The 57,671-nt window shown below is 46.0% G+C and carries 52 protein-coding genes and 4 tRNA genes (2 of these 56 running past the window's edge); 25 read left to right on the forward strand and 31 right to left on the reverse strand.

Annotation, left to right across the window (positions count from 1 at the left end):
• Both trxA and dnaE read right to left on the reverse strand, forming a co-directional pair.
• Window positions 1–307, reverse strand: the 5' portion of a protein-coding gene (gene trxA, locus J0M30_09270) for a thioredoxin (protein MBN8667681.1). Its footprint begins 11 nt before the window's first position; only the first 307 of its 318 coding nucleotides appear in the window; it begins with the start codon at window positions 305–307; its stop codon lies off the left edge, out of view.
• A 99-nt stretch (window positions 308–406) separates the two neighbouring features.
• Window positions 407–4,051 carry a DNA polymerase III subunit alpha gene (gene dnaE, locus J0M30_09275; protein MBN8667682.1) on the reverse strand — a complete coding sequence of 1,215 codons (3,645 nt, stop codon included), beginning with the start codon at window positions 4,049–4,051 and terminating at the stop codon, window positions 407–409.
• Window positions 4,052–4,207: 156 nt separating this feature from the next.
• Between dnaE and J0M30_09280 the strand changes: the two genes are divergently transcribed.
• On the forward strand, window positions 4,208–4,924 hold the full coding sequence (locus J0M30_09280; protein MBN8667683.1) for a C40 family peptidase: 717 nt from the start codon (window positions 4,208–4,210) through the stop codon (window positions 4,922–4,924).
• 10 nt (window positions 4,925–4,934) lie between these two features.
• On the opposite strand, the gene J0M30_09285 is transcribed toward J0M30_09280, so the two are convergent.
• Window positions 4,935–6,443 (reverse strand): polysaccharide biosynthesis C-terminal domain-containing protein, encoded by a 1,509-nt coding sequence (locus J0M30_09285; GenBank protein ID MBN8667684.1) that lies wholly within the window; start codon window positions 6,441–6,443, stop codon window positions 4,935–4,937.
• Window positions 6,444–6,492: 49 nt separating this feature from the next.
• A complete protein-coding gene (locus J0M30_09290) occupies window positions 6,493–8,142 on the reverse strand; it encodes a M1 family metallopeptidase (protein ID MBN8667685.1) in 1,650 nt (549 codons plus the stop codon).
• A 99-nt stretch (window positions 8,143–8,241) separates the two neighbouring features.
• On the opposite strand from J0M30_09290, the gene J0M30_09295 reads away from it, so the two are divergent.
• Together J0M30_09295 and J0M30_09300 are read left to right on the forward strand one after the other, a co-directional pair.
• Window positions 8,242–9,873: an ABC transporter substrate-binding protein gene (locus J0M30_09295; GenBank protein MBN8667686.1), complete on the forward strand. Its 1,632-nt coding sequence runs from the start codon at window positions 8,242–8,244 to the stop codon at window positions 9,871–9,873.
• Window positions 9,874–10,072: 199 nt separating this feature from the next.
• The gene (locus J0M30_09300; GenBank protein MBN8667687.1) at window positions 10,073–10,282 is read left to right on the forward strand and encodes a hypothetical protein; all 210 of its coding nucleotides are present in this window, start codon (window positions 10,073–10,075) and stop codon (window positions 10,280–10,282) included.
• 275 nt (window positions 10,283–10,557) lie between these two features.
• On the opposite strand, the gene msrA is transcribed toward J0M30_09300, so the two are convergent.
• Complete coding sequence (msrA, locus tag J0M30_09305) at window positions 10,558–11,238, reverse strand: peptide-methionine (S)-S-oxide reductase MsrA (protein ID MBN8667688.1); 681 nt, start codon at window positions 11,236–11,238, stop codon at window positions 10,558–10,560.
• Between the two features lie 212 nt (window positions 11,239–11,450).
• Between msrA and J0M30_09310 the strand changes: the two genes are divergently transcribed.
• Window positions 11,451–13,565 (forward strand): DNA mismatch repair protein MutS, encoded by a 2,115-nt coding sequence (locus J0M30_09310; protein MBN8667689.1) that lies wholly within the window; start codon window positions 11,451–11,453, stop codon window positions 13,563–13,565.
• A gap of 83 nt (window positions 13,566–13,648) precedes the next feature.
• Here J0M30_09310 and J0M30_09315 read toward each other — a convergent pair whose 3' ends face one another.
• The 6 genes from J0M30_09315 to J0M30_09340 form a co-directional block, all read right to left on the reverse strand.
• A complete protein-coding gene (locus J0M30_09315) occupies window positions 13,649–14,083 on the reverse strand; it encodes a CBS domain-containing protein (GenBank protein MBN8667690.1) in 435 nt (144 codons plus the stop codon).
• Between the two features lie 92 nt (window positions 14,084–14,175).
• Window positions 14,176–14,262, reverse strand: a tRNA-Ser gene (locus J0M30_09320).
• 66 nt (window positions 14,263–14,328) lie between these two features.
• Window positions 14,329–15,024, reverse strand: coding sequence for a DUF3307 domain-containing protein (locus tag J0M30_09325; GenBank protein ID MBN8667691.1), 696 nt, complete (start codon window positions 15,022–15,024; stop codon window positions 14,329–14,331).
• Window positions 15,021–15,650: a hypothetical protein gene (locus J0M30_09330; GenBank protein ID MBN8667692.1), complete on the reverse strand. Its 630-nt coding sequence runs from the start codon at window positions 15,648–15,650 to the stop codon at window positions 15,021–15,023. Before J0M30_09330 ends, J0M30_09325 begins: the two co-directional genes overlap by 4 nt.
• A gap of 141 nt (window positions 15,651–15,791) precedes the next feature.
• Window positions 15,792–15,876: transfer RNA gene (locus J0M30_09335), tRNA-Ser, on the reverse strand.
• Between the two features lie 52 nt (window positions 15,877–15,928).
• Window positions 15,929–16,108, reverse strand: a complete 180-nt coding sequence (locus J0M30_09340; GenBank protein MBN8667693.1) for a hypothetical protein — start codon at window positions 16,106–16,108, stop codon at window positions 15,929–15,931.
• 128 nt (window positions 16,109–16,236) lie between these two features.
• On the opposite strand from J0M30_09340, the gene J0M30_09345 reads away from it, so the two are divergent.
• From J0M30_09345 to J0M30_09355, 3 genes are all read left to right on the forward strand, one after another.
• Complete coding sequence (locus J0M30_09345) at window positions 16,237–18,072, forward strand: ABC transporter ATP-binding protein (GenBank protein MBN8667694.1); 1,836 nt, start codon at window positions 16,237–16,239, stop codon at window positions 18,070–18,072.
• Window positions 18,073–18,154: 82 nt separating this feature from the next.
• Entirely contained in the window at window positions 18,155–18,607 is a 453-nt protein-coding gene (locus J0M30_09350; protein MBN8667695.1) for a DUF3276 family protein, read from the forward strand.
• Window positions 18,608–18,693: 86 nt separating this feature from the next.
• Window positions 18,694–20,799, forward strand: a complete 2,106-nt coding sequence (locus J0M30_09355; GenBank protein ID MBN8667696.1) for a matrixin family metalloprotease — start codon at window positions 18,694–18,696, stop codon at window positions 20,797–20,799.
• Here J0M30_09355 and pgi read toward each other — a convergent pair whose 3' ends face one another.
• A complete protein-coding gene (gene pgi / locus J0M30_09360) occupies window positions 20,800–22,455 on the reverse strand; it encodes a glucose-6-phosphate isomerase (protein MBN8667697.1) in 1,656 nt (551 codons plus the stop codon). It lies immediately after the preceding gene.
• A 26-nt stretch (window positions 22,456–22,481) separates the two neighbouring features.
• Complete coding sequence (locus tag J0M30_09365) at window positions 22,482–23,483, reverse strand: aminotransferase class I/II-fold pyridoxal phosphate-dependent enzyme (protein ID MBN8667698.1); 1,002 nt, start codon at window positions 23,481–23,483, stop codon at window positions 22,482–22,484.
• Window positions 23,484–23,990: 507 nt separating this feature from the next.
• On the opposite strand from J0M30_09365, the gene J0M30_09370 reads away from it, so the two are divergent.
• The 6 genes from J0M30_09370 to J0M30_09395 all read left to right on the forward strand — a co-directional run bounded on the left by J0M30_09370 (window position 23,991) and on the right by J0M30_09395 (window position 30,064).
• Window positions 23,991–26,483, forward strand: a complete 2,493-nt coding sequence (locus J0M30_09370; GenBank protein MBN8667699.1) for a TonB-dependent receptor — start codon at window positions 23,991–23,993, stop codon at window positions 26,481–26,483.
• 168 nt (window positions 26,484–26,651) lie between these two features.
• The gene (locus J0M30_09375; protein ID MBN8667700.1) at window positions 26,652–27,143 is read left to right on the forward strand and encodes a YajQ family cyclic di-GMP-binding protein; all 492 of its coding nucleotides are present in this window, start codon (window positions 26,652–26,654) and stop codon (window positions 27,141–27,143) included.
• Window positions 27,144–27,330: 187 nt separating this feature from the next.
• Window positions 27,331–27,582, forward strand: coding sequence for a type B 50S ribosomal protein L31 (locus J0M30_09380; protein MBN8667701.1), 252 nt, complete (start codon window positions 27,331–27,333; stop codon window positions 27,580–27,582).
• A 109-nt stretch (window positions 27,583–27,691) separates the two neighbouring features.
• Complete coding sequence (locus tag J0M30_09385; GenBank protein MBN8667702.1) at window positions 27,692–28,873, forward strand: hypothetical protein; 1,182 nt, start codon at window positions 27,692–27,694, stop codon at window positions 28,871–28,873.
• A gap of 9 nt (window positions 28,874–28,882) precedes the next feature.
• Window positions 28,883–29,644, forward strand: coding sequence for a triose-phosphate isomerase (locus J0M30_09390; GenBank protein MBN8667703.1), 762 nt, complete (start codon window positions 28,883–28,885; stop codon window positions 29,642–29,644).
• A 51-nt stretch (window positions 29,645–29,695) separates the two neighbouring features.
• Entirely contained in the window at window positions 29,696–30,064 is a 369-nt protein-coding gene (locus J0M30_09395; protein ID MBN8667704.1) for a hypothetical protein, read from the forward strand.
• Here J0M30_09395 and J0M30_09400 read toward each other — a convergent pair.
• Both J0M30_09400 and J0M30_09405 read right to left on the reverse strand, forming a co-directional pair.
• Complete coding sequence (locus tag J0M30_09400; GenBank protein ID MBN8667705.1) at window positions 30,027–31,022, reverse strand: transporter; 996 nt, start codon at window positions 31,020–31,022, stop codon at window positions 30,027–30,029. The two genes, J0M30_09395 and J0M30_09400, sit on opposite strands and share 38 nt — an antisense overlap.
• A gap of 35 nt (window positions 31,023–31,057) precedes the next feature.
• Window positions 31,058–31,822 (reverse strand): FkbM family methyltransferase, encoded by a 765-nt coding sequence (locus tag J0M30_09405; GenBank protein MBN8667706.1) that lies wholly within the window; start codon window positions 31,820–31,822, stop codon window positions 31,058–31,060.
• Window positions 31,823–31,955: 133 nt separating this feature from the next.
• Between J0M30_09405 and J0M30_09410 the strand changes: the two genes are divergently transcribed.
• Both J0M30_09410 and J0M30_09415 read left to right on the forward strand, forming a co-directional pair.
• Window positions 31,956–33,209 carry a polysaccharide biosynthesis C-terminal domain-containing protein gene (locus J0M30_09410; GenBank protein MBN8667707.1) on the forward strand — a complete coding sequence of 418 codons (1,254 nt, stop codon included), beginning with the start codon at window positions 31,956–31,958 and terminating at the stop codon, window positions 33,207–33,209.
• A 3-nt stretch (window positions 33,210–33,212) separates the two neighbouring features.
• Window positions 33,213–34,406: a glycosyltransferase gene (locus tag J0M30_09415; GenBank protein ID MBN8667708.1), complete on the forward strand. Its 1,194-nt coding sequence runs from the start codon at window positions 33,213–33,215 to the stop codon at window positions 34,404–34,406.
• On the opposite strand, the gene J0M30_09420 is transcribed toward J0M30_09415, so the two are convergent.
• The gene (locus J0M30_09420; protein ID MBN8667709.1) at window positions 34,394–34,657 is read right to left on the reverse strand and encodes an acyl-CoA-binding protein; all 264 of its coding nucleotides are present in this window, start codon (window positions 34,655–34,657) and stop codon (window positions 34,394–34,396) included. The two genes, J0M30_09415 and J0M30_09420, sit on opposite strands and share 13 nt — an antisense overlap.
• A 132-nt stretch (window positions 34,658–34,789) precedes the next feature.
• Between J0M30_09420 and J0M30_09425 the strand changes: the two genes are divergently transcribed.
• From J0M30_09425 to J0M30_09465, 9 genes are all read left to right on the forward strand, one after another.
• Window positions 34,790–35,245, forward strand: coding sequence for a CBS domain-containing protein (locus tag J0M30_09425; GenBank protein ID MBN8667710.1), 456 nt, complete (start codon window positions 34,790–34,792; stop codon window positions 35,243–35,245).
• 76 nt (window positions 35,246–35,321) lie between these two features.
• Window positions 35,322–36,389, forward strand: coding sequence for an acyl-CoA desaturase (locus J0M30_09430; GenBank protein MBN8667711.1), 1,068 nt, complete (start codon window positions 35,322–35,324; stop codon window positions 36,387–36,389).
• Window positions 36,390–36,489: 100 nt separating this feature from the next.
• Window positions 36,490–37,371: a DUF4382 domain-containing protein gene (locus tag J0M30_09435; GenBank protein ID MBN8667712.1), complete on the forward strand. Its 882-nt coding sequence runs from the start codon at window positions 36,490–36,492 to the stop codon at window positions 37,369–37,371.
• Between the two features lie 179 nt (window positions 37,372–37,550).
• Window positions 37,551–37,826: a hypothetical protein gene (locus J0M30_09440; protein ID MBN8667713.1), complete on the forward strand. Its 276-nt coding sequence runs from the start codon at window positions 37,551–37,553 to the stop codon at window positions 37,824–37,826.
• 31 nt (window positions 37,827–37,857) lie between these two features.
• Window positions 37,858–38,562, forward strand: a complete 705-nt coding sequence (locus tag J0M30_09445; protein ID MBN8667714.1) for a DUF2202 domain-containing protein — start codon at window positions 37,858–37,860, stop codon at window positions 38,560–38,562.
• A gap of 52 nt (window positions 38,563–38,614) precedes the next feature.
• On the forward strand, window positions 38,615–40,408 hold the full coding sequence (lepA, locus tag J0M30_09450; GenBank protein ID MBN8667715.1) for an elongation factor 4: 1,794 nt from the start codon (window positions 38,615–38,617) through the stop codon (window positions 40,406–40,408).
• Between the two features lie 15 nt (window positions 40,409–40,423).
• Complete coding sequence (locus J0M30_09455; GenBank protein ID MBN8667716.1) at window positions 40,424–41,995, forward strand: glycosyltransferase family 39 protein; 1,572 nt, start codon at window positions 40,424–40,426, stop codon at window positions 41,993–41,995.
• Window positions 41,995–42,684 carry a glycosyltransferase family 2 protein gene (locus J0M30_09460; GenBank protein MBN8667717.1) on the forward strand — a complete coding sequence of 230 codons (690 nt, stop codon included), beginning with the start codon at window positions 41,995–41,997 and terminating at the stop codon, window positions 42,682–42,684. The genes J0M30_09455 and J0M30_09460 overlap by 1 nt, the downstream gene beginning before the upstream one ends.
• A complete protein-coding gene (locus J0M30_09465) occupies window positions 42,684–43,007 on the forward strand; it encodes a DUF2304 domain-containing protein (protein MBN8667718.1) in 324 nt (107 codons plus the stop codon). Before J0M30_09460 ends, J0M30_09465 begins: the two co-directional genes overlap by 1 nt.
• A 2-nt stretch (window positions 43,008–43,009) precedes the next feature.
• Here J0M30_09465 and J0M30_09470 read toward each other — a convergent pair whose 3' ends face one another.
• The 9 genes from J0M30_09470 to J0M30_09510 all read right to left on the reverse strand — a co-directional run bounded on the left by J0M30_09470 (window position 43,010) and on the right by J0M30_09510 (window position 49,414).
• Window positions 43,010–43,918, reverse strand: coding sequence for a hypothetical protein (locus J0M30_09470; protein MBN8667719.1), 909 nt, complete (start codon window positions 43,916–43,918; stop codon window positions 43,010–43,012).
• A gap of 56 nt (window positions 43,919–43,974) precedes the next feature.
• Window positions 43,975–44,541: an HAD family hydrolase gene (locus J0M30_09475; protein MBN8667720.1), complete on the reverse strand. Its 567-nt coding sequence runs from the start codon at window positions 44,539–44,541 to the stop codon at window positions 43,975–43,977.
• On the reverse strand, window positions 44,542–45,114 hold the full coding sequence (locus tag J0M30_09480) for a D-sedoheptulose 7-phosphate isomerase (protein MBN8667721.1): 573 nt from the start codon (window positions 45,112–45,114) through the stop codon (window positions 44,542–44,544).
• A gap of 20 nt (window positions 45,115–45,134) precedes the next feature.
• A complete protein-coding gene (locus J0M30_09485; GenBank protein ID MBN8667722.1) occupies window positions 45,135–46,265 on the reverse strand; it encodes a glycosyltransferase family 4 protein in 1,131 nt (376 codons plus the stop codon).
• Complete coding sequence (locus J0M30_09490) at window positions 46,262–47,206, reverse strand: glycosyltransferase family 2 protein (protein MBN8667723.1); 945 nt, start codon at window positions 47,204–47,206, stop codon at window positions 46,262–46,264. Before J0M30_09490 ends, J0M30_09485 begins: the two co-directional genes overlap by 4 nt.
• Complete coding sequence (locus tag J0M30_09495; GenBank protein ID MBN8667724.1) at window positions 47,207–47,728, reverse strand: DUF4199 domain-containing protein; 522 nt, start codon at window positions 47,726–47,728, stop codon at window positions 47,207–47,209.
• 10 nt (window positions 47,729–47,738) lie between these two features.
• Entirely contained in the window at window positions 47,739–49,001 is a 1,263-nt protein-coding gene (locus J0M30_09500) for a dihydroorotase (protein ID MBN8667725.1), read from the reverse strand.
• A 189-nt stretch (window positions 49,002–49,190) separates the two neighbouring features.
• Window positions 49,191–49,264, reverse strand: a tRNA-Pro gene (locus tag J0M30_09505).
• 76 nt (window positions 49,265–49,340) lie between these two features.
• Window positions 49,341–49,414 (reverse strand) — tRNA-Pro (locus tag J0M30_09510).
• A 145-nt stretch (window positions 49,415–49,559) separates the two neighbouring features.
• Here J0M30_09510 and J0M30_09515 point away from each other — a divergent pair.
• Entirely contained in the window at window positions 49,560–50,753 is a 1,194-nt protein-coding gene (locus J0M30_09515; protein MBN8667726.1) for a glycosyltransferase, read from the forward strand.
• On the opposite strand, the gene J0M30_09520 is transcribed toward J0M30_09515, so the two are convergent.
• The 6 genes in view from J0M30_09520 to J0M30_09545 are tightly spaced (at most 32 nt apart) and all read right to left on the reverse strand, a layout consistent with a single transcriptional unit that may run on beyond the window.
• A complete protein-coding gene (locus tag J0M30_09520; protein MBN8667727.1) occupies window positions 50,738–51,964 on the reverse strand; it encodes a glycosyltransferase in 1,227 nt (408 codons plus the stop codon). The two genes, J0M30_09515 and J0M30_09520, sit on opposite strands and share 16 nt — an antisense overlap.
• On the reverse strand, window positions 51,961–52,734 hold the full coding sequence (locus J0M30_09525; GenBank protein ID MBN8667728.1) for a methyltransferase domain-containing protein: 774 nt from the start codon (window positions 52,732–52,734) through the stop codon (window positions 51,961–51,963). Before J0M30_09525 ends, J0M30_09520 begins: the two co-directional genes overlap by 4 nt.
• Before the next feature lie 4 nt (window positions 52,735–52,738).
• On the reverse strand, window positions 52,739–53,872 hold the full coding sequence (locus J0M30_09530) for a glycosyltransferase family 4 protein (GenBank protein MBN8667729.1): 1,134 nt from the start codon (window positions 53,870–53,872) through the stop codon (window positions 52,739–52,741).
• A 19-nt stretch (window positions 53,873–53,891) separates the two neighbouring features.
• A complete protein-coding gene (locus tag J0M30_09535) occupies window positions 53,892–54,911 on the reverse strand; it encodes an NAD-dependent epimerase/dehydratase family protein (protein MBN8667730.1) in 1,020 nt (339 codons plus the stop codon).
• 32 nt (window positions 54,912–54,943) lie between these two features.
• Window positions 54,944–56,842 (reverse strand): asparagine synthase (glutamine-hydrolyzing), encoded by a 1,899-nt coding sequence (gene asnB / locus J0M30_09540; GenBank protein MBN8667731.1) that lies wholly within the window; start codon window positions 56,840–56,842, stop codon window positions 54,944–54,946.
• Between the two features lie 6 nt (window positions 56,843–56,848).
• Window positions 56,849–57,671, reverse strand: partial view of a glycosyltransferase family 2 protein gene (locus J0M30_09545; protein MBN8667732.1) — the 3' portion only. The gene runs 80 nt beyond the window's last position; 823 of the gene's 903 nt are visible here — the last part of the coding sequence; its start codon lies off the right edge, out of view — the gene reads right to left on this strand; the stop codon is at window positions 56,849–56,851.

Genomic DNA, 57,671 nt, shown 5'->3' on the forward strand with positions numbered 1-57,671 from the left:
TCTCTATTTTCTTTACAAAATTGCTCTTAGGTTGGGCGCCGACCAGTTTGTCTACCACCTGGCCATTTTTGATAAAGAGAATAGCAGGAATGGAGGTGATACCATAGTTCATACTCACTTGCGGATTCACATCCACATTTAATTTTCCTACGTTCACCTTGCCATCGTATTCTTTAGAGAGTTCTTCGATCACGGGACCAATGGCTCGGCAAGGGCCACACCATTCTGCCCAAAAATCGATCACGGTCAATTTATCAGATTGAAGCACATCAGATTGAAAATTCGAGTCGGTAAATTCTTTCGCCATATAAGTGTTGTTTTCTTTTAATAGGGACTGCAAAAATACATCCAATTCCTGATTCGCGTCCTTCTGACAGAAGCTTGTGACTAACTTGTCAGAAAACCGTTATCCATTTGTTAAGACCTCCACTTCCAACTCTGGCCTTTCCATCAGAAATTCTACAAGATCGTCATTCATTTCAAAGCCATTTCCCATGGATACCAGACTGATCTTCCGCTGGTTTCGGGGTTCATTTAAAACAAATTTGAGTCCGGCCTGACCGGGATATGATTTCAGGTTCCTCTGCAAAAATGCCAGCATGTCTTCTGTCAGGTACCTCGGATCCACCGCAATATTCAACTGTTTGGTCAGGTTCTTCTTTACATTCTCCACCATCGAGATCCCGCTGATCTTAAATTCAAATTCTCCCTGATTATACCGTTGTTTAAAATATCCCGTCACAAAAACCGAGGTCCCCGGCTGCAGGTAGGCGTTATATTTTACATAATCATCACTCCATAACATGAACTCAGATTTACCTGTATAATCCTCCAACATCAGACTGCCGAACTTGTTGCCATTCTTCTTGGAAATCCGGTGTTGTGCATCAACGATTAAGCCGATCAACCGAAAACTGCGGTTGGGTTGTGGATGCTGCGCAATATGCTCCCGTATCTCATTGAATTCAGCAAGTGGTATAATGCCATAGTGATTGATCTCAAACCGAAAATGATCAAGCGGATGCCCACTCAAAAACATACCGGTCACATCTTTTTCATGATCGAGTTGGGTGGTCAGTGGCCAGGGGGCACAATCGGGGAGCGTAGGAGGTTTTATCTCTATCTCCATCGGCAGGTCACCAAATAAGGTATTGGTTACAGCTGCGGTATTTTGTTGAAAATGTTGACCAAAACGGATCACTTTCTCCAGACCGGTAGTTGGGTCTTCCGGACTTGTGTGGAACAACTGCGCACGGTGATGTTCCGGGAAACAATCAAAGGAACCTGCATAGGCCAGACTTTCCAGGGTCTTTTTATTGACGCTTCGCTGATTGATCCTTTTGATCAGATCAAACAGGTTGGCATAAGGGCCATTTTTCCCTCTTTCTTCCATGATGGACTCGATCGCCGCTTCTCCGACTCCTTTCAATCCTCCCAGGCCAAAACGGATCTCGCCTTTTTTATTTACCGCAAATCCTTTTTGCGATTCATTGATATCCGGTCCAAGTACTTTGATCCCCATTCGCTTACACTCTTCCATAAAGAAGGTGATTTTTTCAATACTTCCCGCATGGTTCAATACCGAAGCCATGTATTCCGCCGGGTAATGTGATTTCAGATAGGCTGTCTGGTAGGCAACAAATGCATAACAGGTAGAGTGTGATTTATTAAAGGCGTATTGGGCAAAGGCTTCCCAGTCGCGCCAGATCTTCTCAAGGGTTGGCTCGGGGAACCCCTTCTTTGAGGCACCGGTCACGAACTGGCCTTTCATCTTGTCCAGCACCGATCGTTGTTTCTTACCCATTGCTTTACGCAATACATCCGCATCGCCCTTGCTAAATCCTCCCAGTTTTTGCGCCAGCAACATCACCTGTTCCTGATATACCGTGATCCCGTAGGTTTCTTCAAGATACTCCGCCATTTCAGGCAGGTCATAAGAAATTGATTCGCGGCCATGTTTCCGGTCAATATACTTGGGGATATAGGCGATAGGGCCGGGCCGGTAAAGCGCGTTCATCGCAATAAGGTCGCCAAATTTATCAGGCCGCAGATCACGCAAATGTTTTTGCATCCCCGGGCTTTCAAACTGGAAAGTGCCAATGGTATCACCCTTTTGGTAAAGCTGAAATGTTTTCTCATCCTCCAGGGGGATTGTATCAATATCGATGGTAATTCCATGATTTTCCTTGATCAGTCGTAAGGCATCGCGAATGATGGTGAGGGTCTTCAGACCCAGAAAGTCCATTTTTATGACTCCGGCATCTTCAATTATACTTCCTTCGATCTGGGTAACCCAGAGATCAGAATCTTTGGCCGTGGCTACGGGAATCAGTTCGGTAAGGTCACGCGGTGCAATGATGATACCAGCAGCATGTATACCGGTATTTCGCACCGATCCTTCCAGGATCTCTGCGGCATGGAGCACTTTGCTCTCCATCGAAGAACCCTCATAAATATCCCGGAGCTTCTTCACATTGGCCAGGTCATCCGGGCCAAGGCCTTCCTTCTCTTCGAGTGATTTTTCCCCATCCTTGGTATTCATGGGGGCATGTAACACCCGCTTCAGTTCGATTCCTGGTTTTTCCGGGACCAGTTTGGCCAGGGCATTCGAATCCGGAAGCGGAAGGTCCATGACCCGTGCCACATCTTTGATACTCATTTTGGCCGCCATGGTACCATAGGTGATGATCTGCGCTACCTGGTTCTGCCCGTATTTTTTTACTACATAATCGATCACTTTCTGCCTGCCTTCATCATCAAAATCCGTATCGATATCGGGCATTGATTTTCGGTCAGGATTGAGAAAACGCTCAAACAGGAGATTGTACTTGATCGGGTCGATATTCGTAATTCCTACGCAATACGCCACTACACTTCCTGCCGCGGAACCACGGCCCGGGCCTACAAAAACGCCAATGTCCCGACCGGCCCTGATAAAATCACTCACGATCAAAAAGTAACCGGCAAAACCCATGGTACGGATCGTAAATAACTCAAAGTCGATACGCTCCGTGATCTCCGGGGTTATCTCATTATATCGCTGTTTAGCCCCTTCATAGGTCAGGTGCTTGAGATATTCCCATTGGTTCAGGTTATTGTCCGTGTGAACCTGAAATTCTTTTGGTAAGGGAAAGGCCGGGAGAAGAATGTCTTTTTTAAGATTAAGCAGGTCTATTTTCTCCACGATCTCATTGGTGTTGTCAATCGCTTCGGGAAGGTCATGAAAGACCTTGATCATCTCTTCCGTCTTTTTGAAAAAGAATTGATCATTTGGAAAGGCAAAGCGTTTGTCTTTGACCAGGATATCATCATCGGAGAATTCCCGAAGGGCGGGGGTGGCTACTTTTTCTCCGGTATTGATACAAAGAAGAATATCGTGCGCTTCAAAATCCGATTGCTCCACGTAGTGGGAATCATTGCTGGCAATGACCTTTACATCATATTTCCGGGCAAACTTGATAAGGATATTATTCACCCTGTCCTGCTCCACCATACCATGCCGCTGCAGTTCCACATAATAATCCTCCCCAAAAATATCCAGCCACCATTTGAACTCCTTCTCTGCTTCTGCTTCTCCTTTTTTTAAGATCGCCTGTGGTACAAGGGCACCAAGGCAACAGGTAGTGGCGATCAACCCTTCATGGTATTTTTCGATCAGCGTCTTATCGATCCGTGGATATTTGCTATACAGGCCTTCGATAAAACCCATTGAAGTCAGCTTGACCAGATTTTTATAACCAACCTCATTTTTAGCCAGTAAAATCTGGTGATGACGGGGATCCTTTTCCTCTTTGGAAAATGTTTTTCGTAAACGGTCCTGTGTGATATAAAATTCACACCCTACAATCGGTTTTACCTTTGGTCGGCCCTGATCATCCTTATGTTTGTAGGCTTCACTGACAAACTCAAACACGCCAAACATATTTCCATGGTCACTGATCGCGAGCGCGGGCATCTGGTCATCTACCGCTTTTTTGAACAGCTTTGGAATTGACGCAGCCCCATCCAGCAGCGAAAATTGGGTATGGACATGGAGGTGTGAAAACTTCATAATGGGTTGAAAAAAAGTTGATAGGAGACCTGCAATTTAGGTTTATGGCACAATTTTTTCCTGATTAATGCACCTAATATTTTCCACATTGAAGGATTTGTGCCTAATTTTACCCAATTCCGTCTGTGCCCATGATAACCTGTAAAATTCAAGAACATGAAGTATACGGTCATTGCCATGGTGACACTGCTCTTGCTGAGTAGCTGTACGGCCCTCAAACAAGCTGGATTGGCTGGAAATAAGCCAACACCCCAACAAGCTCCGGTAGCAGCTTCCAACGAACTCAGGTTCCTCACAATCGATGTGCCCGTGGAGAAGGCCAATACACCCAACCACGATCCAGCTATCGCTAACCCAAAAGAAGATCGGGGCAGAACAACGCCCACTTATTCCTATTCATCTGGTACACCATCCGTGGAACTGGCAAGCCCCCTCCAGATCAAATATGCCCTCTTATTGAATACAGAAGTTGAAGAAGTAAGAAATACGCGCCTCTTTCAATTCATTGATGAATGGTATGGTACCCGCTATTGCATGGGAGGCACCACAAAAAACTGTATCGATTGCTCCGCTTTTGTACAAACTTTCTTTTTGTCTCTTTACAGTGTCCCCGTGCCCCGCACCGCACGTGATCAGTATAAGGCCACCACGCGAATCTCCACAACTGAGCTGCGTCAAGGAGACCTTTTATTTTTCAATACAGTAGGTGGGATATCGCATGTAGGTATTTATCTGCAGAACAATAAGTTTGTTCATGCCTCAACCTCAGGAGGCGTCACCATCAGTGATATGTTTGAAGATTATTGGACAAGAAAACTGGTCGGTGCAGGTCGTGTTGAAAGGATCAACGCCACCGTATCAAATATTCCTTAAATCTTTCGATTTATTCCTTTTTCTTCCAACCCAATCTTTTCAGAACAGTCCCCATGACCGGTTCCCAATCGGGTGTGAGTTTGAGTATATGTATGGCCGGCAGGTACAGCGCAAGAAATAAGCTGGTGCGCAAAATGATCCACCCAACTCCTCTCTCATTATTCATTAAATAGTAGACAATAAGGAATACAACAGCGGCTGTGACCAGGGTGTAAATGGTTTTGGGTGTAAAAGGCTGCATGCCAAATTTTCGGTATAGAAAAAGGAAACGAATGAAGTTGTAGATCGAGAAGGCGATCAGGTTGGCTATCGCTGGTCCGATTACGCCCATTGTTTGTGTCAATTTCACAGATAAAGGGAGATTGAGCGCCAATAATAAGATACCGGTAATGAATTCAAACCGCCAATAGGTGGACGTCCCAATGATCTGCGAATTGATCCCGGTACCCATATCCATTACCCGCATCAGGCCAATAAAAATAAAAACGGGGAAGGCCTCTTTGAAACCATTTTGAATATGAAATGTTTCGATGCCATCCATAAAGTTTAACCATAAAAGGCAAAACATGGCGGAGGCAAAGATCAACTGATTGATGCTGGAGCGCTGATAGATACGCTGGATCTTGGCGTGGTCTTTTATTTTCCAGGCCTCAGCCAACGGACCCACGGATGCAGAAATTATTGCACGTTGAGGGGCCTGGATCAGACTGCAGAGGTATTGGCCCAAGGTATAAATACCTGCGGCAGCCAGACCATTGGGAAGGATGGCCGCGATGACGATGGTATCAAATACACTGGCTACATTATATACCAGACCTCCGGTCCAGAAAAACCCAGCCATGGCGATGATTTTTCTTTTGAACTTGACCGTGACCCGACTGAAGGAGAAAGTGAACCGAAATTCTTTTTTAACCAAAAGAAATACAACAAGGATGAAGGCAATGATCAGAAAAGTAAATGCATACAGATGGACAAACTGATCAAATTCTTTGAGGATTCCCAGGGCCGTAAGCGCAAATAAGGCTGTAATAAATAAACGGAACAATAATTCACGTAGGAAATTGGTCATCACCGAATGGTGGGTCGCCCAGCCATAGGCCTCTAAAACCGAAAAAAGGGTCATTCCAAAACCAAAGGGGAAAAGCCAGTAATAATAGGTGATCACCTGGGGGGAATTGGCATAGGCCTGGTTGATCACACCTTTGAATAACAAGCCGCCTGCCAAAACCAGTAAGAACCCGATCATGCTTACTGAAAGCGAAAGTGTAAGCTGCTCATCCCGGTTGCGTGGTACATGTGATCGGTAATAAGGCCTGAATTTGTAGATATAGGCAGGCATACCAAAACTTGCTACGGAGAACATGATCTGCCCAATGGCCATAAAAGCACCGGTGAGCCCATATTGTTCTTTTGTAAAGCCACCTTCACGGGTAAAAAGGTAGGTGTTAAGGATACCCAGGGCAAAACCCGAATAAACGATGATGGAGGATATGATGCTTTGCCGGCGTATCTCGCTCATGCGGTAAAGATAAAGAACGGGATGAACACCCGCCATTCAACGCATAAAATCAGCTGGCTTTTGTTTTTATATAAAAATTGGGATCAACCGTAAACCCGCCTTCAGGCAAAGTGGTCTCCTGCCATTGTTGGGTCGGTCTTACCCAAAGCCCGACGCCCTGCAATTTGACGGGGAGGTTGAAGCCTTCCACACAATCGGTCCACCTATAGGAAACCCTGTTTCCGTCGATCTTATATTCCAATACCGGTATCTGCGTGGTACTCAGGTATTGGAAAAAAACCTTGGACAGGTCCATTCCTATCTTTTCTGAGATGTAGTTTTCTACCTGTGTGCTTGTTACGGTTTGGTGGTAAAATGTTTTATTCAGCCCGCGAAGGATCTGTCTGAATTTTTCATCATCATTCACCAACTGGCGCAGGGTGTGTACCAGGTTACCGCCTTTATAATACATATCGCCGCTGCCTTCCTGATTGACACCATATGGACCTTTGATTGGGATATCATTCTGAATCAGCGCGCGGGTGCCCAGGCAATAGGCATTCCCTGCTTCCTTGCCAAAGTTGAAATCGGTAAATAAGGTTTCGGAATAATTGGTAAATCCTTCGTGTACCCACATATCCGCCAGGTCTTTGGTTGTGATATTATTGCCAAACCACTCATGACCGGACTCATGCACAATGATAAAATCCCATTTCAAACCCCAACCAGTTTTGGAAAGATCATTTCCCCGGTATCCATTTTTAAAATCATTTCCATACGCGATCGCACTCTGGTGTTCCATACCAAGGTGCGGGGCTTCGATCAATTTAAAACCATCTTCATAAAAAGGGTAGGGGCCAAACCAGAACTCAAACGCCTTAAGCATGGGTTTAACATCGCGTCCAAATTGTTCCCTTGCTTTTTCCAGGTCATAATCCAGCACCCAGTAATTGCAATCTAATGCGCCTTTTTCCCCGTCAAATTTTTCTGACCAATTTACATAATGTCCGATGTAGGGAATGATGTTATAATTATTGATGGGGTTCTTTACTTCCCAGGTGAATAATTTCTTTCCATTTCCCATGTTCTTTTCATCTTTCTTTCTCCCATTTGCCACGGCAACAAGGGTATCCGGAACCAGCATTTGAAGGACAGCCCCGTTATCGGGTTCATCACTTTGATGATCCTTGCATGGGTACCATACACTGGCTCCCAAACCCTGACAGGCAACGGTCATCCAGGGACGGCCTTTTTTGTCCTTGGCCCAAACCCATCCGCCATCCCAGGGTGGACGACGGGCCGATACGGGCTTACCACTATAATAGACACGTAAGGTTAAGTTCTTTGCAGAGGCCTTTAGGGAAGGTGTTGGAAGTTCCAGAAACCACGCATTTCCGTCCTGTCTGACTCCCTTGATCTTTTTCCCTTCACAAAAGGCACTATCCAGGTGTAAGGGCTGTTGCAGATCGATCTGCATGGACTGATTCCTGACGGTTTTAGTGACGGCAAACTGAATATCCGTCCAACCGGAAGTGGTCTTGGAATCGTAATCCGGAATTACATAAATACTGTATTGTTTCACATCCCACCAATCACGACCAGGTCCAATACTCCCCCGCAGGGTATCCTGATGGCTAAATTTTTTGGAACCATTCAGCGGTTGGGCAAAGGAGGAATAACAGATGACCAACCCACCAAGAAGTAAAATGATTCGGCGCATGGATGAAGAATATTGAAGTGAAGAATTATTATTGTCTTTTAGTAGACACGATTTGATAATTTGCATAATTGAAGCACTAATTTAAACCTTCCGGTAACAATGAAGGCCCCGTTTGTCAAATATTCTTTCAGGTTATGGTGGATCATGGTCATCCTCCTGGTCGGGTGTCGCGACCGCCAGGGGCATGGGTTGAAGATATTTCACTACAATGAAGCCACGGGTATTGCCTCCCTTGACCCGGCCTTTGCCAAGAACCAATCCGTAATGTGGGCCGTGCATCAACTCTACAACCAATTGGTGGAAGTGGATGCCGAATTACAGATTAAACCTTCGTTGGCGTCGTCCTGGACCATTGACCTCACCGGTACGGTTTATCAGTTTACCCTTCGTCAGGATGTTTATTTTCATAACAATGGTTGCTTTCCCAATGGAAAGGGACGAAAAATGGTGGCCCGGGATGTGGAGTATAGTTTTCGTCGATTGATGGATCCTCTTGTCGCAAGTCCCGGCACCTGGATCTTTAACGGGAAGGTAGATAGCATTCAACCTTTCCAGGCGATCAATGATTCCGTTTTTCAACTTCGATTGCTAAAGCCATATAGCCCTATCCTTGGCATCCTGTCCATGCAGTATTGTTCGATTGTTCCTAGAGAGGCTGTTGAAAAATATGGACCGGATTTTCGCCGTCAACCGGTCGGGACTGGCCCATTTCGTTTTGTGGCCTGGGAAGAAGGGTTGTCACTTTTGCTTCATCGCCATGACCGTTTTTTTGAAACTGATAGTACAGGTCGTCGCCTGCCTTTGCTGGATGGGGTAAAGGTGAGTTTTTATGATAGCAAAGCCACAGAGTTCCTGCTTTTCCGGCAAGGGAAATTGGATTTCATCAATGATATCGAGGCTTCCTTTCGCGATGAGGTGCTGACCAAGAGAGGCACATTAAGACCTGCCTGGGAAGGAAAGATCCGAATGCAAAAGCATGCCTATCTCAATACCGAGTACCTGGGGATATTGGTAGATACACTCAATCCGGTAATGAAAGGATCATCTTTACGCCTAAGGAAAGTTCGACAAGCGATCAATTATGGGTTTGACCGGGCAAAAATGGTTCTGTACCTGCGCAACTCTATAGGTACACCAGCCACCTCGGGTTTTGTGCCCGCCGGCATGCCTTCTTTTGATTCCACCCGGGTAAAAGGATATACCTATGATCCCCGTTTGGCGAGTCAGCTTTTGAGGGAAGCCGGTTTCCCGGGTGGTAAGGGAATTCCACCAATAAAACTACTCACGATTCCGATCTATTCCGATCTGGCGTCCTTCATTGCCGGGCAACTGGCAGAAATCGGAATACCGGTGCAGGTAGAGGTTATTCCCAAAGCCTTGTTACTGGAAATGACCGCTACCTCACGCGCTCCATTTTTCAGGGCCAGCTGGATCGCCGATTACCCCGACGCAGAGAACTACCTGTCTGTTTTTTATTCTAAGAACCCCGCCCCCCCTAATTATACCCGGTTTAATGATCCGGCATTTGATCGAATAATGGATCAGGCCATGCGTGAAACAAATGATTCGCTACGAAACCGGCTATATCAGGCGGCCGACCAACGGATCATGGAAATGGCGCCTGTTGTTCCCTTTTGGTACGACCAGGTGATCCACCTTGTTCAGCCTGGCATAAAGGGTTTTGAAGCCAATTCCCTGAATCTATTAGAACTCAGAAAAGCGAGTAAATAATTAATAATCAATAATTAGTAATCAATATGGTATTTCCTTAGTAGAAATACCTTGTACCACAAAAGGGTAGTTTTTATTTTTACACCATCTTCCAATATCCTCTCTTTAGCCAAATATCCAACCATCCTTTGTAAGCCAGTCCAAACGAGTATCCTGTTAAGAACCATTCGTACAAATTGATAACCTAAAAGATGTACTCATGAAAACGAATGGTACCCGTGTTACCTTATTGGGAGGCGTATTCATTTTGCTTCCCTGCCTTTTACTCCTGACTGCTTCTGTAGAAAGGCACGATTCCGCTCAACAAGACCTAAAGCATTTTCCTGAACTCAACCAATCGGGTGAGATCTGGTGTGCCACCGATCATTCATCGGAAGGTATTGTCGTGATTCGTGATTCCAAATCCTGATGAAGACCAAACCAAATCCAGAAAAACCAATCCAGATCCGGAAAAACCTGATACCTTAAAAGATCCATTCCGAAAAACCATCCGATTCCAATGAAAAGACCAAAAGGATCCAAAACACCTGAAAAACCAAAGCCAAGATCCCGGGAAAGCCATCGAACTTGTAACCTAAAAAGTGTAAACGCATGATTTGAATGGTACCCAAACACAAAGGCGGGACGCATCCAGATAGAAGAGGAGCCCCGCCTTTTTTTATTTTATGAAAGAATTGATCTCGCCTAGCCTTTCTTCTTCAGTTTATCCTTGAATACTTTTTCAAATTTCTCCAGCTTAGGCCGGATCACGATCTGGCAATAGGGATTCTTGTTTTTATTATTCGCATAATATTCCTGATGATAATCCTCTGCCGCGAAAAAGGCCAGAAAGGGTTCAACAGTTGTTACAATGGGCCGGGGGTAGGCGCCACTCTTGTCCAATTCGGATTTATAATGTTCTACTTTCTGCTTTTGTTCTTCATTCAGATAAAATACCACACTGCGGTATTGTGGCCCCACATCGGCTCCCTGTCTGTTAAGGGTAGTGGGGTCGTGTACCTGCCAGAAAACCTCGAGTAGTTCATCAAAACTGATCGTAGCAGGATCATAAACGATCTCCACACATTCCGCAAAATTGGTTCGCCCTGTACTGACCAGCTCATAGGAGGGTTTCTCCTTTGAATCACCAGAATAGCCTGAAGTGACGGAAATAACACCGTCCAATTGCTCAAAAACAGCTTCTGTACACCAGAAGCAACCGGTACCAAACAGAGCGGTATCGGTTTTGCCCGCAAAGGCGGGAATCGTATCCTTATTTGTTGTCATAGTCATCTTACTTTGGGAAGCCGGTCCGCCCTGGCAGGAAAGAGTGAAAAATGCCATCCAGATCAAGAAGAGGCCGGGTATGAAACGATTGGTTTTCATTATTCAATTTACACAAAATACGTTTGGAGGTGGCTGGTGGATGTCGAATTTTCTGTTTTCAGGTATTATTAACAAAACCAACCGAATTTGGTTGCCTTAACCGTTAAGCCGCTTAGACAGGAGCCGATAGGGGGATAAAGGGAGGCCTTTCTTGTTTTGGCAGGTTGCGGATGGGTTAAATACCCGAAATTTGCACCGCAAATCAATCAGCATTGAAACTCTTCCCCGAATCGGCATATCAACAATTGGAACTGGATAAGGTCAAGGCCTTGTTAACAGATCATTGCCGAACCGAGTACGCGCGTACCCGGGTGCAGGAATTGCGTATCCATACCCGAAAGGAATATATCGATACCGAGCTTAGGCAGAGCCATGAGTTCAAACAGCTTTTACTGAATGGCCTTTATTTTCCCAATGACCAGGTATTGAACCTGGCTCAGGAATTGAAAATGCTCTCCATTCCCGGTGCCGTGTTGGGAGCCGAAGATATCATGGACCTCCGCCGGTTGGCAGAGAATATGAAAGGCATCTTTCGTTGGTTTGATGCTGAACGAAGGGCAGCTTATCCTGCCCTCGCCATAGTGATCGAAGGATCTTACTATGAAAAAAACATCGTCGCCTACATTGATGAGATATTGGATGAAAGCGGGCAAGTGAAGGATACCGCTTCACCGGAATTACGCAGTATCCGGATGAACCTTTATCGGAAACGGAATGAGCTCAGACGGGAATTCGATAAAATCATATCCAAACTCAATAAGCAGGGTTATCTCGCCGACATCGAGGAGAGTTTTCTCAACGGTCGCCGGGTGGTGGCAGTTTTTGCCGAGCAGAAACGACAGGTCAAAGGCATCCTGCATGGAGAAAGCGATAGTCGCCGTACCAGTTTTATTGAACCGGAGGAGACCATTGAGTTCAATAACGCGATCTATTCCCTGGAAAATGACGAGCGAAAAGAGGTCTATCGGTTATTGCGTGAGCTCACTGCCCGCCTATCTGCCTATGCCCCGCTGCTAACGGAATACCACCGGATGTCTGGGGAATATGATTTTATCCGGGCCAAGGCACGGTTTGCCCAGGATATACAAGGTGAGTTTCCGGAAGTGACCGACAGCGCGCATGCCCACCTGGTGGAAGCTTATCACCCCTTGCTACTGTTATATAATAAAAAGACAGGCAAACCTACGATACCCGTTTCCGTCACCCTCGACGAGAAGAATAGGATATTGGTGATCAGCGGGCCCAATGCCGGCGGAAAGACAGTAACCCTGAAAACAGTGGGACTATTGCAAATGATGGTGCAAAGTGGGTTATTGGTGCCTGTGCATCCATCCTCCCGGTTTGGGATCTTCAAACAATTGATGATCCACATCGGCGATACCCAAAGCCTGGAATTTGAATTGAGCACCTATAGCTCTCACTTGCTCAATATGAAACATTTTATGGAGCAGGCCAATGGCAAGACCCTTTTCTTCATTGATGAATTGGGGAGTGGGAGCGACCCCAATCTCGGTGGGGCATTTGCAGAGGTTATTTTATTGGAACTCCTGAAAAAACACTCTTTCGGTATCGTTACCACACACTACCTTAATCTGAAGGTAATGGCCAACAAAACCCCTGGTATTGTGAATGGCGCCATGGCCTTTAATGAAAAAAGTCTATTGCCCCTGTATAAACTCATCATTGGGAAACCCGGTAGTTCTTATACCTTTTCCATCGCCGAACGAATCGGATTGGATAGGAGGCTTATAGATAAAGCCAGAAGCCTTGTAGATGAGGACCACTTTCGATTGGATAAACTGCTCAACCGAACGGAGCAGGACCTGCGGGAAGTGGAAAAAAAAGAGAAAGAACTCAATCGCCTGCTCCGCGAGAATGAAAAATTAAAGACCGAGATGCAAGGGGTGATGGACAAGGAGAAACATCGCCAGCAGGTGGAGTTGCTTAAACAACAGAATAAGATCAGCGAGGACAGGATCACCTACTTAAAGGAGACCGAGCGTAAATTGAAACTGATCATCAACGAGTGGAGAAAATCCGATGATAAAAAGAAAGTCATCAAAGACATGGAGGCCCTGCTGTTTAAAAAGAATGAGCAGAAGGTAGTGAGTAAGATGCAGAAAAAACTGGATGCTAAATACGATGAAGTGGCCACCGAAATCAAAGTGGGGGAGAAGGTGAAAATTAAAAAGAACCATCAGGTGGGTGAAGTACTGGAAATAAGAGGTAAACGCGCCGTTGTAAAAATTGGGTCCTTACCGATGCAGGTAGAGATGAAGGAACTGGTGGTGGTGAAGGAAAGACAAACCAGGATTGACCAGGATTAAAGGATGGGAGGATTAACAGGATTGTTTTTATAAATGATTAGCAAAATTAATCCAGCTAATCCTTTAATCCTGGACAATCATGGTCAATGGCCCGAGTGAATATAACTTTCCAGGTGACTGATCGTATTTTGCTGCATGATGATGGTTTCCTTTACCACATCACTCATACTAATGATACCGGCGAGACGGTTGTTTTCAAATACAGGCAGATAGCGAATATTCTTTTCCGTCATGATACGCATGCATTCATTTACCAGATCGGCCGGGCTAACCGGCGGAAGGTCGGCGCTCATGATTTCCGAGACTCTTGTATCGTGAGAATTCTTTCCCTTCAGGATCACTTTTCTGGAATAATCTCTTTCGGTGATGATACCCAGAAATTCACCTCCATCCATTACCAGAACGGAGCCGATATTCTTTTCGGCCATCATTTCCAGGGCATCGATCACTTTGGTATCAGGGGGTACAGCTACGGCGGAAACACCTTTCCGTTTTAAGATGTCGGCTACTTTATGCATGGGCAAGCGTTTTGGGTAATGGGAAAATACGAAATTTTGTGATTCGTTGTTAGGTGGGGGTAAAAGCCTTGATTCTGTGGGGAATAAGAGGGCGGAGAGAGAGGGATTCGAACCCTCGGTACAGTTGCCCGTACAACGGTTTTCGAGACCGTCCCATTCAACCACTCTGGCATCTCTCCGTAAAGGGCGGCAAAAATAAAGAATTAAGCCCAAATGGAGGGTGAGGGCGGTGCTTACTTTTCCGCTTAAATAGCATTCAGGAGCAATCCGGTCAGCACGGCCAATCCTATACTGATCAGGGTGCCGATCAGGAAGTATTCAGTTTTTCTTTCCGGCCTGTTTCTCTCGTTGAACCGGATAAACCCTTTGGCAGCGATCAATAATCCCATGGCCTCATATTCCCCAGCCAATACCATGATCAGGATCAGACATCTTTCCATTATACCGATCCAGGTACCCGCCTGGGCAAGTGCCTCTGACTGATCCAGGTGATCGCGCCAACTACGGGTTAGCTGACCGACCAAAATGCTCGATGGCCAGGTGAGGAAGATAAAACCCGTGAAATAGGCCCATAACCGCGTATCCTTGCTCCATGTTTCCCATACCATAGCCAGGTCGTCCCAGGAATAGAAAGTAAATCCCCAACAAGCTAATATGACCAAAAGGTGCATCCCCTGGTCAAGCAGGAAGTAGAGTGATTTTTCAGGTCTGTAGGATTTCCAACCGTCGATCAATGTGTGGGTGATAAAAATAGCGATCAGGGTGGGCCAGTAGGTCCAACCGATCAGCAGACCTGCTACCCCTGTGGTGATGAATGTATGAATATATAAATAGGGGGACAGGAAATGCAACTGTCGCCTTTCTCTGATCCAACTTTTACGTTGCAGTAGAAAATCAGTTAACAAATGTGCCAGTAATAATTTAATTAGCCACAGGGTCATGAGAGGTCAAATTGATTTAACACAATTTCGTATTCTTTTAGCAAACGGTTGATGGACTTCCATCCGGCAGCATGTGCCTGGCGGTGAACGGTTACCTGGGTCTTTTTTAATTTCTTTGCCGTTTCTGTTTGTGTTTGTCCTTTTAATAATTCGATGACCACCTGGCCTTGTTTCAAGGTCATATTACCGATTAACTGGTCGATGAATTGCGCAATCAACCGCAAGGCAATATTGGCTTTCTCATTTCGACTGATCATTGTAAAACGATCCTCTTCCTGGTCCAGAGCATCCAATGCCCGGCCGGATAAAATGAAAAGCTCATCCGTTGCCCGGGTCAGGTCTTTCACCGGTTCCTTGATCTGTCCAATGCCTATGGCGGAGCGTATGTCAGAATCTATGCGGGGTATGCCGGCGGAAAACTGCCGGGCGAGTAAACGCAACTGTACGATCATCGGTAAAGCCTGCGCCGCATCTGCTATATACACCTGAAAGCTGTCTCCCCGGTAATATTCATGTTGGTGAGGCTTTAATACCTCCTCAATACGCCCGTTGAGCTTTTTTATGGCAGTTGCGGATAGTTTGGTCGAGTTCACGATATCCGCTGTTATGACGGCATTCCATGTCATAGCATAAATATAGCATTTTTTTGCTAAAAAATAATATTATAGCTATTTTATGCTATTATTTTAGATTATACCTTATTTGTGCAGTCAGGCATAGCACACATAAAAAAAGCCCACCTGAGCCGAAACTTTGGTGGGCGAAAGCGGAGAGAGAGGGATTCGAACCCCCGGACCTGTGACAGTCAACGGTTTTCAAGACCGCCGCATTAGACCGCTCTGCCATCTCTCCGGCGCAAAAATAGGGCGGGGTGGGGGAAACACAAAATCTGAAAAGAAGAAAGCTATGCGCCGTAATGACGAGTCAGAAAATAAAGTGCAATTTGAAGTATCCCAACCCCCACGATCCAGAGAATGGTCTCCATCTTCGCTTTGTAAATACGATCAATCAGATCGATCTTATCTCGCTGGGTCAAATAACCAGGCTCATAGGCGGTACCGGCTTCATTTTGAATTTTATTCATGCCATTAGATTTAAACTGCAATTTGTCTGGTAATTTTCGTTTGAGCAATAGCATCGTATTTAAACTTCTGGTTTCTCGCATAAACCCCAGGTTCCGCCATCAGGCTTCCCTCCCTACCTTTGCACCACATGTGGCATCTCAAAGCGGTCAATAAATATTTCTGGAAATACCGGTTCCGGTTAGGGATCGGGGCCCTCTTTATTATTGTTTCCAACTATTTCGCAGTACTGGCCCCCCAGGTCATGGGATTTATCATCGATTTTGTTCAAAAAGGGATCCCGGGATATCAGCCACCCAGGAAACAACCACGTTATGATATCCTGGTAAGACAATTCATCGACTGGGTGGAAACCCGGTGGAATAATGCGGATCAGATCTATACGGTAATTCTTTTATCCGGATTGACCATTTTATTCCTGGCCTTGTTACGGGGGTTGTTCATGTTCTTTATGCGGCAAACCATTATCGTGATGAGCCGCCTGATCGAATTTGACCAGAAGAATGAAGTTTATGGTCACTACCAGAAATTGGATACGGCCTTTTTTAAAACCCACAGCACCGGTGACCTGATGAGCCGGATGGCCGAGGATGTGTCGCGTGTGCGGATGTATACCGGCCCCGCTGTCATGTACCTGATCAACCTGGTAGCCCTGATCTCCCTTAGCGTTTTTTTCATGTTCAAGCGAAATGCCGAACTAACCCTGTATGTCCTGGCCCCACTGCCCATTCTGGCCGTTACCATTTATTTTGTCAATACAGTGATCAACCGGCGAAGTGAAAAGATCCAATCCCTCCTGGCCAGTTTAACCACCAATGCGCAGGAGTCCTATTCGGGTATCCGGGTGATTAAATCCTACGTACAGGAAAAAGCCATGCTGGGCTTCTTCAATGCCAATAGCGAGGAATATAAAAAGAATGCCATCGGCCTCGCAAAAGTTGAGGCCCTGTATTTTCCGTCAATTACCCTGTTGATCGGATTAAGTACCCTCCTGACGATCTTTATCGGGGGACTATACTATGCCCGGGGTACCGGCACGATCGACCTGCCCGCCCTGGTGGAATTTGTGGTGTACATCAATATGCTCACATTTCCGGTGAGTGCCATTGGCTGGACGGCCTCCATGATTCAACGGGCGGCCGCATCGCAGAAAAGACTCAATGAATTCCTGGATACACGACCAGATATTCAACAGCCGGAAACGCCGGTAAAACATACCATCGCCGGAGACATCCGTTTCAACCAGGTCTCCTTCACTTATCCTCATACCGGTATCAAAGGACTCTCATCATTCGACCTCCATATCCGCAAAGGAGAGAAGATCGCTTTGGTCGGACGAACAGGAAGTGGTAAGTCCACAGTAGCTCAATTACTCCTTCGTATGTATGACCCAACTTCTGGTGTTGTGGAATATGATGGGTTGGATGTCCGAACCCTGGATCTTTCCTACCTGCGTGAACAGATCAGTTATGTACCTCAGGATGTGTTCCTCTTTAGTGATTCGATTGCAGAAAATATCCGTTTTGGCCAGGCTGGGGTAGACCGTACCGCCATTGAGCAAGCGGCTAAAATGGCTTCGGTTCATACGGATATCCTTTCCCTCGCGGAAGGTTACGATACCGTAGTGGGGGAACGGGGCGTGACCCTTAGCGGTGGGCAAAAACAACGGGTTTCCATTGCCCGCGCCCTGGTGAAAGATCCCGGACTGATGATCTTTGATGACTGCCTCAGTGCCGTGGATGCCAAGACCGAACAGGAGATCATTGGTCATTTGTATGACTACCTGCGCAACAAGACCGCCATCATCATTACCCATCGGATATTCTCCCTTTTTCAGTTTGACCGCATCATCGTACTCGATGATGGGCGGATCATAGAACAGGGAACCCATGCAGAACTCCTTGAAAAAGATGGTTATTATGCCGAACTATATGCCCGCCAGCAAGACCAGGGGGAGGAGGCATAGGTAAATTTGGCTGTTTCAAAAACATATTTATATTTGTGACTTCTTGAAATTAAGTGATCACTAACTGCTAAAAAATCAAACTGTGGCGTACGAAAGCAATGACAACAAAATGGAAAGCATTTACAGCAAGAGGATCCGAGCTGGTAAAAGAAGAACTTATTTCTTCGATGTGCGTTCCACCCGTGGGAATGATTATTATCTGACCATCACCGAAAGCCGAAAGCGTTTCAATGATAATGGCTACGACCGGCACAAGATCTTCCTCTACAAAGAAGATTTCAATAAATTCATCAAAGCATTAGGCGAAGCCGTAGATTATGTGAAAACGGAGTTGATGCCCGGTTTTGATTTTGATGCCTATAACCACGATAATATCGATGGGGTAGAAGGAAGCGAGAATGGATCTGAAATGGAAATGGATGTGGTAGCCAGCGAACCTACTGTGGTGAGCGCTGCAGAGGAACCAACCGAAATCAAAGCCGAAACACCTGTTACAGGTGATAACGGCGCTTCGGAAGAAGTGGACAAATGGTAAAAATACCTAAACTTATAGTAAAACAGCCCTTGCATCAGGGGCTGTTTTTTTTTATCCTTGTGGGAGAAACACCACCTTGCTAATCCATGAAAAAACTGAAAAACCTTCGCTTTGCCCTGGCATTTATTGCCCTTCAACTTAATTCCTCATCGCTACTGGCCCAGTGCGGCATCTATCCTGTCTCCCTCGAACAAAGGGTGAATCAATCCGCCTTCATCATTGCCGGTACAGTTACGGAAAAACAATCCTACCTGGATCCCCAGACGGGGAATGTGTACACCAGCAATAAGATTCAGGTGAATGCCTGGCTTAAAAATCATCAGCACATGAGCGAGGTCTACCTCATAACAGAAGGTGGGGTGATCGGCGACCGGGCAACCATTGTATATCCTTCTTTGCAGGTAGAACCCGGACAGGAGTATGTATTCTTTCTTGAAGCTAATAACGAAAGACTGGATAATAAATCGATCCGTGCCCGTCAGCCTGGTGTTCTTCAGGCCAGAGCTTATGCGGATGGACAGGGTGCCCTCTCAAACAGAGGAAACGTATATACAGATATTATCGCCGAGCCGATGCAGACAGAGAACTCCCTGTTTACCCGTATAGCGGGGATGACCGGCGAGGGGGCTCGTCGCCCCAATGGCGAAGTGTTCAATGCCCGGAATGTGACACAACCAAACCTGAATGGAAGAATCGATGCCATTACTTCTTTTTCTCCCAACCCCACCAACGCCGGAACCATTGACCCGGCCGATTTCATCACCATCACGGGATCGGGTTTTGGGGCCGCGGCCGGCACCGTCTTCTTTTCCAACGCTGATGATGGAGGGGCTACATTCACTTCATCTGGCGTAGCCTCGGATATCGTATCCTGGAGCGATGCCTCCATTACCGTTAAAGTAGCCAGAAGGGCAGGTACTGGGCCGATCAATGTAAATGGGGCCTTTACCTCCGCAACAAACCTGACCATTGATTATTCTCACCTGGATATCAATAGTACGTTTAGTGGATTTGGATCCACCACCCGGCAACGGTATTACCTGCGAAATTTGAATGGTTCCGGTGGATACACCTTTCTTTACAATACTACATTTAACACCAATGCACCTGCCGTAGCCGCGTTTGAACGCGCACTGGAAACCTGGCGCTGTAATGGTGGTGTGAACTTTATAAGCGGAGGAACAACCGCAACAGCTTCCGTTGGAAATGACGGGGTGAACGCGGTGTTCTTTGATGCTACATTGCCGGTGGGCGTACTTGGACGTGCTACTTCACAGTTCAGCGGCTCTGCGACCGGGTTGTGCAATCTGGCCAATACCGTTTGGTACACGGCGGATGTGGATGTACAATTCATGCCCGACCCGCCAGTGGCCGGCTTTACCTGGGAATATGGCCCTGCGTTGCCCGGTGGAACTGAATTTGATTTTGAATCCGTTTCTGTACACGAATTAGGACATGCGCTTGGCCTCGGACATCGAATAGCACCGGGAGAAGTAATGCACTATGCAGTTACGAATGGTGTGGCAAACCGTACCCCCTCAGTGGCAGAAATCAGCGGCGTGAACGACAAGATGGCCTTTTCCACCGCAGCCACCTGTTTTAATCCCGCAGGCTCAGGAACACCCATGACGGCGGCTTCCTGTAGCACCCTTCCCATAACCTTACTTGACTTTACCGGGCAAAAAAACCGCCAGCAGATCGACCTGTTGTGGAATACCTTGCAAGAGCAGAATTCGTTGCACTTTGAATTGGAAAAATCAACCGACGGAAACCGGTTTTATACCCTGGGCAAAATTCAGGCTGCAGGTACCAGTACACAACGCAGAGATTATTCCTTTATCGACAGACAGGTTAATGAGTTGAATTATTACCGGTTAAAGATGGTCGATATAGATGGCCATTATGAGTACAGCCGAACCATTCTGGTGCGTGATCCTTCCGCTACCCAGCAAGTATGGGTATTGAATAACCCCTTTAATTCCGTTGTTGATATCCGGTTGGCTAAACAGGCCACGGAGCCAGTTCAATTTGAACTGATCGGCCTGAATGGAGCAAAGGTTTTTTCCAGCAGACAAAGTGCGGGAGATAATTTTACACTTGATCTGTCAGGAACTACCCTTCAAAAAGGAATGTACATTCTCCAGACAAGGATCGGAGCTGTAGTATTCACCAACAAGATCGTACACCAATAATTATTTTACCGCCAACTTTTTATAATGATTGATCAATCCGTTGGTTGATGAATCATGCGCGGTTACTGCCTTTTTATCAGCCAGCTCGGGAAGAATCTTATTGGCCAGTTGCTTACCAAGTTCCACACCCCATTGGTCAAAGGAGAAGATATTCCAGATGATTCCCTGTACAAATATTTTATGTTCATAAAAAGCAATGAGTTGCCCAAGGGTAAATGGGGTGATCTTTTTCAGTAAGAAGGAGTTTGTTGGCCGGTTACCTTCAAAGACCTTAAAGGGTAACAACCGGGCAATGGCCTCATTGCTTAATCCTGCTTTTTCCAATTCAAGTTCAGCTTCCTCTTCGGTCTTGCCATTCATCAGCGCTTCGGTTTGGGCAAAGAAGTTGGAAAGTAATTTGACATGGTGGTCACCGATCGGGTTGTGTGATTGTGCCGGGGCAATAAAGTCACAAGGGATCAGGAGCGTTCCCTGGTGGATCAATTGATAAAAGGCATGTTGCCCGTTGGTACCTGGTTCACCCCATATAACCGGGCCGGTAAAATAATCCACCGCTTCTCCATTCCGGTCTACGCTTTTGCCATTGCTCTCCATATTCCCCTGTTGAAAATAGGCGGCAAAACGGTGCAGGTATTGATCGTATGGAAGAATGGCTTCCGTTTCAGCGCCATAGAAATTGGTATACCATATGCCGAGCAGCGCCATTATCACCGGTATATTCTTATCAAATGGTTCTTCGCGAAAATGCTGATCGGCAAAATAGGCGCCTTTCAGTAGTTCTTCAAAGTTTTTATACCCAATGGTCAATGCGATCGACAAACCTATTGCACTCCAAAGGGAATAACGGCCACCTACCCAATCCCAAAACGGAAACATGTTTCCACTATCTATCCCAAATTTCACCACTTCTTTCTCATTCGTAGAAAGGGCCACAAAATGTTTGGCGATATGTTTTTCCTTTTTTGCTTTTTTCAGGAACCATTGACGTGCGGTATGGGCATTGGTCATTGTTTCCTGGGTTGTAAAGGTTTTTGAGGCGATCAGAAAGAGTGTTCTTTCCGGGTCCACCTTTTTAAGCGTTTCGGCTATATGCGTCCCATCTACATTGCTGACAAAGAAAACCTCGATGCCTTCAACCGTGTAAGGTTTCAGGGCTTCGGTTACCATAAGCGGACCAAGATCACTGCCACCAATTCCTATATTGACAATATACCTGAGCTTTTTATTGGTGTAACCACGTCTTTTTCCTGAATGAACCTCCTGGCAGAAATTTTTCATCTGGCGTAACACTTTCTTTACCCCCGGCATAACATCCAGGCCCTCGGAGAACAGGGGCTGCCCGGAAAAATTCCGGAGCGCCACGTGTAATACAGATCGGTTTTCCGTTTCATTGATTTTTTCACCGGCAGACATGGCATTGATCCCGTCCTTTACCCGGCATTCGCTTGCCAGCTCCTGTAGTAATTCCAAAGTGTTGTCTGTTATCCTGTTCTTGGAAAAATCAAACAGGATATCCTTGCTTTGAAGGGAATATTTTTTAAACCTGTTGGCATCTTCCTTGAACAGGTCACGCATCTGCAGGGTATGGGTCTCTTCTAAATGGGCTTCCAGTTTTTGCCACGCGTTTGTGGATACAGGGTTAATCTTAGGTAACATGATCAAAAAATTTATGATTGATATTTTTATATGATCTCGATTGTTCGGTTTACCATCTCCGGAGTAATATCTAAATGAACAACAAGTCGCACCCGGTTAGGGGCAATGGCATAGGCCAGGATTCCCTTTTCTTTCCATTTTGCTACCAATGCCGGGGCCGTATTATCAGCCAGTTCAAAAATGATGATATTGGTCTCAACCGGTAATACTCTTTTTACATACGGCTTAGTTGCAAGAGCCGCCTCAATTTCCCGGGCATGCGCGTGGTCGATTGAAAGCCTTTCCACGTGATGATCCAGGGCATAGATACCTGCCGCCGCCAGGAAACCAGCCTGCCGCATTCCCCCGCCAAAAACCTTCCGGATTCTTCTCGCCTTTTTGATAAAATCATTCCGGCCAAGTAATAGACTGCCTACCGGGCATCCCAGACTTTTACTTAGACAGATTGAAATGCTGTCAAATATTTCTCCATGCTGAATTGGTGTCTCCTCTTTTGCCACCAGGGCATTAAATAAACGGGCCCCGTCAAGATGAAGCGCCAGACCGTGGGCACTGCATTGCTTTTTAATTTGACGAATATCCTCCAGTGCATAACAACTGCCGCCACCCCGGTTGGAGGTATTTTCCAGGCAAACCAGACTGGTCCTGGCCTTATGGACATCATCCGGGTTGATGGCCGCTGCCACTGCCTCTGCTGTAATCCGGCCTCTGTCACCCGCCAGAAGCCTTACAGAAGCCCCTGAGTTAAAGGCAATGCCCCCGCCTTCATATTGATAAACATGGGCATTCTCATCCACAATCACCTCATCACCGGGGTGGGTATGACACTTGATCGCGATTTGATTGGTCATTGTGCCTGAAGGACAAAATAATGCCGCTTCCATTCCAAACATCCGCGCCGCTTTTTGCTCCAATTGGTTGATGGAAGGATCTTCCCCAAATACATCATCCCCAACAGCTGCCTGCATCATGGCTTCAAGCATCCCCGGGGTCGGCTTAGTTACTGTGTCGGAACGGTAATCTATGATCATGGTGTGGAGGTATTGAAAATCAGGGGCGAAATTAAGTAAAGCCATCCATCTTGCCTATGAGCCTTTTATCCTAAATAAGTAGAATTAAGTAACCAGGGTGGGAGTGGTGCGTCTTAGGTGGTGGGGGAAGGAGGAGGGAGGTTGGATGACGGATGACAGATGACAGATGACGGATGACAGATGACGGATGACTGATGACAGATGACCGATGACAGATGACCGATGAGAGAGTATGGCAAACCGAAGCCCTTGTTTCACAACGCAGTCGCTATTCCTTCTTATATGTATATAGCCAAAGAACAAATGAATAGTCCAATCAGTCATCTGTCATCTGTCATCCGTCATCCGTCATCAGTCATCTGTCATCCAAAAACCTACATCCAACTCCCGCCACCCATCCTTAAAATTAACCGTTCACTACAAAACAATATACTTGGCATTACATAGTACCTATTTTTGTCCTGTAATTATTTAAAACAAGTACTGAATATAAAACCAATTGAGATGAGAAAGATTTTAACCCTTTTATTGGCTGTTTTCACGCTAACAGCCTCAGTTACAGCCCAAAATTCGGGTAAAACCAGCATTACCGGTGTCATTAAGGATGGTGGACAAAAGACCCTGATGTCTGCAACGATCATGTTGGTGAAAGCCAAGGACAGTTCTGCAGTTAAAATGACGGTGGCAGATAAGGAAGGTAACTACCTGATTGAAGGAATTGGCGCAGGTGATTATATGGTGATGGTTACCGCTGTTGGTCACCAAAAGGCCTTCTCGGCCCCATTTTCTATTTCCCAGGATCAGGGAGCACTTGCCGTGCCTTTGATCGAATTGGAGCCCGAGGTAAAATCCTTGCTAGGGGTCACTGTTGTTTCCAGAAAGCCCTTTATTGAACAGAAGATAGACCGGATGGTGGTAAATGTGGAAGCCTCTGTAACCAACGTGGGAACCTCTGCCCTTGAAGTTTTGGAAAAATCGCCTGGTATTACTGTTGACCGCGATGGGAACATAAGCCTGAAAGGTAAAGCAGGAGTGATGGTTTATATAGATGGTCGTCCGACCTATCTTTCGGGTGCTGATCTGGCTAATATGCTTCGTAATATGAGCAGCAACCAACTCGATCAGATCGAGATCATGACGAACCCGCCTGCGAAATACGATGCGGCTGGCAATGCGGGAATCATCAATATCAAAACCAAAAAGACCAAACAGGTAGGTTATAGCGGGAGTATTTCTGCCAGTTGGATGCAACAGCGCTATGCCAACCCCTCCAGCTCACTGAACTTCAATTACCGCAAGAATAAAGTGAATGTATTTACCAATATCGGTTACAATACCTGGAACAATTTTAATAAACTGAGCATCCAGCGAAAATTCATGGATGATCAGACCAAAGAAGTGGTTTCGAATTACGATCAGGTATCTCGTATGCGGGATGATTTCCGTACCCTCAGTGCAAAACTGGGAATGGATTATTCGATCACCAAAAAAACTACCCTTGGTTTTGTTGTGAACGGATACCATAACCCGGGCAATTTTACCAATAAGAGCCATGTATTGATCTCTGATCCCAGCAGGACCCTGCTGAGTAAGACCAATGCCGTGACCACCAACGAAAGGACCTGGAAGAATTTTGGGGCCAACCTCAACATGCGTCATGTATTTGATTCTACCGGAACCGAATTGACCATGGATGCAGACTATATTGGCTATGATGGTAGCAATGACCAACGTCTGATCAATTCCTACTTTGACCCGTTTGATAATCCGACCTTCAAACCTGATACCCTGTTGGGTAATCTGCCCCAGGACATTCATATATTCTCCTTTAAATCTGATTTCTCCAAACCCCTGAAAAACGGGGCCAAATTTGAAGCCGGTATCAAAACCAGTTTTGTCAAGACCGACAACAATGCCCGGTATGATAATATCTACTATCAACAGGCGATTCTGGACAGCGGACGGAGCAATCACTTCATATATGATGAAAATGTAAATGCCGCTTATGTGAACTATAGCCGCCCGCTGGGTAAAAAGTGGACTGGCCAGTTAGGGCTTCGTCTGGAGAACACACAAGCCAGCGGACACTCCTCAGGTTTTGTCTACAATACCACCCAGGCCCGTTTTGTACCCTTTGATTCTACGTTTGACAGGGATTATACCCAACTATTCCCCACCTTATACCTTCAATATACCGCCAGTGAAAAGCATTCATTTGTACTGAACTATGGCCGAAGGATCAACCGCCCTGACTATAGCGACCTGAACCCTTTTATTCTGTTTCTGGACCGATATACCTTCGAGCAGGGTAACCCTAACCTGAAACCGCAATTTGCACACAACATTGAACTGAGCCATACCTACAAAGGGGCCTTTACCACCACCCTGAACTATACCAATACGACCGATATCATTACCGATGTGTTGGAGCAAAATACCGCCTTGAATGAAACCGTGGTGAAAAAATCGAATATCGCGAGCCTGAAACAATTCGGTATTTCCGTATCAGGAAATATTCCGGTAGTGAAATGGTGGACCATGAATGTTTGGCTCAATGTATTCAATAACCTTTATAAAGGAGAGGCCAACGGAGATCCGATCTCCATTGGGTACACCACCGGACGGATCAATGTTTCCAACCAGTTCAAATTCGAAAAAGGTTGGTCTGCTGAGATCAGTGGATTCTATACCACACCTTTTGTGGAAGGTGTTTTCCGGATCGAGAATTTTGGACAGATGAATGTCGGAATTTCCAAACAGGTGTTGAAGAACAAAGGCACACTGCGTATATCTGGTCGCGATATTCTCTATTCGAATAAAATAAACGGATTGATCAAATACAGTGATATCGACGCCTCCTTCCAGCAGGTAAGAGGTTCCCGTCAGGTCACCATCGGCTTCACCTATCGCTTTAGCAAAGGAAAAGCTTCCAACTCTCCCCGCCGCAATATTGGTGGTGCAGATGAAGAGCAGAACCGGGTAAAGGCCGGGCAGTGAGACCATGATTTAAGGATTTGGGATGGCAGGAAAGGGGATAGGTGATAAGTAAAAGTGAGGAAGTGTTATAGAGCGATTTGAAAAGAGGTCATTTTGTTAATGTGCTGGTGAATAAGTATCTTCATCAGCACATTTTTTTTGTGCCTATTAACCCAAAACTCCTGAGCTATGCCGTCATTCGATATCGTTTCCAAAGTAGATGCCCAGGCACTTGACAATGCCGTCAATGTAGTGTCTAAGGAGATCAGCAACCGGTTTGATTTCAAAGGCACTCACCTCGTGATCAATCTGGATAAGAAAGAATACAAACTGAATCTGGAAACAGACGATGATATGAAAATGCGCCAGTTGATCGATGTGTTGATCAGCCGGGCACACAAACAAGGGATAGTGCCTGAGGCCTTTGACTTTTCGAAAGAAGGATATGCCAGTGGTAAAGTGTGGAAGAAGGAAGTGACCGTTCGAAACGGGCTGAAACAGGAGGATGCCAAAAAAGTAGTCAAACTGATCAAGGAATCTGGTCTCAAGGTCCAGGCCTCCATCAATGACGACCTGGTAAGGGTTACCGGGAAAAAGATAGATGACCTCCAGGAAGTAATCCAGGCCTCCAAAACCTGGGGGCTGGGGGTGCCGTTGCAGTATGAGAATATGCGATCATAGGACGTGAGACGTGAGGCGTGAGACGTGAGACGTGAGACGCGCGAGGTTTCTCACGACTCACGATTCACGACTCACGATTGACGCCTCACGATTCTTTGAATTCTTCCCAACTTTCCCTACCTTTGCGGCTCTAAAAAATCTTTTAATCAGTACGGCAAAATCCGTGCGGCCTTTAAATCAATTAGTTATGAAGAAAGGTGTCCACCCCGATAGCTATCGGTTCGTAGTTTTCAAAGACATGAGTAACGGTTATTCTTTTCTTAGCCGTTCTACAGCCCACACCAAAGAGACCGTAAAATGGGAAGACGGTAATGAGTATCCTCTGGTAAAACTGGAGATCTCAAATACCTCACACCCCTTCTTCACCGGTAAGAACATGTTGGTGGATACGGCTGGTCGTATCGACAAGTTCAAGAAGAAATATGAGAAGAAAAAATAATGACGTAATTTTCGATTACGAAAACATTTTTTGTTTTTCATGGCTATACTTTAATCCCTTCGTTTCGACGAGGGGGTTTTTGTTTTATATAATTCAGTAGCTTTACCCGATGCCTGAACGGATCATTTTCACCGAAGAATTTTGCCAGCCGGAAGACCTTTACCCCTTTACCCTCACCCGGCAGATTCAGGACATTCGTATCGGCATACTCACCATCCGCGAAAAATGGGAGCGCCTGTTGGGGGCTGTATCTTACGACAAGTTTGAAGACGATTACAAAGACCTTGACCGGGCCGTTCGTATTGACAAGGATTTAGGGGCGGGTGTCATCTACATGGTACATGGTAACCTGCTTCCAACCCCTGAATTGGTTAATGCCATTAAAAAATTAAAGAATGGGGAATTCCTGTCCCTGAATGGGGATGCAGGCATAGTGTTCCGATTTTCAGTCAAGGAAATTGTAAAGCCGAATCAGGTAAAAATGAAAAAGGCGGTGGTGATCAGAAATGAAGTGCCAACCATTCGTTTTCCCTGGGATATCACCCGTTTGAATGCCACAGCCCTGATGGAAGATTGGAAGCTTCTCAAGGGGCGGAGAAAATCACAACCCCTGTCGAGGACCAACAAAGTAACCAAAGCGCAGAATGTATTTGTGGAGAAGGGAGCCAGGGTGGAGCATGCTGTGATCAATGCCACCGATGGGCCTGTTTATATTGGGAAAAATGCCTTGGTAATGGAGGGTTCGCTAATCCGCGGACCTGTTTCGATCGGTGAAGGATCAGTAGTGAAAATGGGCACCCGGATCTATGGAGCCACCACCATTGGACCTGGCTGCGTGGTAGGAGGGGAGATTAAGAATAGCGTGATCTTTGGGCATAGCAACAAAGCCCATGATGGCTATCTGGGTGATTCTGTATTGGGAGAATGGTGCAACTGGGGAGCTGGAACGACCAATAGCAACATAAAGAATAATGCCGGTACTGTACGGGTATGGACCAGGAAAGGAGAGATAGAAGCGGGAAATAAATGCGGGGTCTTTATGGGTGACTATTCCCGCACAGCCATTAATACCAGTATCAATACCGGCACCGTCATCGGGGTTTCCTGTAATGTATACGGGAATGGACTCACACCAAAGTATATTCCTTCCTTTGCCTGGGGCTCCGACGGACTGAACCGCTACCGCCTCGAAAAAGCATTGGATGATATCAGGGCCTGGAAAAAAATGAAAGGACAATTGCTATCCATGACGGAGGAATCCATTTTACATACCATATACCATAAATACTAAATGAACCGTATGAGGAAACAAATCGCAGCCGCAAACTGGAAAATGAACCTGACCTATCAACAAGGCGAGCAGTTATTGGATGATATACTGGCTGCTGGAATTACCCTGGCCGACCATCAGGAGGCGGTATTTGCAGTACCTTCTCTTTATCTTACTCTGGCGCAAAAGAAATTATCAGGGCATAAGCACTACCATGCTTCCGCGCAAAATTGTTACAATAAGAAATCCGGTGCCTATACCGGCGAAATCGCTGCCGAGATGATCAAATCGGTAGGTGTAGGCTATTGTGTTCTGGGTCATAGCGAACGCCGTGAGTACTTCCAGGAAAGTCACCAGATGTTGGCCGAAAAAGTGGACCTCTGTCTCGAAAATGGATTAACCCCGATCTTTTGTTGTGGTGAACCTTTGTCCATCCGGGAACAGGGAAGCCAGAATGAATTTGTGGCCACCCAACTCCGTGAATCCCTTTACCATCTGCCAGCAGAAAAAGTTAAAACCCTCGTGATCGCCTATGAGCCGATCTGGGCCATTGGAACAGGTAAAACCGCCACTACCGCACAGGCACAAGAAATGCATGCTTATCTGCGTTCTGTATTGGCAGACCAGTACGGACAGGACATTGCCAATACCATACCCATCCTCTACGGAGGAAGTGTAAAAGCCAATAATGCGGCGGAACTATTTGCCAGTCCCGATGTGGATGGTGGATTGGTGGGCGGCGCCTCCCTGGTAGCGAGCGATTTTATTGCGATCATCAAAGCTTTGAAATAAACCACCGTTATCGGTAAGCCATACCATATCGTCATAACCCGAAAGAACCAGATGCTCCTGAGCTTTTTAAAGATCAGAGCCGTGGTTAACGGTAAAGAAATATATCCCCTCACGAATAACCAGCCGGTGGTGATCACATTGGGAGAAAATAATCCCCATGTGGTCATCTCCGACGGGTTTCATCATACCAAACCCGTAGAATTGGTCTATCATCATCTTCATACCTATTATTTCCATGTGGTATGCGCCATAGATGATGTGCAATTATTTTTCGGCTTTCTGTATATCGCCTTGTTTTATTTACTGGGAATAGGGGTGGGGCTTCTTTTTTTTAAGATCATCTGCTTTCTGCCCGTTATATATTTCCTCTATGTATTTTATGTTAACCGCCAGGATTATATTCAGTTGAAGGCGGTATAACGAGTGGTAACGCGACTTCCTCTGTTGCATTTAGCAGGTCTAATTCGAGTATGGTGGATTCTCCATCTTCCGACTGATGATACATTGAAAGAAAACGGTGTCCAAAAAGAAATTCATCCGCCGCGTAGGATGTTCGCGCCACCACGGTATTGGAAAAAGTTTCATCAAAGGCTTTGACAAATACGATTAATTCCGCTTTGAGATTACGCAATTCCTCGGCGCTTAGTTGATATAAGGCACTTTTTTCATTGATGGCGTGAACGATCGTCCAATTCAGAAATAACGTATTGATCTGCGCAAGTTCAACTCCGAGTGGATAAAACCGGTTGACCGGTTTGCCCTCTTCAATAAACCGCAAGCCCAGTGTAAGCTTTACCTCCACATCGGTAAGGTGATTGTTCTTATAGGGAGAAAGACGTATCATCAATCCTCGTCCGTCCTTGTACGGCGCAATGAGTGCCTTTTCACTGAACCGTAAAAAGGCCTGCGGATGAGAGAAACGTCCGTATAATAAACCAGTGGCCAGGGCAAAACTCAGTAACCCCAAAAACGCTTCAAAGGAAGCCACCAGACCAGACCAAAATCCAACCGGGTTTAACCGGCCATAGCCAACAGTGGTAAAGGTTTGGGCACTGAAAAAGAATGCCTCTGAAAATTGAATCCAGAACGGGCCCTTTTCCATTCCTGCCATATCCTCCTTACCGATCCACAGATATATACTGGCGAAAATGGTGTTGATGAGAATGAAAACGAGCAGTATCGATAACCAGAATTTCCATCGGGGCATTTCCAACATGGTATGGTACCAGCTAAACCGGTCCAATAATTTCAACCCCCGCTTGTGCACATTCGCGGAACCATCTTTACGATAATACCGGGTGCCCACCGTATTGCCATTATTACCCAGACCGGTGGCAGGGTCTTCTTTCAGGACTTTATTTCTTTTGAATAAGGCCATATCACAGTTTAGCAGGTTTAGGGATGGTGAACTGATTACAAGTTAAGGGGCATTAACAAAAAGTCCACCGCAAGGTTGGATAAGGAGGCGGAAGAAAGGGCTTCATTGCTTCCACTGGTCAGGTTAAAGACGGTATATCCCAATCCTTCACACTCTTTCAATAAAGTTGCGGGCGTTTCACCAAAACGTACCAGCGTTTCCGGATTACATTCGAGGATGATCCGGGGGCGGTGCTTTTTGATCAATTCCTTCATGCCCCTCAACACCTCTTTCTCATTTCCTTCCGTATCAATCTTGATAAGATCTATTTTTTGAAGCGATCTGGTCAGTTCCCAGGAATCCAAATCGATCATCTCCACCTCTTCCTGGCTACCCCTATGGTTTTCGGGTGGATAGAGAGCGGACATTCCTTCGTTATCAGGCCCAGCATGAAAAATCGTGACTTTACCTCTTGTACTGCCTACGGCAAACGGATAAGCATCTGCCTGCCCTAACCTGTTTTTTCCCAAATGCGCTTTTAACTTGTCAAAGTTGGATCGTACGGGTTCGAAGGCGATGACCCGGATACCTGGGTCAATGGATCCCGCCACAAGCGAGTAGTAACCTATATTGGCCCCGATATCCAAAAAAGTTTCCCCGGCTTTCAGGTTTTTTTCAAGATAGCGGGTGATATGAGCATCGTATGATCCATACCAAAGTAGCTGTTGTTGCTGGTGTTCAAAAGGGGAAAGCAACATGCAAAACCCCTGTGGTAATTTCTTTTCAAACAGACGTTGATCCATTTTTAAAAAACGCAACATTCGCAGAAAATACTTTAACCCCCGATGGGGAAACCGAAAATGGCGTATATAAAATTGAATCAACCAAAAGATCATCCGGGGACATGCGTTAGGTATCCGTAAATTTATAGTTTATTTGCCCAAAACCATTTGTTTGAAAGCCGACCTGTTCAAAGGAAGCATTTACCGGATCATTTTCATGGGACTGAGTTTTTTGGTCAGTCTGCTGATTGCCGCAATTTCGGGTACGGCCATCTTTGGTTCCCTTTCCCTGATGATCGTAAATGCAGCCATCCTACTCATTTTTTCCGGGTTAGGAACGGATGCAGCGCTGGTTTGGCATTGGGCCGGAGAAAAATTGAATCCCCGTGCGGGGTATTCTTTTGTTACCCTGACTGGGCTTTTTCAACTGCTTTTATTTGGGTTAGGGGAATGGACCAGTTTGCAGGTATGGGATAAAACCCTGTTGGCAAGAGGTAGTGGACAAACTTATTTGTGGCCCGAAACATTATATTTTGTGGGATTGGTGCTTTTGGAAAAATGGGGCTCGCTCTTCTACTCCTCCCATCAGGCTGTTCGGGCCAACCAGATACTCGCCATCATCTCCTTTGTATTTGCTCTTTTTTTAGCCTTCTCTGTCCAGGGATTGGGTGTTCGGGTAGAGGATCCTTTTTCTTTATTTGCCGGCTTTACGTTTATCCAGGGACTCAGCCTTATGGTCGCCTTTCATTTTTCGGTACCCGGCATTCGGCCTGGCCGACTTTCAGCCAGCGAGATACGTTCTCTGTTTCAATTTTCCTTCCTGGTCTTCATCACCAATGGAATTCAGTTTCTGGCCTATCGGATCGATTATTGGTTCATTGACCATTACCAGGGCGAGGGGGGAGTGGGTGTTTATGCGCAGGCAAACCGCTTTGCGCAGCTTTTGTGGGTTGTTCCCAATATCCTGGCAGCTTTGTTGATCCCCGCACTTTCAAAGAAAGAAGGAGCGTTGACTACCTCCGGTTTTATGACCTATCCCCGGTTCCTGATGCGGTGGAATGCCATCTTATTACTCCTGGTACCTTTTACAGCCTGGCTCATCTATCAATATCTGATGCCGGCTTCCTTTATGCCCGGCTGGAAAGCCTTGCTCTGGATGATTCCCGGTTACTATTTCTTTGGACTGACCCTCCTCCTGGCCGCCTGGTTTTCGGCAATGGGGCAATTAAAGGTTAACCTTACCGGCTCACTGATCTGTCTTGTCCTGATCACCCTGGCCGACGCCCTGTTAATTCCCCGGTGGGGAGCAATAGGAGCTGCTTTAGCCAATACCCTTGCGTATTCGCTCACGACGTTGTATTTTATGCTGCGATTTAAAGCCCGGACCGGAATAGATCACCTGTCGTATTGGCGTTCCAAAGACTGATTCATGCAAGAAGGCAAGGAAAAAAAATACATACTCTGGCTACCTTCCTGGTACCCCACCGAACTGACCCCTTTTGATGGGGATTTTATTCAACGGCATGCAAGGGCCGTTTCCCCGTTCATGCCAGTACATGTATTTCACCTCATACGTGATCGCGATCGTAAATGGACCCGTAGTACGCGACTGGTGGAAAAAGTACAGGGGGATCTTACCGAAACGATCCTGTACTATGCAAGCCCGAACCTGCCATTTCGCTTTTTGGATAAACTTGTTTCCCAATGGAAATTCATGTGGTTGTATCGGAAACATATCCGAAGAATATTTGAGGAAAAGGGTTTCCCTGAGTTGCAGCATGTGCATGTCGTCTATAAAGCGGGATTGATCGCGCGATGGATCAACAAGAAATGGGGAATACCTTTTGTGCTAACCGAACAGTGGACGATCCATTTGCCAGAAGCAAGACCTAATCTCTTTGATCTTCCTTTTGCTGAGCAACACCTTATTTCCCGGATCATGGATCATGTGGAATGGGTACTGCCTGTGTCAAAGTACCTGGGAAAAGCCATGAAAGAACACTGGCCCTTTATTCGTTTTGAAGTGATCCCAAACGTGGTCGATCATGGATTGTTCAAACCCGGAACAGCACCAAAGTCATTCGATAAACTGAGACTGGCACATATTTCTACACTGACCTACCAGAAGGATCCGGAATCGCTCTGCACAGCGCTGACTTTACTAAAGCAACGGAATGTGGCTTTTCAATTGGATCTGTTCGGGCCGGCCACAAAGGAAATAAAAGACCTGATGCAAAAAGCGGGTATAGCAGAGCAGGTAATTTTTCATGGTGAAAGACCTCAGATCGAACTGGCTCGTATCCTGGGCGAATGTCATGCCCTCGTTTTATATTCCCGCTATGAAACTTTTGGTTGCGTGATCATTGAGGCCAATGCCTGTGGTATCCCGGTAGTGGTTCCTGATACAGCCCTAATGCAGGAGATCGTTTCACCGGATATAAATGGCGTCCTGGTCAAACCTCATGATCCGATCGCGCTCGCAGATGCATTGCAAAAAATGGCAAACGGGGACATTCGGTTTGATGCCGATAAAATCCGTGAATCCAGTTTAAAATATGGAATGGATGTAGTGGGAAAACAGTATGTGGCAGTGTATGAGCAACTGTTGCTTCAGCTCGAATAAGCTTGCAACTTCTCCATCAGGTTTACATATTCCTTCATGGCATCTTCCTTTGGCTTCCCTTTCAGGTTTACCCAGGCTTCATATTTTGCCTTGGCCACAAAATCAAATGGATTTGGGGCGGGTGTATTTACATCGCCTTCGGTTGCTTGTTTGTACAATGAATAGAGTTGGAGTAAGGTTTCGTTGCTGGGTCTCTCACTGAGATTTTTACTGTCAGCGACAGCCTGTTCGAACAACTGGTGCAAATCCATGGTGGTTAACGATTTTTCACGAATTTAGGGTTTTAAATGTTATCAATTGGCGAACACCCGTTAAAGTGAAGGGTTTTACATCATTTTTTTTATTAACAATTAATGCGATATTAGGCGTATAAATTTTCTAATATGAAGACTGTCAAGGAAGTGCTCGAAAGGAAGAGTAAGTCTTTCAACCAAATTTCAACAGGTGCCCTGGTCATTGAGGCCCTGCAGATGTTGAATTCGGTGAACCTCAGTTATCTGGTGGTTATGGACGGTGATCAGTTCAAAGGAATATTTAGTGAGCGGGATTATACCCGCAATGTGGCATTAAAGGGTCGGTCAAGTGCCACTACCACGGTAGGTGAGGTCATGTCCGTCGACCTGCCAATCATTGGTATCAATGATTCGGTGGAACAATGCATGAACAAAATAGACACTTTCAAAACCCGGTATTTGCTGGCCTATGAGGACAAGAAATTTCTGGGGGTGATCACCATACATGACCTGCTCCGAATGGTCATTGCCAGTCGTGCCGAAGTGTTTGATGATAACCTGGTCCAAAGGCTTCTGGATCAGAACGAAAACATCCGGGTTTATTGAGTATACCATACGTCAAATTTGTGACCGATATGGGCCTAAATTGGTGTATATTTGCCTTTTACATTAATTCTTTTACATGAGCGTTCCTAAATTCCCCCACACGGGAGATGCCTTCTACCTGGAGTTGAAGAAAAGGGTAGGTGATTATTTTTCCCAGGCTGGCATTGCTTCCACTGGAAATTTTCAGTTGTATTTCAAAGCTGTATTACTGGTTATCTCCTATATCGCTTTATATACCTGGCTGGTGTTCTTTACACCCGCCACCTTTATCGCCATCATCGGTTGTGCCGTTTTGGGTATCCTGACTGCCGCCATTGGTTTCAATGTTATGCATGATGGGGCACACGGTAGTTTTAGCCAGCATCCCTGGCTGAATAAGCTGGCCGGCCTTTCCCTGAATGTCCTGGGTGCTAATAACTACCTGTGGAAAACAAAACACAATGTCATTCACCATGCCTATACAAATGTGGACGGAGTAGATGATGATATTGATGCCAGGCCTTTTTTGCGTCTCTGCGAAACGCAAAAATTCTATAAAGTACATCGCTTCCAGCATCTCTATTTCTGGGCTGCTTACTCCCTGTTGTATCTATGGTGGATCTTTTTCACCGACTATCGTAAGTATTTTGCAGGCCGGATCGGGCCGGTGAAATTGAAGAAAATGAATATGTCGGAGCACCTCACCTTCTGGGGCTTCAAAGTACTGCACATGGCGATCTTTGTCGTTCTGCCTATCCTTGTAGTAGGAGTGATACCCTGGCTTGTCGGTTTCCTGACCCTTGCGCTGGTAGCCGGATTTGTACTGAGCATCGTGTTCCAATTGGCCCATACTGTACAGGATACGGAGTTTCCACAAGCTGACCCCGTCACCAATAAACTGGGTGATGAATGGGCGATTCACCAATTAAAGACCACCGCTAATTTTTCCAATAGAAACCGGCTTATCTCCTGGTGGGTAGGGGGATTGAACTTTCAGATTGAACATCACCTGTTTCCCCGGATCTCCCACGTTCATTATCCGGCCATCAGTAAATTAATACGACAAACCTGTGCCGAATTTGGTATTCAATATATTGAATATCCACGGTTAAGGTATGCCGTTGCCTCCCATGTCGCTTTTCTGCGGCAAATGGGAAAACCTTAAGTCGCAACTTTTCCACATTCCGGCTTATTTCCAACCATGGCATCTTTTTTGGGTAAGGAAAGGGTATTCCTACGCATTTCCTAAACCCAATTCGAATTATATGAGAACAAAACAGTTAAGTGCTCTCGGGCTGTTTGCCCTTTTTGCCACACTGATTACATTTTTTTCCTGTCAAAAAGAAGGATCCCTTCAATCGAATATTCCTGAAGGGCAAAACAAATTGTCCATCTATCTGATGGATGGGCCTTATGATTTCCAACAGGTTAATGTGGAGATACAGGCTATCTACGTAAAAATTGATTCCTGTGACAGAAGCAGATGGAATGATGATGATGATGACCATCCGGGTTGTGATGACCATCATGATTCACTGTACCGCAATTGTGAATTCTGGGATACATTGGATGTGAACCCCGGGGTTTATGATCTTCTCACCCTGCAAAACGGAGTCGATACCTTATTGGCCAGTGGCTTTGTTTTGGACGGAAGAATTGAACGCATCAAATTTGTTCTGGGTACCAATAATAGTGTGATGGTGGATAGCGTGGTCCATCCCCTTCACCTGGTGGGCAACCTGAATTATGTGTTTGTAAACCTCAAAAGAGAACATCTCGATTCACTCAGTTCTGACAATTTCCAATTATATCTTGATTTTGACGTGGCCCGCTCTATTTGGAAATCCAATGGAAAATATTGGCTCAAACCTGTACTCAAACCTTTCGGCCGGCATAGCACCGGGGAAATCGAAGGAAAGGTAAGACCGGTCCACTCACATGGTATGATCATGGCTTTATCGGGTACCGATACCACATTTGCCCGGCCAGACCATCATGAAGGTGAATTCAAGATCAGAGGCCTGAGACCAGGTACCTATGATGTATTCATCGATGGCATCAATGGTTATCGGGATACGACAATAACCGGAGTAGAAGTCAGGCGAAACCGCGACACAGAATTAGGCACAATACGATTAACGCAATAGATCCAATAAGTAAAACCAGGATAGACCCGCGACATGTTCGCGGGTCTTTTTTTTTTGCCCGGATAAAAGATGTTGAAATGCCTTTTATAATTATTTTTTTCAGGGGGTATAAATCGCATACCAAAGGGCATCTTATATCCAAAGGTGCCTTTATTCATTAAATGCTAAAATTATCAATCATGAAAAAAATGTTTTGGGTATTTCTGCTATTGGCCATTTCTGGCACCCTGGCTGCCCAGGGTGGACCGGGAAGACCAGGGCGTCAGAATAATTCTGTTAACAGGGGTTATGTTGATGCCAATAAAAACAATGTGTGTGACCGCTATGAAAATGGTAACGTCCCCGGTTCGCGGATGATGGGTCGAAGAAACGGTGGCGGTGGGACCTGCCTTTACCGAACAGGCAATGCCAATGTAAACAGGCCGGGACCTGGTTTAGGCAGACGTAGGTTCTGAATGATTCTCTAACCTTAAAATCAGATTTACCATGAAAACAAAACACGGAGTTTTGGTGCTGCTTGCATTCCCCGTTTTGATGTCGGCCATGTGCAATAAGGAAAAGGTGAGTACAAATAACAATACACAAATGGGCAATGGTTCAGGATATGGATTGAACCAGGCCTTTAATTTGCCCGCCGAACCACTTAGTGCACCAGAAAGCGAATCGTTGCTATACATGCGCGAAGAAGAAAAGCTGGCGCGGGATGTGTACAAAACCCTTTATGCAAAATGGGGCTCATTCGTTTTCTCCAATATACAATCCAGTGAACAAAGGCATATGGACGCGGTAAAAATGTTGATCAATAAATATGGACTTACTGATCCCGTTGTATCCGATGCCGTAGGTGTATTTACAAATACACATTTGCAACAATTGTATGATCAGTTGGTGGCAAAGGGATCTGTTTCCGTTGCCGAGGCATTTCAGGTGGGAGCAACCATTGAAGACCTGGACCTTTTTGACCTGGCTAAAGCCTTACAGGCCATCGACAATCAGGATATCCGGCTGGTATATGATAACCTGTCACGCGGAAGCCGTAACCACCTCCGTGCTTTTTATTCAAATATCCTGGCGCAGTCGGGTACCTATACTCCTCAGTTTATAGATCAGGTTCTGTTTGATTCCATCGTGAATAGTGGTGTTGAAACGGGAAGGGGATGCCAAACTGGGGGTCTGGATTGCATTACGTAATGACCGGGAAAACGCTTACCTTTGCCCGTCCTAAAACGGGGATGTAAGCTTCATGAAGAACATACGTAATTTTTGTATCATCGCGCATATTGATCATGGCAAATCGACCTTGGCAGACAGACTGTTACAGGTCACCAATACGATCAGCGAACGGGACATGATGGACCAGGTACTGGATGACATGGACCTGGAACGGGAAAAGGGGATCACGATCAAAAGCCACGCGATCCAGATCAACTATAGGCACAAAGACGGACAGGAGTATATCCTGAATCTGATCGATACCCCCGGGCACGTGGATTTCAGCTACGAGGTCAGCCGGGCCCTGGCCGCCTGCGAAGGCGCCCTGTTGCTTGTGGATGCCACCCAGGGTATACAGGCCCAGACCATTTCCAACCTCTACCTGGCAATTGAGAATAATCTGGAGATCATCCCTGTCATCAACAAGATCGATATGGATGGCGCCATGATCGATGAGGTAAAGGACCAGATCATAGAACTTATTGGCTGTAAACCGGAGGATATCTTACTGGCAAGTGGTCGTACAGGGATCGGGGTCGATGCGATATTGGATGCGATCGTGCAAAAGATACCTTCCCCAAAGGGAAACCCGGATGCACCCCTGCAAGCCCTGATCTTTGATAGTGTATTCAACTCCTTTCGCGGAATTATCGTTTATTACCGTATCCTGAATGGGTCTATACAGAAGGGAGACAAAGTAAAATTTGTTTCCACCGGCCAGGAATATGAGGCCGATGAAATTGGTATCCTCAAATTGAAAATGACCGAGAAAAAGGCCGTTTCCTGTGGCGACGTAGGTTATATCATCACCGGTATCAAGGTGGCCAAGGAAGTAAAAGTGGGGGATACCATTACATTGGCCAATAACCCGCACCCGGAAATGATCAAAGGGTTCGAAGAAGTAAAACCCATGGTCTTTGCCGGTATCTTCCCGGTGAATACCGATGAGTTTGAGGAGTTACGCGAATGCATGGATAAACTCCAGCTCAACGACGCCTCCCTCACCTATGAACTGGAAACTTCCCAGGCCCTTGGTTTTGGATTCCGTTGCGGATTCCTGGGTATGCTCCACATGGAGATCATTCAGGAAAGATTGGAAAGGGAGTTTGATCAAACCGTGATCACAACCGTTCCCAACGTAAGTTTTATCGCCTACCTGACCAATGGTGATAAAGTGATCGTCAATAATCCGACCGAATTTCCTGATCCGGTGAAGACCGAAAGGATCGAGGAACCCTTTATCAAAGCACAGATCATCACCAAACCCGATTATATCGGGAATATCATGACCCTTTGTTTGGGTAAACGAGGTATCCTGATCAATCAAAGCTATCTCACCACCACCCGCGTGGAATTGATATTTGAAATGCCCCTGACGGAGATCGTATTTGATTTTTATGATAAACTCAAATCACAAACACGGGGTTATGCCTCTTTTGACTACCATCCGATTGGCTACCGTGACAGTGATATCGTGAAAATGGATATTCTGCTGAATGGAGATAAAGTAGATGCCCTGAGTGCCCTGATCCATCGCAGCCGGGCACAGGAATTTGGGCGCAAACTTTGCGAAAAACTGAAAGAACTTTTACCCCGACAACAATTCCAGATCGCTATCCAGGCAGCCATTGGCGCCAAGATCGTGGCCCGGGAGAGTATCGCGGCCCTGCGTAAGGATGTAACCGCCAAATGTTATGGTGGTGACATCAGCCGGAAACGAAAACTCCTCGAAAAACAAAAGGAAGGGAAGAAACGCATGCGTCAGATCGGGAACGTAGAAGTTCCTCAGGAAGCCTTCCTGGCTGTTCTGAAGCTGGATGATTAGGGGCTTGATAAATGCATGTTTTCCAAAACCACGATATGGGCGGCCCTCTTGCTGGTCGTTTATCTCCTGAATGGCATCCTTCTTATTCCACAATCATCACTTACCTATGATGAAATGGATCATTGGAGCTATGGGAAGAGGATCTTAAAGATTCAGCCCAAGCGGGTCTATCCCTTCGATGATGCCAGCACAATGCCCGTTACGGGTTTAAATGCCATCCCCCGCGCCATCGAACAATTGGCCGATCCCTCCCTTCGCAAATCCGATGCAGGGTTTAGTGATATCCTGCACGGCCGTTACGTGACATTATTTTTATGCCTCCTTACCGGAATACTTATCTGGAGCTGGAGCCGTGAACTGTTTGGAGAATTAGCCGGACTACTTTCCCTTTTTTTATATGTTTTCTGTCCAAATCTGAACGCACATGGCACCCTGCTCACCACCGATGCCTATGCTGCTTTATTAACCCTGGCCACCTTTTACTCCCTTTGGCGATTTATACAGGTTTCACATTGGAAGCGATTCCTGCTCTTTGCCTTTTGCCTGTCGATTGCCCAAGTGGTCAAACCATCTCTTGTACACCTATTTTTTCTGTCCGCGGCAGTTTCCCTTGTCGTTGTATTATACCGGGGAAATTGGAAAACCAATTGGAAGAAACAACTCCTTCGGATAGGTTTGGTCTCCCTGGTACTTTTGTTGGTCATCAACCTGGCCTTCTTTTTTCAGGGTACCGGTCAGTCTCTGGATGGGTACAGCTTCCAAAGCCAAACCTTTAAAAATTTGCAGGCGGGTATCTGGTCATCCATAGCGCTTCCATTTCCAGTACCCTATATCGAGGGTATCGACCTGACCATGTACATGAACCAGTTGGGGGCGGGACATCCGGAAGTATCAGGACCCAATTATTTATTAGGTGAAACGCGAACCGGAAATGGATTTTGGTACTACTATTTTATCAGTTTTATTTTTAAAACACCATTGACTGTGCTTCTCCTGTTGCTGGGCTTACCTGTTCTGCTTTGGAAAAATCCAGCTACCAACAGAGAGACCTGGACGGTATTCCTGCTATTGACCATCTCCCTTTATTTTCTGCTTGTATTTGGACTGACCAATCGGTCTCAGGTAGGAATACGCCACGTATTGATGGTCTATCCTTTGGTGTATGTAGCCCTGGGCTATTGGGCAAAAGCGGTATTCTCCATCAAATGGAAAGGATTGTTGTTTGCAGGAATACTCCTTTATACCGGGTTTTCCTATTATCGTTTTTACCCCAACCTGATCGCTTATCACAATGAAATAGTTGCGGATAAAAAAGTATATACGATCATGGCTTCTTCCAACGTGGATTTTGGTCAATCGGCATTTCGGCTGCAAAAATTCCTAACCAATAATCCTGAATACCGCATTCCGGATTCCATTCCCCAACCGGGAAAATACATCCAGGGTGTGGATGCCTATTTGGGATTGATGGATAAATATAGAATCGATTGGTTGAATGATCATTTTAAACCAGTCGGACAATTTGACCATTCATTTCTTCTGTTTGAAGTGACAGAAGCCGAACTTCGACAAAAAGGAATTCGTTAATGTACGCTTCCCCCCAATCCATATTTGTTATCATCCCCTGCTTCAATGAAGCAAGCGTAATAAAGGATACTGTCGCTGGTGTTTTGGAAAAGGGATACAATGTGGTGGTGGTAGATGATGCGTCAACAGATGAAACGAGACAGCGCTTACAGGGGCTTCCGATTCATTATCTCCGGCATCGGATCAACCTGGGTCAGGGAGCTGCCCTTCAAACGGGATTAGATCATGCTCTTCTAAACGGGGCAGAGTTCCTGATCACCTTTGATGCCGATGGTCAGCATTTACCCGGGGGTATTGCCGGAATGGTAGAGGAAATGGAAGTAAAAAAGGTGGATATCATTTTTGGCTCCCGCTTTCTTAAAGGTTCAGCCTCCACCGTTCCTTCGGGAAGAAAGTGGCTATTGAAGATGGCCCGGTTTGTCAATTACTTTTTTTCAGGAATACTGCTTTCAGATGCTCACAATGGCTTCAGGTGTCTTAGCCGAAAGGCCGCTGAGAAAATACGCCTGCGCGAAAACCGGATGGCACATGCATCCGAGATCCTGATTCAGGTGGCCCGGTTGAAACTAACCTATGCCGAATACCCGGTTAACATACATTACACCGCCTATTCAATGGCAAAGGGACAGGGAAACCGGCATGGGCTGCGAATATTATTTGAATTAATTTTATACAAACTCTTTCGCTGATGACCATTATCCAGGTAATTCTGACAGCCTTTGTGGTACTGATCGCCGTTTATATGTACGTGCGGCTGCGCACCACCTTGTTTGATTTATTGTTGATCCTGGTCTTTGCCGGAGCTGGAGTTTTCTTTGTCATCTTCCCGAACACCACAACACGTATTGCTCACTTTGTTGGCGTAAACAGGGGCGCCGATATGATCTTTTACCTGGCGATCCTCTTTCTTTTATTTCTGGTATTGAAATTATATGCCCGCATCAGGCGGTTGGAACAACAGTTCACGGAATTAGTAAGAGATCGGGTGGAGGCCGAAGTAAATAAGAAATAAGATTACTTATTTCCTCCGCTTTTGAAAAGCGGTTTCTCCACCGGGGCCTGCCCATCTTCCAGTTTAAAATGGAAGATCTTTTCAACATGCACCCATTGCCCATTTTTCCATTGAAACCCTTCATAATCCCCATCGGGTATATAGGTCCATTTTTTTTCGGGCTCTCCATCTTCCGGTATCAGGTGATCGAATACGATCATTTGCAGGTCCGGATCATAGGCTAAAATAATGCGGGCATCTTCCTTATATTCCAATTGAAACCGGTGTTGCACCGGGCTTGGTATAGAGTCATTGGCAAAACTGAAAAAAGGTCCTCCAAACAAGGGTTCTCCTTTATCGGTGAAATGGAGTACCTCGATCCATTTCTTATTGCTCATAACGGTGTTGTTATCATTTCCAAACAAGGTGTAATATTTCTTTCCCTTGTATTCTGTGGCCACCATATTATAATACACGGCACCGATCCAGCGTAATTTGGTCCGGGTGGAGTCCATCACATTCATACTTTCCTCAGAAACATCATATAAGGGATGGATCTTGAAAGAGCCATCCGGGGTACGCATTTGTATGGCTGCCCGCTGGCGGGAATAGTAATCGTCAAAAGACAATACCCATGAGATGATCCGGAAGGCACTGTCGGGGGCATAGAGTTTGGAAATACCAAGTACCGAATCAAAGGGATAATAAAAAGAGTTTTTAACCTGCAGGCTGCGGATCAGGGTACGGACAAAAAAGCTGTCCGAACGCATACGGTTCTCAGTAAGTGAGTCCATAACCAGGTTCTCGGCATAGGCCGCCAATGAATCTTCCTTTGCCTTTAATTTCTTCAGGTCAGCCGCGGTGATCTTTTGGGCTGATCCCTGGAACTGCAGGAGCAGGACTAGTATGGCAATGAGGGTCCTCCTTATCATGGGCCAAATTTAATTTTATTCCTGATGCTTAACTGTTTTTTGCATCACGGGCGTATTCATTTACCTGTTAAAGCTTTGGCAAAATCGGTTAGCAGGTCAAAACGCCAGTCAATATCCGGATGGGGAAAACCCACTTCCGGATGGGTCGTGGCGATATAGACTGTTTTCATACCTGCATTTCGGCCAAACTGCATATCACTCATCTTATTGCCCACCATGATCGATCGCTCCAGGTTAATGGAAAACTCTCTGGCTGCCCGAAAGGCATGGCCCGGATTGGGTTTCCGGTCCGGGTGATCATTGTTTAAACTGGTACAATAATAGATCCGGTCAATATGACCTTTTTTCTGGGCAAAGAGTTGCAACATCTGTTCGTGGATGTCTGACAGGTCTTTTTCCGTCATCAGTCGTTTTCCTACCCCGCGTTGATTGGTCACCACAAATACATGGCCAAAATGCTGGTTAAACGTGGCAATTGCATCAGGTACTCCATCATAGATCCTGAATTCATCGGTATGGAAAATATAGGATCCATCCTTATCATAGTTTATTACTCCATCCCTGTCAAGAAAGAGACTCCAGGAGGAATCGATGGAGGGGAAGGGAGGGTTGGGGTACTTCATTCAGCCAAACATGTTTTTTTCAACCAGTTCACAAATGATATGTCCAACCAGGATATGGCTTTCCTGGATTCTTGGTGTATCGGTTGAAGGGATATTTAAGAGTATATCAGACAGCTCTTTCAATTTTCCTCCACCGGCACCGGTAAAAGCGATGGTCAGCACACCCATTTTTTTCGCGGCTGCAAACGCATTCACGATATTGGTGGAGTTTCCGGAAGTAGAAAAGCCGATCAATACATCACCTGCTTTTAAAGTGCCTTCTACCATTCGGGCATATACATCTTCAAAACTGTAGTCATTGGCCACGGCAGTGAGGTAGGAGGTGTTGGCATGTAAGGCCTCAGCCGGAAGGGCTTTTCGGTCGGTATAAAAACGACCGGTGAATTCTGCGGCGATATGTTGTGCATCGGCTGCACTTCCGCCATTTCCGCATAAATAAAGGCGATGCCCCTGAGAAAAGGCAGCGGTGATCTTATTCACGGCATCTGCGATCTTTTGAATCATCGATTCGTCCGACAGCAGGGCGGTTTTAACATCGATCGATCGGGATATGATCTCCTGAATTTGGTTCATGTGGATAATCGAAAAAGGGTTCATTTTTCACCAAGCGATAATAGCTTGCTGATAAAATTTGACCAACTGTATTTCTCTTTTTCCCTGCGAAGATGGGGAATAAAATGCGCTTTGCCTAATTGGTAGAACCGTTGGATGGCTGTGGCAATGGCATAGGGTTCGGGTTCGGCGATAAGTCCGGTTTGCTCGGATTCGATCAGCGCCGGCAGACCTCCAACATTGGTTACCAGAGTGGGGCACTCGTAATTAAAGGCCAGCGGTGTGACACCGCTTTGGGTGGCGTGGCGATAGGGCTGAACCACCAGATCGGCGGCACAGAAATAATATTTTACCGTATGATCGGGTATGAAATGTGTATGCAGGATAAGACGATCGTTGAGCTCCAGCGTTTGGATCAGGTCGCGGTATTTATCTTCATCGCCATAGAATTCTCCGGCGATCAAAAGTTTGATCGACGGATCGGGTGGGAGCGTGCTCATCGCTTCCAAAAGAAGATCAAGTCCCTTGTAGGACCGGATAAAACCAAAGAAGAGAAGCAGCCGGGTGGAAGGATCGATCCCTAATTTTTCCTTGGCCTCAGCTTCACTTACCGGTTCTCCAAAATTATCATACAATGGATGACGGAGTTGGATATGGGGTTTGTGGGTAACAAATTTCTCCAGATCCTGTGTAACCTGATCACTCATGGTCACAAATCCATCACAGGCCTTAAATAAATAATGGGTGAAAGGTTTATCTCCAAACCTTTTTTCATGTGGGATTACATTATCCGCGATGCAAATGATCTTGCTGTGATGATTCTTTCGAATGGATCGGGCGATGGTGCCCAGGCAGGGACCCATAAAAGGCAGCCAATACCGGATGATCACGATATCATGCTTTTCTTTTCGTAATTGCCTCCCAACTTTGATCCAGTTAAATGGATTGATGGAATTGATCAGGCTTCGGATGGGGATGCCTGGTGGTGCCGGCTCGTCGGTAAATTGTGATTTGCCGGGGAATAAAAAACCAGGGTATTGAAGCTTAAAAGAACAAATACTACAAGTATATCCCTGGTTCAGCCACTCCTTGGCCAGGCGATGGTTGAATGTCGTCATTCCACCTCCACGTAGCGGGTGGGCGGGTCCTATGATCAGGATCTTTTTGGTCATGATAAACCAGTCTTGCTTTCAATCAGGTAGGAATTACGTCCGGGTGAATTCCGGGCTACCAATTCAGCCAAAAATCCGGTGAGAAATAACTGTGCTCCCACCACCAAAGCGGTAAGGGCAATATAGAAACCAGGCCGGCTGGTGATTGCGAAACTATAATCGATGAGCTTGGAGATAACCAGATAGCTGGAGAATCCAAAACCCACCAAAAAGAATATCGTACCCCATAAACCAAAGAAATGCATGGGCCGCTTGGAAAACTTGCCCACAAAGGTGATGGACAGCAGATCGAGAAAACCGTTTACAAAACGTTCCCAGCCAAACTTGGTGACCCCGTATTTTCTGGCCCGGTGCTCAACCACTTTTTCGCCGATCTTCTTAAACCCGGCCCATTTAGCTATAACGGGGATGTACCGGTGCATTTCGCCATATACTTCAATACTCTTGATGACTTTTTGCCGGTAGGCTTTAAGTCCGCAATTAAAGTCATGCAATTTTACCTTGGAAACCCTGCGTGTAACTGCATTGAAGAACTTGGAAGGAATATTTTTGGTCAGCGTGTTGTCATAACGCTTTTTCTTCCAGCCGCTCACCAGGTCAAAACCATCCTGGCGAACCATTCGTACTAATTCGGGTATTTCATCCGGGCTGTCCTGCAGGTCAGCATCCATGGTTATGACCACTTCTCCCTGGGCTTCCCGGAACCCTTCATTGAGCGCTGCTGACTTGCCATAGTTTCGCTGAAAACTGATCCCCTTGACCTGTGGGTTCTTCTGATGAAGGGTTTGGATCACTTCCCAGGAGCGGTCATTGCTGCCATCATCCACGAGGATGATCTCATAGGAGAGTCCATTCTCTGTCACCACCCGTTCGATCCAGGTGCAGAGTTCGGGCAACGATTCTTCTTCGTTGTAAAGGGGTATGACGAGCGAAACATCCATTTAGATACTCATTTGATCCATCGGGTTCACCGGTTTCTTCTTCGTAACCGCCGCACCGATCAGGGAACCGATAGCGCCTAAAATTGCCATACCGATCACCGTACCAATGGCGGCAAACAAGATGTAGTTCCGACTAAACATATTGACGGCCGTTTCGATCTGGTCATCCGTGGTTTTTCCGTCTTCTTCCATTTTCTCCCGCATGGTTTGGAGAATTTGGTCTTTGAACTCCGGGAAAGCCATATTAAAACCAATGACAAAAACCAACATGATCAGGATAACGATCGCGGTGGCCTTGAAACCATAAGAGAACAGGTTACCAAAGGTGACCTGGTTATCTTTCGACTTGGCATACTGGTGAATAAAGAAGATCAATCCCCCGATCAAGATCACATAGGATAAATAACCCAATGTCTGATTTTGCATCTGGTCGAGGAAATATAGAACGATACTATACACTACGAGCAAAGCTCCCAGAATGGCACCGGCCACAAGATGGCTGATGGGTTTAGTTTCTTGCATGTTAGTTTGTTTAAGGATTCAAAATTAGCTGGTCTTTATTAATAATCCCCCATACTTTTCCCCGAAGGGTTTTTCCCAAAAAGGGAGAGTTCTGTGACCTGGATCTTTTTTGCGACAGGGTATAGGTCCATTCCTTCTCCGGATCAAACAAGGTGAGGGTCGCTTTTTGGCCTTCCTCGATGGACAGGGCGGGTAAACCGAACAAGGCTCTTGGTTGGGAGCTAAGCAGTCGCACCCAGCGTTCAGGTTCGTTGGGGATGACGGTGTTCAGGACAGAAAAAGCGGTTTCCAGACCGGTCATTCCGTTCCGGGCATATTCAAATTCACTGACCTTGCTATCGGCTTCATGGGGCAAATGGTGGGTGGCAATACAATCCACGGTACCGTCTTTTACCGCTTCGATCAAACGCAGACGATCAGCCTCCGTCCGGATCGGTGGATTTACCTTTAAGTTGGTATCATATTCCTGTAATGATTCCTCATTTAAGTAGAGGTGGTAGGGTGTGACGGAGCAGCTAAGCTGAATCCCCGAAGCCTTACCCCGGTTCACATATTCTACTGACTTGGCTGTGCTTATGGCCGTTAAATGAAGTTTTGATTCCGTATACCGGGCCAGTTTAATATCCCTTGCCACGATCAATTCCTCGGCCATGGCCGGTTTACCTGCCAAACCCAGGGAAGTAGATACCACCCCCTCATTCATCAGTCCATGCGGGCTGATACTCTGGTCATCGGGTAACTGGATGATGATGCCACCAAAGGCTTTGATATACTGAAGGGCTTTTACCAATAATCCGGCTGATTGAATAGACCGTATTCCATCACTAAAGGCGATGGCACCGCTGGCACGCATATCATACATTTCGGCCAGGTCCTTACCCTCGGTCTGCCGGGTTACGGCCCCGATCGGATGGAGGTTGACCGGTTGTGTGGCTGATCGTTGGCGCAGGTATTCGACCTGACCTTTACTGTCCACTACCGGATTGGTATTTGGGAGGAGAAAAACATCGGTGTAACCACCTGCTGCTGCGGCGGCGGCTCCGGTTTCGATCGTTTCTTTGTATTCCTGCCCCGGATCCCCAAAGTGGGAGAAAACATCTACCCAGCCTGGAGAAATACACAGGTTCTCTATACTGATCTCCTGGTCGGCCTTGGTTTGAATAGCAGAGCCAATTTGTCGGATCAGGCCATTTTCAATAAAAATATCCTGGGTTTGTCCGTTGAATGGTGAGAGGGGATCAACGATTCGAGCGTTCTTAATGAGGAGCTTCATTAAGGGGCGAAGATAAGGTTGTTTTTGGGAAGAAAAAATAAGGCTAAGAGCCAAAGGCTAATAACTAAGAGCTATGTGCTTTTAGCTGTTAGCCTTTAGGCAGGTGTCGGGATGACTGGATTCCGTGCCTGCCGTCAGGCAGGGAACCATTGAGATTTAATAGTTCAGTAAAGTTTTCAAATTACGAGGTCGGGATGACTGGATTCGAACCAGCGACCCCCACGTCCCGAACGTGGTGCGCTACCGGGCTGCGCTACATCCCGTAAAACGGGGCAAAATTACTTGAAATCCCCCTAAAAAGCGAAAAGCTAATAGCTTTAGGCTATTAGCTTTTATTTGTCGGGACGACTAGATTCGAACTAGCGACCCCTTGCACCCCATGCAAGTGCGCTACCGGGCTGCGCTACGTCCCGAACAAACCGGGGTGCAAATTTAAGGGATATTTTTGGATGAATCCCTCATTTTGGGTTTTTTATGAGGGTATTTCAAGGGTGTTTGACCCAAATCCTTTGACCAAAAGTCAATTTTGAGTTTCTTTATGCCACCTAAGCGGAATACATGATCAAGAACCGGAATTTTGTTTGCTTATCCACCTCGGAATGGGGCGGAAATTATGCAAAGACGATCGTTGAACTAATGTCTGTACTGGCCAGGGAAAACAAGGTCCTGTATGTAGACTATCAATTTACCCTCAAGGATATGGCCATGGCCCTGATCGGTAAAAGTCAGGCGCCTGTATCCCGGATGTTAGGCTGGAAGAGAAGATTGCAAGAGGTTCAAACATCTGATCATCACACCGTTTTTTTGCTCACCCCTCCACCCATCATTCCTGTCGCTTTTCTTCCCGACGGGGGATTATACCGGTTATTGCTTCGTATCAATGGAAGGATCATTGCGCATTCAGTTAAAAAGGCGATCCGTCGGACAAATATGCAGGATAACCTTATTCATATCAATGCCTTTAACCCGGCAATGGGGGAGGTAACCGCTTTTCGTTTTGGTGAAAAACAACTGATCTACCATTGCTATGATGAGATCGAAGCAGCCGCCTGGTTGAAAAAGCATGGAGGAAAACATGAGCGGGTATTCATGAAGCAGGCCCATGCCGTGATCACGACCTCAGAAGGATTATACAGAAAAAAATCGCCATTGACCAACCGGTGTTTCCTGGTTAAAAATGCCGTGAATTTTGATCTGTTCAATACGGGTTTTGTCGATCGTACACCAGCCAGGGAAAAACGAATCGGATACATTGGAAGCATTGATGACCGTCTGGATTATACACTGCTGGAACATCTGTTTACTTCCCTTCCCGATTACCAATTTGATTTTGTCGGACGACACGACTATGAAAAAGGCAGGAGGCTGCTCCAACAATTTCCCAATGTGAAATTGCATGGGCCGCATCCCGTAACTGCATTACCGGGTTTCCTGCGTGCCTTTACAGCCGGAATCATTCCATTTGCCATCAATGATTTCAATAAAGGTATCTACCCGTTAAAGATCAATGAATACCTCGCAGCCGGATTGCCTGTGGTGATGACCCATTTTGCCATCGTGGAGGAGTTTCGTCCCGTTGCCTCTATTGCAGAAAACAAAGAAGATTTTCGCACCTTACTGATAAAAGAAATTACTGAGAATACTTCCGAAAAACAGGAAGCAAGGATCAAATTTGCGGCCGAGAATTCCTGGGAAGCGAGAGTAGAGCAGATCTCCGGAATCGTTCTTCAGTTGGATCAGGAGCTCCGTTGAACCGGATCCTTTACATCCTCTATATACATCACCTGCTCCTGTTGTGTTTTAAGAAAAGACTTGCGCGCCTGTTTGATCTTTAACAGGGCAGCAAATTGTCTGGCAGCAAAGGCCGGAAGCAATAAAAAGGTTCCCATGATTTCTTTGTTCCACCGGCTACGAATTCCAACAATCAGGTAAAAACTCACCGCATATAAGATAAGTACACCAGTGGCGATACCGGCTAACGCAAATTGCCCAACAACCAGATTTAATAGGATCACCAATAAGAATACACCAAACTGTATCACCAATGGGGGACGAAGGGCATTGAGGGCAAAAAAGAAATGATCCGGGTTGAACCGGAGCATTGACCGCCCAAGCAAGCCAAGCGCCACTTTAAAATATTTGAATTGCGAACTCATCCATCGGGTGCGCTGTCTTTCCAGGGCTACGCCACTGCTTATCTTTTCATCATAGAGAAATCCCCTGGTGGTAAATCCTATCGCACCGGCTTTTTGAATGATGTGTAATTGCAATTTCTTGTCAAACCCACCAAGATCGTCGGAGTAAGTGACAGATTCATAAATATCCAGGTCAACAGCGATCCCTGATCCCCAAATAGCCGCTGATAGTCCGATCGAAGCCCTCGCTTCGCGGTCTACAAAGAAGTTGTACAAATCACCAATGGCATCCATACGGGCAAAAGGGGTATTGAGGTTCTTTGCCCGAAAATCAGCTTGCACCGCTTTGTATCCTTGCTGAAACAGATGGTTTACTTCCTTAAGAAAATCCGGGTGGACAAGATTGTCCACATCAAAGATCACCAGGGCCTGATGACGCCGAACAAAATGGCTGATCGCGTAACGGATGGATTTAACCTTTGAATTAATAGCCTGGTCGGGCCTGAGTAAACTCACGGGCAATCCGGGGTATATCGGTAACCGGGCAGGATCACATTGGTCGGCTACTACATAGATATGAAAAGTGGGATAATGCTGTTGAAGGAGAGAGCGAACGATCGGATCGATGAAACGGATGTCTTCATGTGCCGTTACAATGATTCCAAAATCGGTGATTGCTGCAGAGGTATTCACCTTCTCTTTCTTACGCCCAACAATCAGGTATAAGAGCAGGAGTATCGGTGGGATGAGTAAAAAAATTCCGATACCTACAAAGGAGATATAGGTAAATAATCGAATGATCCATTGTATGGTTTCGAGATAGGTCATGCCACCGAAAGATCACCGGCTTTCTTTTTCCATACCGTTACAAAGCCACCATTCCACGAAAGGGGGAGTACTTCCGCTACCTGGCAATCCCATTTTTGCAGGAACTTAAGTCGTTTTGTCACCAATGAAAAGGGAAATACATCTTCGATGAAATTTGTTTTGCCAAAGCGGATGATCTGAAACCGGGTTTTTCCAGCCAGGTCTTCAAGTGTTTTTTTGGTAAAAAACTGGATATGCGAGAGGTCGTCGGCGGCGGATTGTACCGTGGTGCCTTTATATCCGAGTCCGGATTTGATCTTGCTTGTCATCCGCCATATCCAATTGTTCTTTTTCTGCATCCGTTGAACCGGTTTGGTCACAAATACTTCACGGGGGCCTTTGCCATTGGGGACGGTAACGATCACTACACCGGTATCATGCAGGGAGGCATGAATAACTTTAAGCAGTTGGTCAGGTTGGTTGAGGTGTTCGAGTACTTCACTACAAACCACCGCATGGTATTTTGTTTCGCTTACTGAAAGTTGTTCAGCGCTCATTACTTCAAAACGCACGTTGGGCAGATCATTGAGCGAACGGGCATTGGCAATTGTTTTTTCACTGATATCTATACCGAGAACATTGAAACCGTGTCGGCCAAGTCCACGGGAGATCACCCCATTTCCACAACCGACATCCAATACGACGGCGTTTTCGGGTAGGTGCTCTCTGAGGGACTTTACAATAAAATCCAATCGTTTGATATCGGCGATACGTTCAAATTCCTGTTTCATGCCTTTACTTTATTTCCAAGATTTCTGTATATACTTTTTCTACTTGCCGGGTCATTTTTCCGGCATCGAATTTTTCGGTGATCGTTGCCCTTGCTCCCGTCCCGATCTTTTTTCTAAGCTCAGGATCTAACGCTACCTTATCCAGCGAGGTGGCCAGGTTCTCCTCAAGTCCTTCAATCGGGATCAGGTAACCGTTTTCCTCATGTATCATAATCTCCCGGGTACCATCCGCCGCTGTGGCAATGATCGCTTTCCCCATAGCCATAGCTTCCAAAAGCGCGATGGGTAAACCCTCCCAAAGGGAAGGAAGAACAAAAATATCCGTAGCGGCCAACAAGGCTGGAATATCCGAGCGGGGCGGAGACAGGACGATCCTGTTCCGGACCGGGGATTGGGCAATTGCCTTTTCCATTTCCTCTTTTAACTCTCCGTCACCTACCAATAAAAGGTAGAGAGCGGGGTGGGAGCTGGCCACTTTTTCAAAAGCCCGGATCATCACTAGCGGTTGCTTTTGATGGGTGAAACGGGCAATAAAACTACAGAGTACCGCCTGGGAAGGAATTCCCAACGAGTCTCTGATATCCGGATAACCGGCATCCGGATTGAATTTCTTTGGATCGATGCCGTTATTGATCACCGTTGACTTAAAACCGCGAAAATGCTGGTACCCCGTTTCCTGATTGGATCGGGAAACCGAAATATTCAATGTGGAACGACGGGTGAGATATTTCTCGCCCCAGGCCCTCAGGTTTCTTACCCATATGGGTTGATCATTGTGAAATGACCAGCCATGAATGGTATAGATGACCGGCAGCTTCAGCTTCCGGGCTGGGCCTAAAACATTTGAATTAGCCCTTGTGCCATGTGCATGAACCAGGTCAACCTGTTCCTGCTCCAATAATTTTCTCACCTTTTTCCAAACCGAAAAATCAAAGGGCTTTTCCGAATGTATAATATGGGTTCGGACGCCTAATTCCTGTAACCGGTCCACCATAGGGCCCGGGGTAAAGGAAAGCACCACCGGTTCAAACCGATCCCGGTCCATATTCTCCACCAGGCTGAGCAGATGGGATTCACCCCCACCGATCTTACCCTGGCGGATACATTCAAGCACTTTTATTTTTTTTGCCGATTTCATGGGGTAGGTACCTGTGTGATCAGGCCGGTGTTTTGGATTTGGTCAGAACCTGCCAGCCATCGGGCAGTTTCTCCGTGATCTCAATGTTTCCAAATTCCTGGCTCTGACGAGCACCTACTCTTCTTGCCCAGGCAGCCATACGTGCAATACCTTCTTTCAGGTCAATACCGGTAGGATCACCAAATACATGATGAGCCTTGGTATGATCGGAATAGGCATGCAGAACCTCATTACGGGCAGTGAGATAGTTGATATCGGGTGCTACACCAAATTCTGCACATACTACCTCGGCCAGTTCGTTAACCGTATATGGTTTATCAGCGCCAATATTGAATACCTGATTATACGCTTCGGGAATATTCACACATTTGGTGATCGGAATGGCCACATCATCAATATAACTAAAGGCACGTGTTTGTGTGCCATCTCCAAAAATGGTAAGTTTTTTACCCTGCATGATCTGGTTCATGAAAATACCGATCACATTCCTGTACTTGTCGCCAATATTCTGGTTTTCTCCATACACATTATGCGGGCGGAAGACCACATAATTCAACCCAAACATTTCATGCGCGGCTTTGAGGTCGAGTTCCACGGCATATTTGGAAACGCCATAGGGATCTTCCGGCACAGGGGTCATTTCTTCGGTCATAGGCAACTGACCTTTTCCGTACACCGCGATCGAAGAAGTGAAAACAAAACACTTCACCTTGTGGATGATTGACTGATTGATCAGGTTTATACTACCGATCAGGTTATTGTTATAATTAAAATTGCGGATAAAATGAGAAAGCCCTTCTGCCGCATAGGCGGCAAGGTGATATACGTAGGTAAAGGAATACTCATTGAAAAGTTTTTCTACCAGCGCAGCATCCGTGATACTGCCTTTCACAAAATGGGCGCCTTCAGGAATATGGTCCTCAAAACCACCACTCAGGTCGTCCAGCACCACCACTTTAAAATTCATATCCAGGCAATGCTTCACCACATGGGATCCAATGAATCCGGCACCACCTGTTACAAGTACATATTGGCTCATAAAATTGATTTTAGCGATTGTTTTTTTTAATATTATAGCGGGGCGATCCACCGGTTATACCATAATTGGAAAACCAGCAATTGCCACAGTTTTTGATAATTTACCTTTTCTCCACGCAAGTATCGGTCGCGCAATTCAACAATTGGACCGGGATTAAACAAACCGGTCTTCAATAACGCCTCTTCACTCAGATAGGTCATCAATTGTTGTTTGAGATCATCCTTGAACCAAACCATCAACGGAGCGATAAAAGGCCGCTTGGGACGGTCCATCAGTTCCTTGGGAATATACTTATGTACGATTTCCTTGAGCAACCATTTTGTCACCCCGTCACGAATCTTCATGTCAGAGGGTAACTGGGCAAGGAATTCGATGATATGATGATCGAGCATCGGTTCCCTGCCTTCCAGGCCAACGGCCATCGTGGCCCTGTCGACCTTCACCAAATTATTGTCTACCAGAAAGGTTTTATAATCTACCGCCAACAGGTTGTTTACTTGTTCCTGGTTCTTTGTCAGAAGACTTCCGGAATCAAAGAAAGTATCCAGATTGTGAAAGTCTTTTGACAAAAAACCTTCCACTTCCGATTGAGTAATGTATTGGCTGATATATTTAACTGCTTTGGAAGGATTGTGGTGCTTCCAGATCAGTTTCATCTTTTCGTAACGGGTGGTAAAATTGTATTTTTTGTTGAAATAGGGGATACGGTCAGGGGGAATGGTCTGCATGAAATTGCTCAGCACCGATTGCAGGGCCACGGGATACGAAGTGTATTTAATGGCCTGTTTGAATTTGTTGTATCCTCCAAAAATCTCGTCTCCACCATCCGCACTCAACGCTACTTTTACGGTTTCCCTGGCCAGTTTACTGACCAATACGGTTGGCACGGTGGAATTATCGGCAAATGGTTCGTCGTAGATCTCTGGCAATAGCGGGAGAACAGTTGCCGCTTCCTTATGGGTAATATAGAGTTCCGTATGATCAGTACCCAGGTACTGTGCAATTTTCTTGGCTTCCGGTGCTTCATTGAATTCTTTTTCTTCAAATCCAATGGTAAAGGTCTTTAGCTTCTCTGTGCGGTCATGCTGCAGGATGGCAGCAACGGAAGAACTGTCATACCCACCACTCAAAAACACACCAACAGGTACATCGGCTACCATACGGTAATCATACCCTTTTTTTAAAAGCCGGTCGGTTTCCTGAATGGCTTCCTGATCAGAGATCTTTAAGGTAGGTCGGTTGTAGTAGTCATACACGTCCCAATATTTTTCCAGCTGTGTTTGACGTGTTGCCAGGTTCAACCTTAGTAAATGCCCGGGAAGTAGTTTATGTGTCTTTTCAAAAATGGTATAAGGGGCAGGGATATAGCTGTATTGCAGGTATAGGGCCAGGCTTTCCCGGCTAATGTTCCGTTGAAAGGAAGGGTACTGGGAGAAACTCTTTAATTCCGAACTAAAGAGCAATACATCATTATCCAGATAATAATAAAGAGGCTTTACACCAGCGCGGTCACGGATAAAAACCACTTCATTTTTTACCTTATCATGAATGACCAGGGCGAACATTCCTGTCATTTTTTCCAAAATGCCTGTTCCCCAGCAATGGTATCCTTTCAGGATGACCTCTGTATCTGACCAGGAATTAAAGCTGTATCCTTTTTCCTCTAATTCTTTCCGGATCTCTTTGAAATTATAAACCTCCCCATTGAAATCGATGCATAAATGCTCAAAGTACATGGGTTGGTGCCCGAGTGGAGAGAGATCAAGAATTGAAAGTCTTCGTTGCCCGAGGCCTATGGTGGCATCGGGGGTGGAGATGATATCATAGCCCGCATCATCCGGTCCCCGGTGTGTGAGGGCATCGGTCATCCGGACCAGAACATCTTTTCCAGTCTCCTTTTTAAAATCGATAAATCCTGCTATTCCGCACATATATTATCAATTAAAGGAGATTGATTTATTAAAATGCCAACCAATGCCTTTCCAGAAGGAACGCAGGTGATGCCATTGCTTTTTAAGAATGAATTGCGCTGTGTTCTTTGGTACAGTCAGGAAAGTGAAATAGGCACAAAACACCAGGAATTGCAGGAAGGAAACATTTCTCTTCATAAAAAGGATCCTGTTCCGGGTATGGTAAAATGTTTTAAACGGGCTTGATTTACCTGTTGTCATTGACTCCTTGTGATAGAAGAGGGATTTGGGCTGATAATAGATCTTGTATCCTTTTCTTCTGATATGCGAACACCAATCGAGTTCTTCGTAGTAAATAAAGAACTGTTCGGGCAGGGGGCCAACTTCATCGATCACTTTTCGGGGGACCATCATACCGGCGCCATGTGCATAATTGGTTTCTTTAATGGTATCGTATTGACCGTTGTCCTTTTCCTGGCAACCGATCATGCCATTTCTGCCGGTGAAGATATTTACAGCTTCATAGCCGGCATATTCAATGGTTCCTTTATGAAAGAAGTAATGAAATTTTGGACTGGCCATGCCGGCATCGGGGAATTGATCAAATATTTCCAGCAGCCCTTCAATCAGTCCGGGGGTAAATTCTGTATCATTATTGACAATAAAGAGAAATTCGCCTTTTGCAGCCCGGATACCCACATTATTGCCTCCGGTAAAGCCAAGGTTCTTCCCATTTAAAATGACTTTTACATCGGGGTAAATTTCTTTGAATGTGGCTGTAGGATCCTCTTTGGAGCCATTGTCCACCACGATCACCTCAACGTTTTTGTAGGTATTTTCCCTGTTCAGG

The sequence above is a fragment of the Chitinophagales bacterium genome (genome assembly GCA_017303415.1).
In the GTDB taxonomy this organism is placed as follows: domain Bacteria; phylum Bacteroidota; class Bacteroidia; order Chitinophagales; family Chitinophagaceae; genus SpSt-398.

Excerpts from the sequence above, each read along its gene's own strand:
- J0M30_09330 (MBN8667692.1), bottom strand. The coding sequence starts at position 15,650 with ATGACATGGAATGCCGTCATAACAGCGGATATCGTGAACTCGACCAAA.
- J0M30_09390 (MBN8667703.1), top strand. The coding sequence starts at position 28,883 with ATGAGGAAACAAATCGCAGCCGCAAACTGGAAAATGAACCTGACCTAT.
- J0M30_09380 (MBN8667701.1), top strand. The coding sequence starts at position 27,331 with ATGAAGAAAGGTGTCCACCCCGATAGCTATCGGTTCGTAGTTTTCAAA.
- J0M30_09400 (MBN8667705.1), bottom strand. The coding sequence starts at position 31,022 with ATGGCCTTATTCAAAAGAAATAAAGTCCTGAAAGAAGACCCTGCCACC.
- J0M30_09445 (MBN8667714.1), top strand. The coding sequence starts at position 37,858 with ATGAAAACAAAACACGGAGTTTTGGTGCTGCTTGCATTCCCCGTTTTG.
- J0M30_09470 (MBN8667719.1), bottom strand. The coding sequence starts at position 43,918 with ATGATAAGGAGGACCCTCATTGCCATACTAGTCCTGCTCCTGCAGTTC.
- J0M30_09535 (MBN8667730.1), bottom strand. The coding sequence starts at position 54,911 with ATGAGCCAATATGTACTTGTAACAGGTGGTGCCGGATTCATTGGATCC.
- lepA (MBN8667715.1), top strand. The coding sequence starts at position 38,615 with ATGAAGAACATACGTAATTTTTGTATCATCGCGCATATTGATCATGGC.
- J0M30_09300 (MBN8667687.1), top strand. The coding sequence starts at position 10,073 with ATGAAAACGAATGGTACCCGTGTTACCTTATTGGGAGGCGTATTCATT.
- J0M30_09525 (MBN8667728.1), bottom strand. The coding sequence starts at position 52,734 with ATGAAACAGGAATTTGAACGTATCGCCGATATCAAACGATTGGATTTT.
- J0M30_09295 (MBN8667686.1), top strand. The coding sequence starts at position 8,242 with ATGAAGGCCCCGTTTGTCAAATATTCTTTCAGGTTATGGTGGATCATG.
- J0M30_09430 (MBN8667711.1), top strand. The coding sequence starts at position 35,322 with ATGAGCGTTCCTAAATTCCCCCACACGGGAGATGCCTTCTACCTGGAG.
- J0M30_09455 (MBN8667716.1), top strand. The coding sequence starts at position 40,424 with ATGTTTTCCAAAACCACGATATGGGCGGCCCTCTTGCTGGTCGTTTAT.
- J0M30_09465 (MBN8667718.1), top strand. The coding sequence starts at position 42,684 with ATGACCATTATCCAGGTAATTCTGACAGCCTTTGTGGTACTGATCGCC.
- J0M30_09290 (MBN8667685.1), bottom strand. The coding sequence starts at position 8,142 with ATGCGCCGAATCATTTTACTTCTTGGTGGGTTGGTCATCTGTTATTCC.
- J0M30_09485 (MBN8667722.1), bottom strand. The coding sequence starts at position 46,265 with ATGACCAAAAAGATCCTGATCATAGGACCCGCCCACCCGCTACGTGGA.
- J0M30_09375 (MBN8667700.1), top strand. The coding sequence starts at position 26,652 with ATGCCGTCATTCGATATCGTTTCCAAAGTAGATGCCCAGGCACTTGAC.
- msrA (MBN8667688.1), bottom strand. The coding sequence starts at position 11,238 with ATGAAAACCAATCGTTTCATACCCGGCCTCTTCTTGATCTGGATGGCA.
- J0M30_09425 (MBN8667710.1), top strand. The coding sequence starts at position 34,790 with ATGAAGACTGTCAAGGAAGTGCTCGAAAGGAAGAGTAAGTCTTTCAAC.
- J0M30_09385 (MBN8667702.1), top strand. The coding sequence starts at position 27,692 with ATGCCTGAACGGATCATTTTCACCGAAGAATTTTGCCAGCCGGAAGAC.
- asnB (MBN8667731.1), bottom strand. The coding sequence starts at position 56,842 with ATGTGCGGAATAGCAGGATTTATCGATTTTAAAAAGGAGACTGGAAAA.
- J0M30_09340 (MBN8667693.1), bottom strand. The coding sequence starts at position 16,108 with ATGAATAAAATTCAAAATGAAGCCGGTACCGCCTATGAGCCTGGTTAT.
- J0M30_09500 (MBN8667725.1), bottom strand. The coding sequence starts at position 49,001 with ATGAAGCTCCTCATTAAGAACGCTCGAATCGTTGATCCCCTCTCACCA.
- J0M30_09415 (MBN8667708.1), top strand. The coding sequence starts at position 33,213 with ATGCAAGAAGGCAAGGAAAAAAAATACATACTCTGGCTACCTTCCTGG.
- dnaE (MBN8667682.1), bottom strand. The coding sequence starts at position 4,051 with ATGAAGTTTTCACACCTCCATGTCCATACCCAATTTTCGCTGCTGGAT.
- J0M30_09345 (MBN8667694.1), top strand. The coding sequence starts at position 16,237 with ATGTGGCATCTCAAAGCGGTCAATAAATATTTCTGGAAATACCGGTTC.
- J0M30_09435 (MBN8667712.1), top strand. The coding sequence starts at position 36,490 with ATGAGAACAAAACAGTTAAGTGCTCTCGGGCTGTTTGCCCTTTTTGCC.
- J0M30_09315 (MBN8667690.1), bottom strand. The coding sequence starts at position 14,083 with ATGCATAAAGTAGCCGACATCTTAAAACGGAAAGGTGTTTCCGCCGTA.
- J0M30_09480 (MBN8667721.1), bottom strand. The coding sequence starts at position 45,114 with ATGAACCAAATTCAGGAGATCATATCCCGATCGATCGATGTTAAAACC.
- J0M30_09370 (MBN8667699.1), top strand. The coding sequence starts at position 23,991 with ATGAGAAAGATTTTAACCCTTTTATTGGCTGTTTTCACGCTAACAGCC.
- J0M30_09495 (MBN8667724.1), bottom strand. The coding sequence starts at position 47,728 with ATGCAAGAAACTAAACCCATCAGCCATCTTGTGGCCGGTGCCATTCTG.
- J0M30_09280 (MBN8667683.1), top strand. The coding sequence starts at position 4,208 with ATGAAGTATACGGTCATTGCCATGGTGACACTGCTCTTGCTGAGTAGC.
- J0M30_09420 (MBN8667709.1), bottom strand. The coding sequence starts at position 34,657 with ATGGATTTGCACCAGTTGTTCGAACAGGCTGTCGCTGACAGTAAAAAT.
- J0M30_09530 (MBN8667729.1), bottom strand. The coding sequence starts at position 53,872 with ATGAAATCGGCAAAAAAAATAAAAGTGCTTGAATGTATCCGCCAGGGT.
- J0M30_09490 (MBN8667723.1), bottom strand. The coding sequence starts at position 47,206 with ATGGATGTTTCGCTCGTCATACCCCTTTACAACGAAGAAGAATCGTTG.
- J0M30_09405 (MBN8667706.1), bottom strand. The coding sequence starts at position 31,822 with ATGTTGCGTTTTTTAAAAATGGATCAACGTCTGTTTGAAAAGAAATTA.
- J0M30_09520 (MBN8667727.1), bottom strand. The coding sequence starts at position 51,964 with ATGACCTATCTCGAAACCATACAATGGATCATTCGATTATTTACCTAT.
- J0M30_09325 (MBN8667691.1), bottom strand. The coding sequence starts at position 15,024 with ATGACCCTGTGGCTAATTAAATTATTACTGGCACATTTGTTAACTGAT.
- J0M30_09460 (MBN8667717.1), top strand. The coding sequence starts at position 41,995 with ATGTACGCTTCCCCCCAATCCATATTTGTTATCATCCCCTGCTTCAAT.
- J0M30_09355 (MBN8667696.1), top strand. The coding sequence starts at position 18,694 with ATGAAAAAACTGAAAAACCTTCGCTTTGCCCTGGCATTTATTGCCCTT.
- J0M30_09515 (MBN8667726.1), top strand. The coding sequence starts at position 49,560 with ATGATCAAGAACCGGAATTTTGTTTGCTTATCCACCTCGGAATGGGGC.
- J0M30_09475 (MBN8667720.1), bottom strand. The coding sequence starts at position 44,541 with ATGAAGTACCCCAACCCTCCCTTCCCCTCCATCGATTCCTCCTGGAGT.
- J0M30_09395 (MBN8667704.1), top strand. The coding sequence starts at position 29,696 with ATGCTCCTGAGCTTTTTAAAGATCAGAGCCGTGGTTAACGGTAAAGAA.
- J0M30_09285 (MBN8667684.1), bottom strand. The coding sequence starts at position 6,443 with ATGAGCGAGATACGCCGGCAAAGCATCATATCCTCCATCATCGTTTAT.
- pgi (MBN8667697.1), bottom strand. The coding sequence starts at position 22,455 with ATGTTACCTAAGATTAACCCTGTATCCACAAACGCGTGGCAAAAACTG.
- J0M30_09440 (MBN8667713.1), top strand. The coding sequence starts at position 37,551 with ATGAAAAAAATGTTTTGGGTATTTCTGCTATTGGCCATTTCTGGCACC.